This is a genomic window from Kushneria konosiri, from assembly GCF_002155145.1.
Lineage (GTDB): Bacteria > Pseudomonadota > Gammaproteobacteria > Pseudomonadales > Halomonadaceae > Kushneria > Kushneria konosiri.
On record NZ_CP021323.1, the window covers coordinates 230,685 to 288,355 of the forward strand.

A 57,671-nucleotide genomic window follows, 5' to 3' on the forward strand; every position below is an offset into this window, starting at 1 on the left:
CGCCGGCGGGGGCAATAACGGAGGCCTGATCGAACGCCGGCATGGATTGCCCCTGCACCGGGCGAACGCCCTGCGCCTGCCAGTCCTGAGTGGACTGACGCGTGGAGAGTTCGGTACGGGTGTAGTCAAAGCCGTCCGGCAACGTGACTTCAACGCCCCAGGGCTGACCACGCTGCCAGCCATTTTTGACCAGATAGTTGGCAGTAGACGCCATGACATCAGGGATACTGCCCCAGATATCGCGACGACCGTCGTTATCGCCATCCACGGCATAGGCCAGAAAGCTGGTGGGGATAAACTGGGTATGCCCCATCGCACCGGCCCAGGACCCCAGCATATGGTCACGGTCGATATCGCCTTCCTGAATGATGCGCAGCGCCGCCATCAGCTGCTCTTCGGCAAAGGCATGGCGTCGCCCCTCATAGCCAAGCGTGGCAAAGGCATCGATGGTCGAGAAGCTGCCGAAGTTGCTGCCATAGTTGCTTTCGATACCCCATATGGCCGTAATGACCGAGCCCGGAACGCCGTAACGGTTCTGCACCTGGTCGACAGTGCTGCGATGCGCGGCCAGCTTCTGGCGGCCATTATCGACCCGGCTTGTGGAGGCTGCGCTGTCGAGGTACTCCCAGATCGCCCGGGTAAACTCCGGCTGCGAACGGTCCAGCTCAATGATGCGCGGCTGATAGCGCACGTTTGCCAGTGCCTCGTCCAGCGTGGCAGGCGTAATGCCCTGCGCGCGCGCTTTCTGTCGAAACTCGCTGACCCATTGATCAAAGGATTCACGCTCGGCAGGCATCTGGTCATCGCGGCCGGGAGCGCTGGCGTCGGCGACCGGCGATGACGTGCCGATACCCTTGTCACTGGAAACTTCGTTCGCTGACGCCGCCTGTGGTGTGGACGATGTCTGCGACGATGGCGAGGCACCCGCCTGGCAGCCCTGCATCACGCCGCTGCCAAGCAACAGTGTCAGCATCAGCGTACGCGCGCGCGTCACTGACATGCCGGCGACGCGACATGATGATTCCTTTTCCTGAACTCGTAGTGGCATTACCGCTTTCCTGTCTGATGAGCTGAACTATCATGGCTGATAATGCAGGGCATTGACCACTTTTGAGCCCATGACGTGACCGGGTATTTCAGCATCGCTTCATGGAGTGCCCGACAGGCCAATTCACGGATGACAGGATAAAGGCATGAGCAGGTCAAAGGCCGCCCTGACCGGGCAGCCAGATCAAAATGATGGCAAGAAGCCGGACTGTCGCAGGCATCCGGAACATTATCGAGTGGGCCGTGGTGAACAGGGCGTACTCACCGTTGAACCCTACAAGGGAGAGCTGCTGCCCCACTGGCGCTTCAAGACGCCGGACGATGCGCGCGCCTCATCTCAAAAGCTGCTGGAAATGTTTGAGGATTACCGCGCTCATGATGACTTTGTCGGCATGGACATGGCGCGCAAGTTCATTCAGATGGGCCATACCCGCGCCCGACGCTATGCCAACTATCCCGGCGGGCGCAAATACGATAAAAATGGTGAGATTCGCGAGCGCGACATTGACGAGGAAAAGGCCGAATCGGCGGCCATCTTTGAAAAGGTCTGGATAAAGGTTCGCGAGGACGAGGACTATCTGAAACGCAAGAAGGCCCATCAGCGCGCTTATGGCTGACAACCATCGTAGCCGCAAGGCCTCCATCACGGAACATCGACATGCCCACACTACTTTTCCATCACTCCGGCGAGCTTTCTGATGACACGCTTGCCCCGCTGATGGACGCCCTGCATCACTGCGCGCTGGATTCAGGACTGTTTGAAGCGCGTGCCATCAAGGTCGCCACGCTGCCCCTTTTTCACACGCGTCAGGCCGGCGAGGCAAAACCCTTCGCCATGCTGCAGGTACGCCTGTTTGCCGGACGAACACAAAACCAGCGGCTGGCACTGTCAACTGCCCTGCTGTCCACCATCAACGAGCATATAGGCGAGCACATGAGCGCCACTGTCGAGATGGTGGAAACCGATCGCGACACTTTCTCGCGCTGAGAGATCACCAGGGCGTCATCGCACTGTCATGGCGCCCGACACAACCTTCAAGCGATCCCAGTTGCACCAGTTCTTCCCCTTCAAGCATCTGATTCATGCGCTTGTTGTGAGTCAGCTCACGCACCACTCGTACCCGTGACGGCTGCCCCCTGGCATCAAGGCGCATGACCCAGGCCTGAAAGCCGCTTGAAAATGCGACCAGCGAGCCAATTGGTGTGAATCCGTAGCGTTTGACGTAGCGATTGACACTGGCAGTATCAAACTGACTGCCGGCGTTGAAAATGTGGCGATAGATATCCAGCGGCAGCCAGGCCGGACGATCCGAACGTGCGCGACTCATGGCATCCATGGCATCCACCACCGCGGCCATCCGCGCCAGACGGTTCAGCGAATGCCCTTTCAGAGCGCGTGGATAGCCACTGCCGTCGAGTCGCTCGTTGATACTCAGCAGCACATCCCGGCGCATGTCGGAGGAAACGCCGTCTCTTTCGATGCGAAAGCGCAGCAGTTCCACGTGGGCATGCAGGTGCGACAGCATGGCATCGTCCATGCTGCCCTGATGCAACCGCACCTCTTCGGGCAGCAGGATCTTGCCGAAATCATGCACCATTGCACAGGCCATCATCTGCACGATCTGGTCCGTGGTACGGTCACCGCTTTCCAGATCAGCCAGTCGCACAGCGACCGACAGACCATGGCATACCAGCGGCGTGGAATGAGGCTCGACACAGGCCAGCGCATACAAAAGCGCCTGGCGATCTTCCTGCAACAGCGACAACAGCATGCGTGACTGCTCACACAGCACCGCTGTTTCCAGACTCATGCCGGCCTGCAGATTGATTAGCTGGACGCCCAGCGCGCGGGCAATGCTCTTGACGTTATCAAACAGGGGCAGTGACACCGGCGCCTCTTCCTGAGGAGAAGCCAAAGGCTCCATCTCAAGGGCGGCACTGCCTTCGTTAAAAAGCCTTGAAGGGGCCACCGCCCGTTCAATCGGAGCCTCCAGACGCACGGCCTCTCGCTCAATTTCGCGCACATAAAACCAGACCTTGCGCTCAAAATCGGCCAGGCTGGCATCAAAGACAATCCCTACCAGCACATCGCTGTTGTCATCGCTACAGCGCATATGACGCACGCAGCCGCTGGCGTCAAAGACCTCGGAGTTGGGAAAGACCGCCCGCAGCCGATGCAGCGGCATGCCGATCTGAAAATTGATCGCGTCGTTGACCGACACCGCAATCAGACAGCCACCAATGGAGAGATCCACCAGCCGCCCCTCTACTTCGCAGCCGCCTCGCTGCGCGGTCATGAGCATATTGACCTTCATGCCACGCTCGAGTGTGGCTCGAAAAAGATTGCGCTGGCGAGTCAGCTTGAGCGATACGGGCAGTGCCGCACGAATATCGAGCCAGTCGCCCTGCCCGCCGATCTTGAGCGGACGCATCATTGCGCTGCTCATCGTCATCGAGCTGTACTGGATATCAAGATAAAACGGAAGGCGCTGGGTCAGAAGCGAATCGAGATCCCTGAGAGCACTGGCCCTGAGCACGCACTGATGCAGATCGCGGTCCAGCAGGGCCAGGGTGACGGGATACTGAACGTCAAGGTCTTCAAACCGAATCGTGAGTCGAGCATCACTACTGATCAGATCAGCAAAGGTGTCGACGATCTGATCCGGCGCGCCGATGTCCAGGTGACGCGCCTTGCTTACATTGAGATTGGAATCTGGAAACATGAGATTATCCACCGGGCAGGCATTGAGCGCCCTAAATGCCCGTGATATCGGCACGTTACCGCCTTACTTGAGTGCGAACCCTGCGACCTGCCCCCCGAGCCTCACCCCTGCATTCGGCAATGAGCGTCGTGGCCCAGCAGATACAAAATGGCGTCCAGCCCGAGAACGGACAGCGACATGCGCGCCTTTTGCCGCACCAGCGGCTTGGCGTGAAAGGCAACGCCCAGCCCGGCCTCAGCCAGCATTTTCAGATCGTTGGCGCCATCACCGACGGCCACGGTCTGCTCTGGCGCAATACCGTGACGCTCAGCGATTTCCCTGAGCAGCACCGCCTTGCGCTCGGCATCCACAATCGGCAGATGCACCTCTCCGGTGACGATGCCGTTCTCGATCACAAGCTCGTTGGCGTGAACCTCGTCAAAGCCAAGCCGCTTTTGCAGATAGCGAGCAAAATAGGTAAAGCCACCCGACAGGATCGCCGTGCGATAGCCGAGTCGTTTAAGGCTTGCCATCAGGCACTCAAGGCCGTCCATCAACTCAAGGCCATCGGCCACCTCTTCAAGCACCGATTCGCTGAGTCCGTTGAGCATCGCCATACGCTCGCGAAAGCTCTGCTGGAAGTCGATTTCACCGCGCATGGCGCGCTCGGTGATGGCCGCTACCGCCTCATAAACACCATGGCGACGCGCCAGTTCATCGATCACCTCGGCCTTGATCAGGGTGGAGTCCATGTCAAAGCAGATCAACCGGCGCTGATGACGCCATGGGCTATCTTCCTGCAGGACGATATCCACGCCCTGCTCCGCGCCGAGCGCCAGAAGCTCTTGCCTAAAAACATCGATATCCATCGCCTCGCCGCGAAGGTGATATTCCAGGCACACCCCCTCGACAGGCACGCGCTCGATCAGAGAAAACGATCCGGACAAACGCTGCATCCGCTCGATGACAAGCCCCTGCTTACCTATCCAGCGATCCACCTGCGCCAACAGACCCGCCGGCAACTGCGCGGCCATGAGCGTCATGATCAGCCCTGAAACCTGATGCCGTCCCTCCCAGTACTCATATGTCGCCTGATCAATCTCATGAAGCGACAGTTCAAGTCCTGTGGCGTCGCTCACGGCCTGAAGCGATGGCATCTCATCACCCTCGATCAGCGCCTCAAGCACGGCCTGACCCAGCGTGACGCGCTGATCGATGTCGAGCAGCTGAATGCCGCTGTCATCAAGCGTCTGGCTCAATGTGGCCAGCTGGTTGGCCCTGGCCGGACCGGTGGCACGTAGCAGCAGCCTTTGATTCATGTTGTTCTCTTGCATGTTCCAGGGAAAAAAAGCTCAAGGCCGGGGGTTACCCCACCGGCCTTTCCAATGACGATCCGTCGCATCACAACGTGCTATTCGACGTCCAGACGATCCACCTTCTGAAAGCCTTGCGGCAGCTTCATGCCCCGCTTGCCGGCACTGCTCACGTAACCGGCCAGCTCATCGCCCGCCAGACGTTTCTTGCGCTTGCCGGCATGCACCACCAGCGCACTGCCCGGATCGAGCACGATCCAGTCACGCACGAACTCTTCCCGATTGGCGGCGCGCGTACCAGTAATGTCCATCATGCGCGACCCCTTGCCCTTGCTCATCGCCGGCAGCTGACTTGCCTCAAATACCAGCAGTCGCCCCTCATTGGAGACTACGGCCACCCGTTGCGCCTCGCCCGAGAGAGGCAGCGGCATCAGAACGTCGCAGCCTTTCGGAATGCTCAGTACCGCCTTGCCGGACTTGCTGCGCCCGATCATCTCTTCAAGCGCCACACTGAAGGCATAACCGCCATCGCTGCCCAGCAGATAGCGCTGCGAGGGCGCCCCGATCATGGCCGCACGCAGCTTTGAGCCGGCCGCCAGGTTGACCCGGCCTGACACCGGCTCGCCCTGCCCGCGCGCCGAAGGCAGCTGATGGGCGGCCAGCGTATAGGCCCGACCGCTGTCTTCGAGCAGAACCAGCGGCTGATTGGTCTTGCCGTGGGCGGAGAAGGCGTAGCTGTCACCGGACTTGTAGGAAAGACTTTTTGGATCAATGTCGTGACCCTTGGCGGCGCGAATCCAGCCCTTCTCGGACACCACGACAGTAATCGGATCCGCGCCAAGCAGATCGGCCTCGGAGAGCGCCTTCGCGTCCTGACGCTCGACCAGCGGACTGCGACGATCGTCACCATAGGCCTTGGTATCGGACTTCAGTTCACGCTCGATCAGCTTCGTCATTTCCCGTTCGCTGCCCAGAAGCTTCTGGAGCTGCTCGCGCTCACGTTCAAGCTCGTCGCGTTCGCCCTTGAGCTTCATCTCTTCAAGTCTGGCCAGATGGCGCAGACGCAGCTCGAGAATGGCATCGGCCTGACGCTCGCTGAGCCCGAAATGGGCGATCAGGGCAGGCTTTGGCTCATCCTCCTCACGAATGATGCGAATCACCTCATCGATATCGAGATAGGCGATCAGCAGACCTTCCAGAATGTGAAGGCGGTCTTCTACCTTGCCGAGCCGATGCTCCAGACGCCGGCGCACGGTGTTGCGTCGAAACGACAGCCACTCATCAAGCAGGCGATCCAGCGACATGACCTGCGGGCGCCCGTCCAGCCCGATCAGGTTCATGTTGACCCGCGTGCTCTTCTCCAGGTCGGTGGTGGCAAAGAGATGGTCCATCAAAGCATCCACATCGACGCGATTGGAGCGCGGCACGATCACCAGTCGGGTGGGCTCTTCATGCGTGGACTCATCGCGCAGATCCGCCACCATCGGCAGCTTTTTGGCCTGCATCTGGGCCGCCATCTGCTCCAGCACGCGCGCCCCGCTGACCTGCCAGGGCAGTGCGTTGATGATGATGTCGTTGTCTTCTCGGGTGTAGCGTGCCCGCATCTTCACCGAGCCGCGACCAGTGGTGTAAATCCTTTGCAGATCGGCAGCCGGCGTAATGATTTCAGGCGCCGTGGGGAAGTCCGGTGCCGGCAGCCGCTCGCAGAGCTCTTCTACGCTGCAGTCGGGATGACGCAGCCGGTGGATAGTGGCTTCGACCACTTCACGCACGTTGTGCGGCGGAATGTCGGTCGCCATGCCCACGGCAATGCCGGAGCCACCGTTGAGCAGCACATGTGGCAGGCGCGATGGCAGCACCGCCGGCTCATTCATGGTGCCGTCAAAGTTGGGAATCCAGTCCACGGTGCCCTGGCCCAGCTCGGAGAGCAGCACCTCGGAAAACCGGGTCAGCCGGGACTCCGTGTAGCGCATCGCCGCGAACGACTTGGGATCATCCGGACTGCCCCAGTTACCCTGGCCATCCACCAGTGGGTAGCGATAGCTGAAGGACTGGGCCATCAGCACCATGGCTTCATAGCAGGCACTGTCGCCGTGCGGATGAAACTTGCCCAGCACATCGCCGACGGTACGGGCCGACTTCTTGTACTTGGCATTCGCCGTCAGCGACAGCTCGCGCATGGCGTAAACGATGCGGCGCTGTACGGGCTTCAGGCCGTCGCCGATATTGGGTAGCGCACGATCAAGGATGACGTACATCGAATAGTCGAGGTACGCCTTTTCGGTATAGCTTCGAAGCGCCAGACGCTCGACGTCGCCCTCGCGCACGTGAATATCCATGGTCATTGTCAGACGTCTACCTCAGCCATATTGCCGTAACGTTCCAGCCATCCGCGCCGATCACCGGCGCGCTTTTTGGACAGCAGCATGTCCATCAGCTCCAGAGTGTCATCACCGGCTTCGCGGGTCAGCTGCACCAGTCGACGCGTGTCCGGCGCCATGGTGGTCTCGCGAAGCTGCACCGGGCTCATCTCGCCCAGCCCCTTGAAACGCTGGACGTTGGGCGTGCCTCGGCGGCTGGCCAGTTTCTTGAGCACGGCCGCCTTCTCGCTCTCATCCAGGGCGTAGTGCACCTCCTTGCCCAGATCGATGCGATACAGCGGCGGCATGGCGACAAACACATGACCGGCATCCACCAGTGACGGAAAGTGACGCACAAACAGCGCGCACAGGAGCGTGGCAATGTGCAGCCCGTCGGAGTCGGCATCGGCCAGAATGCAGATCTTGTGATAGCGCAGGCGCTCAAGATTATCGCTGCCCGGGTCCATGCCCAGCGCCACGGCGATGTCATGAATTTCCTGAGACCCCAGCACCTCCTGAGAGTCGACCTCCCAGGTGTTCATGATCTTGCCCTTGAGCGGCAGGATCGCCTGAGTTTCACGGTTACGCGCCTGCTTGGCGCTGCCGCCGGCCGAATCCCCCTCGACCAGAAACAGCTCACCGACCGTCGGGTCCTGGCTGGAGCAGTCCGCCAGCTTGCCGGGCAGCGCCGGCCCCTGGGTCACCTTCTTGCGCGCGACCTTTTTGGATGAGCGCTGTCGGCGCTGAGCGGCGCTGATGACCAGCTCTGCCAGCTGCTCGGCCTGGGCGGTGTGCTCGTTGAGCCACAGCGAGAAAGCATCCTTGACCACCGCCGAGACAAAACCCGCCACGGCACGCGAGGAGAGGCGCTCCTTGGTCTGGCCGGCAAACTGCGGCTCAAACATCTTGATCGAGAGTACAAAGGCCACCCGTTCCCACAGGTCATCGCCCGAGAGCTTGACGTTGCGCGGCAGCAGACTGCGGTAGTCACAGAACTCGCGCAGTGCCTCCAGCAGTCCGGTACGAAAGCCATTGACGTGGGTACCGCCCAGCGTGGTGGGGATCAGATTGACGTAGGATTCGACCAGCGCCTCACCGCCTTCGGGCAACCATTGAATCGCCCAGTCGACGCTGTGCTCATCGTCTTCGAAGCTGCCCACAAAAGGCGAAGCCGGCAGCGGTTCGAAACCGTCGGTGGACTGGGCCAGATAATCACGCAGCCCGTCCTCGTAATGCCAGGTACTGACATTACCGTTGCTTTCGACCAGCTTGACCTCAAGGCCAGGACAAAGCACGGCCTTGGCGCGCAGCAGATGCGACAGGCGCGCCACGGAGACATTCGGGCTGTCAAAGTAGGCCGCTTCCGGCCAGAAACGGACCGTGGTGCCGGTGGCCTTTTTCGGGCAGTCACCGATAACGGCCAGCTCTTCGATCTTTTCGCCAAAGGCAAAGGCAGTGCGATAGCGCTTGCCGCCCTTGCAGACTTCCACTTCAAGGCGCTCGGACAGGGCGTTGACGACGGACACCCCCACGCCGTGCAACCCGCCGGAAAAGCGATAGCTGGACTGGGAGAACTTGCCGCCCGCATGCAGGCGCGTCAGGATCAGCTCGATCCCGGATACCCCATGCTCGGGGTGAATATCGATGGGCATACCGCGGCCGTCATCGACCACTTCAATGGCGCCATCGTCGCGAAGATGCACGCTGATCTTGCGTGCGTGTCCGGCCAGCGCCTCATCAACGCTGTTATCCACCACCTCCTGAACGAGGTGATTGGGCCGGGTCGTATCGGTATACATACCGGGGCGCTTTCTCACCGGCTCAAGACCGGAAAGCACCTCGATGGAACTGGCACTGTACTGGGTCATACGTGAAATCGCGTCAGAAATGAACGAGAAGCGCTCATCGTCAAGCGCCGAAGGGGCTCTCTGGAATAATCGGCCCTGCCGCAACAGACCGGAATATTGATCCGGCCTGTTACGTCAATACCATGGTGCTGGCACTTTTGAAGCCTACGGTACGGGATTGAAATCTTCCGGCAGCGTCAGCCCGCCATGGGCCAGCACGGTCGACAGCAGCTCAGGATACCGGCTCAGGCCGTGATCATCACCTTCGTTGATCACAAACCGGCTGCCCTCCAGCATCTCCAGTGCCTGCCGGTAGTCGAGGATTTCATCCTCGCTGCCCAGCAGGACCAGAAAACGCTCGGCATTGACCACCTCGGCCTGCTGCTCGCGCAGGGCATCGGCAAAACTTTCATCAATGACGAACATCTCACCGGTTTCAACGTGCTCGATCTCTGCGCCCATGCGCTCCAGCGCGATCTTCAGTGGATCAACGGCCGGGTTGATGAGCACCACGCTTGCCACATCATGCGTTCTGGCAAGACCCATGGCGAGAAAACCACCCATGGAACTGCCGATGACCATGGTACGCCCGGTGAGCGTGCTCATGACCTCCTGTGCTGTCTGCCAGGCAGGGCCTGGATGATGGGACAGGGCCGGCGCGATAAAGCGCGGACGCGGCCGGGCCTGTTCACAGGCCCGACGCGTCAGTTCGGCCTTGGCCGAACCGGGATGGCTGTTGAAACCGTGCAGGTAGAGCACGTTGTCGACGGCATTGGCATGATCATTCATGACATCAGCATAACGCAGTTACTGTATAAATAAACAGCCATTTTTTTAAGCGTTGCCGCGTTGGCCCAGCACGGTCTCGATCAGATGACGGCTTGAATCGTCGAGCTGATCTGCCCCCTGTCCGCTTTCCAGAATGTCGGCCGTTTCATTGGCAATCTTCTTGCCCAGCTCCACGCCCCACTGATCGAATGAATCGATGTTCCAGATGGCGCCCTGGACATATACCTTGTGCTCATACAGCGCGATCAGTGCCCCGAGAGACTCGGGCGACAGCGTGTCGAACAGGATGGTGGAGGACGGCTGGTTGCCGGCGTAGCGCTTGTGTGCCGGGGGCGTCTCATTGCTCTTGATGGCATCATCGCCGAGCATCAGGACACGCGACTGGGCGAAGCAGTTGGCCAGCGACAGGCGATGCTGACGCTCGAGGCTTTCACGTACCGGCGCGCTGTCGATGTGGTCATAGCGCTTGATCGGTGCGATGAAATCACAGGCGACCGACCGCGTGCCCTGGTGGAGCAGCTGATAAAAGGCATGCTGACCGTTGGGACCGATTTCGCCCCACAGGATCGGACAGGTATTGTAATCGACCTTCTCACCGTCATTGGTCGACGACTTGCCGTTGGATTCCATCTCGAGCTGCTGGAGATAGCCGGGCAAATGCTTGAGACGACCATCGTAGGGCAGAACCGCCAGCGACTGAATATCGAGGAAGTTGGTGTTCCAGATACCCAGCAGGCCGAACAGGACCGGCAGGTTGTCTTCCAGTGGCGCCGAGGCAAAGTGTTCATCCATGGCATGGCCACCGGCGAGCAGACGACGGAAGTTGTCCATGCCCAGACGAATGGCGATCGGCAGACCGATGGCGCTCCAGAAGGAGTAGCGACCGCCGACCCAGTCCCAGAACAGCAGCTGATGCTCGGAGGCAATGCCCCATTCGGTCATCTTCTCGGGCTTGGTGGACACACCGATGAAGTGATGACGCTTGATGCGCTCGATGTCGCTGCCGGTACGCTCGGAAAGCCAGGCCAGTGCCGTATCGGCGTTGGCCGACGTATCGATGGTGCCAAACGATTTGGAGGAGTAGATAAACAGCGTCTCGTCGGCATCCAGCGTTGGCAGCAGCTCGGCCAGCTGTGAACCGTCGATGGTGGAGGCAAAATGCACTTCCAGCGCGCTGGGAGCCACAAAGGCATCTTCCAGCGCCTTGACGATCATCAGCGGCCCCAGGTCGGAACCGCCCACCCCCAGATTGATGACCTGCTTGATGGCACGACCATTCGCCCCGCGCCACTGGCCCGACTGAAGCTTTTCGACCATTTTCTGCATGCGATCGAGGCTTTCATGGACGCCTGCCTGAACGTCTTCGCCTTCAACGTGAAACTCGCCGCCCTGAGGCATACGCAGCGCCGTATGCAGAGCCGGTCGGTCCTCGGTCAGATTGACGCGACGTCCGGACAGCAAACGCTCGATGGCACTCTCGACACCGGCTTCACGTGCCAGATCCAGCAGGTGATCCAGCGTTTCCTGGCGAATACGCTGCTTGGAGAAATCAAGCGTAAGCCCGGCTGCCTGACGCGAGAAGGCGTCAAAGCGCCCATCCTGTTCAAACAGGGTGCTCAGGTGTACATCGCGCAGGGTATCGCGATGACTTTCCAGCGCCTTCCAGGCCTTGTTTTGACGAATTGACATCCTTGCTCTTCCTCCATGATAGGTGCAGCTTTAATGCTCAAAGCGTAACATGGTCGGCCGTAAAGACCGCCCCTGTTTGATATTCATTCTGGCAGACGGCGTATTCATCACGCAGCGGGGCTCTATCAGATCACTGTCTGCATGACCGAACAACCTCCTCTCAGAGCCTGATAGATCGTGGGTATCCCGATGACCGACGTCTCCCGACGCGACGCCATTTTTTCGACACCACTGGACCAGGTCGCCGACTTCTCCTTTGACGAGCGCGTGGTCGATTGTTTCCCTGACATGATTCGCCGCTCGGTGCCTGGCTATGCCCAGATTACCAGCATGGCCGGTGTGATCGCCGCACGCTACCTGAGTCCCGGCGCCCATGTTCTGGACCTGGGATGTTCGCTGGGCGCCTCAACCCTGTCCATCTGCCAGCGTCTGGCGCCCGAGGCCTTCACACTGCAGGCCATCGACCTCTCCCAGCCCATGGTCGAAAAGGCCCGCGCCCTTCTGGCGCAGCAGGCAAGCGAGCATCGCATCGAGGTGTTGCAGGGTGACATCCGCAACTGTCCGCTTGCCCGGGCTGACATGATCATGGTCAATTTTACGTTACAGTTTCTTGACCCGAGCGAGCGCGATCAGGTGATTCAACGCCTTTATGACGCCCTCACACCGGGTGGCGTGCTGCTGTTGTCGGAAAAGATCCTCGGCGAGCCCGGTCAGGAATCACTGCTGATCGACCTGCACCACGACTTCAAGCGGGCCAACGGCTATTCGGATCTCGAGATCAGCCAGAAGCGTACGGCGCTTGAGGAAGTAATGATCCCGGACCGGCTCTCCACCCATCACGAACGGTTGGCGCGCATGGGCTTCACTCGCCATGACACCTGGTTTCAGTATCTCAATTTCGCCTCGATGCTGGCCTTTAAATAAGTTACTCCTCTTTCACCAGGCTGGACCCCCGCATGTCGATCGATGAGCGTCATCTTCCCCTTTATCACGCCTTTCTCGAACAGGGGCTGGAGAGCTGGCTGGCCCGCCTGCCCGAGCAGCTGGCCCGAGGACTGGACCGCCAGCGCTTTGGCGATCTGCCCGCCTGGGAGCGCGCCGTCAAGCGCCTGCCCACCCTTGAGGTATCAGGGGTGCAGCTGGATCAGGACACGGTGAGCGTGGAGGTGGCCATGGACGCCTCCAGCCGTCGACAGTGCGACAATCTTTTGAAGATTCTCGCCCCCTGGCGCAAGGGCCCTTACCGGATCGGCGAGATCACCATCGATACCGAGTGGCGCTCGGACTGGAAGTGGCAGCGTCTGGCCCCACACCTGAGTGATCTCAAGGGGCGGCGCGTCCTCGATGTCGGTGGCGGCAACGGCTACCATGGCTGGCGCATGGCCGGCGCCGGGGCCAATTTCGTGCTGATCATCGATCCTTCACCGCGCTTTTACTGGCAGTTTCATGCCATTCGTCACTTCATGAAGAAGGCCGACCAAAACGTCCACTTCCTGCCGGTGGGCATTGAGGACATGCCTCCCCGGCTGGCCGCCTTTGATACGGTCTTTTCCATGGGCGTGCTCTATCATCGCCCCTCGCCCATCGATCATCTGCGCGAGCTGTACGATACGCTGCGCCCCGGCGGCGAACTGGTACTTGAAACGCTGGTGGTGCAGGGCGATGAGCACCAGGTGCTCGTCCCGGGCGAGCGCTACGCGCAGATGCCCAACGTCTGGTTTTTGCCCTCCCCAAAAGCCCTGACCCACTGGCTCTCACGAGTGGGCTTTCAAGATCCCCGCGTGGTCGATGAGGCCGATACCTCGCTCGATGAGCAGCGCGCGACCGAATGGATGACCTTTCAGTCACTGGCCGACTTTCTCGACCCAAACGACCCGGGTCGCACTATAGAAGGCTACCCTGCCCCCAGACGCGCCGTGATCATCGCGACGAAACCCTGAAACCTGCCTCGCCTATCCAGAAGGCGCCATCCCGACCGGCGGTGGCGCCTTTTTCGCTTATATGTCTTGATGCATCGATGTTAATGGTTATCATTAACATCAGAAGCCATTAATGACCCTGTCACGCCGCGAGGGCTGCCCCATGCGCCAGGCCAATATCGTGTTTGAAGCCTTTGAAGAGGCGCGCCTGCGCGCCCCGCATCTGGAATGCCGAGCGCTGGCGGCGCTGCTTGACTGCAGCGAAGGCGAGATTCAGGCCTCGCGTCTGGGGCGCGGCGTGCACTCGCTGACCCTGACCCCCTGCGATCTGGTCATGATGCTGCCGCAGCTGGGCCAGGTACAGATGGTGACCCGGACCGCACACGCCGCGCTTTCAAGCCGGCTCAAGGACTATCGCATCGACGCCGATCAGCGCCATGCCAGCATCCGCGATCATCAGGCGCTGGCCATGCAGCTGCTTTTGCCCTGCTGGTACTGGGTCTGCCTTTCCCGGGAAGCACCGACCCCGGGCGCCGCCCCGGTGCCCTGCCTGCAGGTGTTCGACCGGTTCGGTCGCGTGCTTCATCAACTGTATGGCCTGACGCCCGAGGCTGCCGGCTGGACACTGCTTGAGTATTTCGCCGGGCTGAAAACACCGGGATTTACGCGCTGTATTGATATCGCCAGCACCTGCACCGAGGGTCACCGCCCGGCCCTGCTCAAATCATGGCGTGCGATGCGCGACACGGGGGACTTTTCGCGACTTCTGTCGCATCATCGGCTAAAACGCGTGGAAGCCAACCGCGCCGTGGCCGGCCATTTCAGCACGCCGTTACCACGTGAACGCTTCATCATGGCACTGGCCGGCGCCTGTCGGCGTACACAGCCCACCCGGGCCAGCCTCATCCATGCCGGCGGCGCTCATCATCACCGGACCTGCTTTCATCATTTCCATCAGGGTCACCACGACATCCTGCGTCTTGAAAGCGATCACCTGACCCTGTCGCTCGACAGCAGCGCCCTGCATGAGGCCTGGCAGGTCGTGCGGCCGGGTCCTGAAGGGCTTGTGACATCACTGGAGGCGTTCGATGCCAGCGGTGAGATGATGCTCGCCCTCGATCTGGCGGAGTGCGGCTGACCCTTCCGGACGCCCTTCCAGCGCCAGCAGGTGGGCCTTGCGCGCCAGTCCGCCCGCATAGCCGGTAAGGCCACCGCTGCCGGCCACGACGCGATGACAGGGCACAATCATGGATACCGGATTACGCCCGACCGCACTCCCTACCGCGCGGGCATGCCCACGTGAGAGCCCAAGTGCTCTCGCCAGCGCGCCATAGCTCATGACCTCACCGAAACCGATCTCCTCAAGGCGCTGCCAGACGCGCTGCTGGAAAGGGCTGCCCGGCAGTGACAGCGCCAGCTCGAAACGCTGCCGCTCACCGGCAAGGTACGCCTCGATCTGCTCGCAGGCCTGACGAATGATGTCTGAGGGGCTCTGCTCAGCCGGTATAAATGGCCCCTTGATCGAGGGTGGAAAATGCCTCTGGTCGTGGAAAAACGCGCCGGTCAGATGATCCGACTCGGCGCGCAGGACGATATCTCCCAGCGCAGAGGGCATAACGGCATATTCCATCATGACGACGACTCCTCACTCGATGACGCAGAGGCGCCTGATCGTGTCAGGGCACCCTGTGAAGTAATGGCAGGGCATGAAGTGGGCGGACCGGAGGCCTGGTGCCAGAGCCGAATGGCGGCATAGGCACGCCAGGGCGACCAGCGGCTCGCCCGCTGCACCGCCTCGCGGGCGTTGTCACAACCCAGCACCCGCTTGAGCACCAGATCACCGGCTGGAAAGGCGTCCGGCCAGGCCAGCGCCCGCATGGCGATATACTGCGCGGTCCAGTCACCGATGCCACGAATGTCGCAAAGCCTTGCTATCGTCTCTGCCACAGGCGCTCCCGGACACAACCTCAGTACCCCGTGGTTCACGGCGCCTGCCAGGGTGATGATCGCCTCGGCCCGGATGCGTAACAGGCCCAGCGAGATCAGGGCCTCAGGCGGCTGTTCGGCCATGACCGAAGGTTTCGGGAAGCCATAACGCCCGGGATGACCGGCGAGCGGCTCACCAAATCGGGCCACCAGCTCGGCCAGCACCCGACGCGCCCGGATGGTCGTAACCTGCTGGCCGACAATGGCGCGCACCGCCATTTCAAAACCGGTGACGGCACCGGGCACTCGAAGCCCGGTGTTCCCCAGCCCCTCAAGATGCGACTCGATCAGCGCCATGGGCGCCTCCAGATCGAACACATCACGCACGGTTTTCAGCACATCGCCCATGACCGGCACCAGTGATACCGGCAGGGTCAGCGTCAGTTGCTCAGGGCCAACGTGCTCAACGCTGATCCAGCCGGCGTGTGTCGTGCGCTCACTGCCGTAATCCTTGTCGATCAGTAGACTGCGCTCCCAGCACCCCGACTCGATCTGTTCAAGGCCGTCGATCTGACGAGCGGCCAGAAAGTCGAGCATGGCGACCCAGTCCAGTGGAGGCTGATAGGCCAGCGACAGCGTGATCGAGGGGTCAGCGTGACCGGTGCGCGTGGCGCGACGCAGTCGGCCTGGCGACAGGCGATAATGCGTCTGAAACAGCGCATTCAGCCGGCGCTGGCTGCCAAAACCGACGGCGTGGGCGATCTCGCTGACGGGCAGCTCGGTATCGGTCAGAAGCCGTTTGGCCAGCAGCAGGCGCCGGGTTCTGGCCAGCGCCGCCATCGTCACGCCGAAGGTGGCCTTGAACAGACGACGCAGGTGGCGTTCGCTGACCCCGATTCGTCCTGCCAGCGCCGCGCTGCTGTCATGATCCAGAAAGCCGTTATCGATCATGACCATGGCAGCACGTGCCAGCTGATCCCCGGCATCCATCATCGAAAGCCCCGGCGCCAGCTCGGGACGACAGCGCAGACAGGGGCGAAAGCCGGCCTGCTCGGCCGCCGCCGGGTGCATGAAAAAACGGCAGTGATCAAACTTTGGGCAGCGCACGCGACAGACCGGCCGGCAGTAGATACCGGTCGAGGTCACCCCGACAACGAACTGGCCGTCAAAGCGGCGATCGCGAGAGGTCAGGGCCTGATAGCAGACATCGGGGACAAGGTTCATGCCCCCAATATAACCTGCCCGGTGTCACGTCACTGGCCGTTTTCGGACATGTGGCTGGCGATCCGCGGCGCCGTTAAAAGTCATAGCGCAGCCTGGCCAGCACTGAATCAGGCTCGCTGTCGGAGGTATTGGCAAAGATGCGTTCGAGATCCAGCCGAAAACCATGATTGAACTGGGTGGTTACCCCCAGCACCTGATGATTGGTCTGGGAATCAGCGCTTCCCAGCCGTTTCAGTCGGTCGCCGGCCACAAAGGGCTTGATGCTCTGCACCCAGTCGTGATCGATCCTGAAGCTGTAGCGGGCAATGTATTCGACCCCGTAGGCGTCGCTGGCAAAATAATCCTCGAGCCCGTTTGCAGCCGGGTCAGGGACGAAATTCGTGTAGTAGCCGGCCCCTGCGGCGAGATACCAGTTGCCGCCCGTCCAGGTCAGGGAACTGCCGGTCAGCTGCTGGCGAAAGGATTGCTGATTGCCGCTGCCCTTGATCTCGGATGACGTGTTGGCATAGGCCGCCCCCAGCGTCAGATCATCCGTGAGGCGCCAGCGAAAGCCCAGCGAGCCACCGCTGCGGCGGCGATAATCATAGGGGCCGTCCAGGTGCAGCTCGTCATCGGGAAACAGCCAGCCGGCAAAGACCGTAAAGTCTTCAGTGCCATTGGAATAGCGCAGGCTTTTACGCGCGCGATAGGAGCCGTCGTAGCTGCCATTCACGCCAACGCCCGGGGCCTGGGCAAACTGGTTGTAATCCCATACGTCCGTACTGACCCCAACGGTGTCGTAGTAGACGCTATTTTGCTTGCCAGCCGTCAGTCGACCATAACGATCGCTTTCAAAACCGAAATAGACCTGGCGACGGTTGGTCGCGCTATCGGCGCTCTCCTGATCGTAGTGATCATGCCAGCCCATGGCTTTTGCCATGTCCACACCCAGCTCGCCATAGCTTAAAAGCGTCAGGTCGTCATTGACGTGGTAATTGACGTGCAGACGAAATCGCGTGCCCCCGTCATAGCCGCGATGCTTGTAGCTGCCGTTATCGCTGCCCCCCATCTCATTGAAATACTGTGGCCTGATGCTGCCGCCGACCTTGACCTCAACGCGATCAAGTACCGTGCGCGGCGGCTCGGCAGGCGATAACAGCGTGACCTCTGCCCGTACAGCGCCTGCCGATAAAAGCAGCAGACCACCCGTGGCCACCAGCAGCGCGCGCCTTCCCCTTGCGATATTCATGATGTTATCCCGTTGGTCACGATAAAAACGTCGCGCAGGACAGGGCGCACGCTGTCTGACGACGTAAAAGGCGGTGCGAGTATAGTGAGGACGCAAAAGGATTTGAAACCCCACAAAATGACCTGTCGGCCAGGCGTCAGTCTCGGAAAGGGACGATACAAAAACGCCCGGCACATGGCCGGGCGTGGTTCGATCAGCAGATGATTTCAGCGCTTGAAGATATCGCGCACATCTTTCGCTTCCCAGTGCGGGAAGTGACGGCGGATCAGGTCGTTGAGTTCAACCTCAAAGGCCTGCCAGTCGACGGCGCCACCGTTGTCGGTGCTGTCAGCAGCCTGGCGGATCATGCCGGCGCCGACCGTCAGGTTGGTCAGACGATCAATGACGATAAAGCTGCCGGTTCCGGGGCTGGTGTCATAGGCATCCACCGGGACAGGCTGGGTCAGGGTGACCTGACAGCGCCCGATTTCATTGAGACCGAGCTGCGCGGCGTCGTGATGTTCCAGCGTATTGACGTCAATGCCGTAATCGATGGCGCTGATCTGACCGCTGACATCACGCGTGGCCAGCTTGAAGTCATAACCGCGGCCGGGCGTCATCTCACGTTCGTTCATCCAGACGATGTCGGCCGTAAACGCGTTGGACATCGGCAGCTCGGTATCGGCGGCCACCAGCCAGTCACCGCGCGAGATATCGACCTCGTCGGCCAGCGTCACCGTAATGGCCTGACCGGGCCGGGCTTCATCAAGATCGCCATCAAAGGTCACGAGTCGCTCAACCGTTGAGACCTTGCCGGAGGGCAGCACCTTGACCTGCTGGCCGGGGCGCAGGACACCCGCGGCCAGCGTGCCGGCGTAACCGCGAAAATCCAGATTGGGCCGGTTGACGTACTGCACCGGAAAGCGCAGATCGGTCAGGTTCTGGTCACGCGAAATCTCGACGTTTTCCAGCTGTTCCAGCAGCGGCACCCCATCATGCCAGGGCATGTTGGCGCTTTTGTTGACGACGTTGTCGCCTTCCAGGGCCGACATGGGCACGAAGGTGATATCGCGGGCCTTGAGGTTTTCGGCAAACCCCAGGTAGTCGCGCTTGATCTCTTCAAAACGCGCCTGCGAATAGTCCACCAGGTCCATCTTGTTGACCGCAATCACCAGATGCTGGATGCCCAGCAGATCGGCGATGAAGCTGTGACGACGCGTCTGGACCTGCACACCGTAGCGCGCATCGATCAGAATAACCGCCAGGCTTGCGGTGGAAGCACCGGTCGCCATGTTACGGGTGTACTGCTCGTGCCCGGGCGTGTCGGCGATGATGAACTTGCGCTTGTCGGTCGAGAAGAAGCGATAGGCAACATCGATGGTGATGCCCTGCTCACGCTCGGACTGAAGTCCATCCACCAGCAGCGCCAGATCCACGCGTTCACCGGTGGTGCCGCGGGTTTTAGAGTCTCGCGTCAGGGCTGCCAGCTGATCTTCATAGATCATTTTGGAGTCGTGCAGCAGTCGCCCGATCAGGGTCGACTTGCCGTCATCGACGCTCCCGCAGGTAATGAAGCGCAGCAGATCCTTGGCTTCATGCTCCTTGAGATACGCCTCGATGTTTTCGGCTATCAGGGATGATTGGTGTGCCATATGCGCCTCAGAAGTAACCTTCGCGTTTCTTGCGTTCCATGGAACCGGCCTGATCGTGATCGATGGCACGTCCGGAACGTTCACTGGTACGGGTCAGGAGCATTTCCTGAATGATATCGGGGAGCGTGGCCGCCTCGGACTCGACGGCGCCGGTCAGCGGATAGCAGCCCAGCGTTCGAAACCGCACGGATTTCATGTCGGGCACCTCGCCCTCTTCCAGCGGCATGCGCTCGTCATCGACCATGATCAGCGTACCGTCACGCTCGACCACCGGCCGTTTGGCGGCGTAATACAGCGGCACGATCGGGATCGATTCGAGATAGATGTACTGCCAGATGTCCAGCTCGGTCCAGTTGGACAGCGGGAAGACACGAATCGACTCGCCCTTGTTGACGTGGCCGTTGTACAGGTTCCAGAGCTCCGGACGCTGATTTTTCGGATCCCAGCGATGGTACTTGTCACGAAACGAGTAGACACGCTCCTTGGCACGCGAGGCTTCTTCGTCACGACGCGCACCGCCGAAGGCGGCATCGAAGCCGTACTTGTCCAGCGCCTGCTTGAGCGACTGGGTCTTCATGATATCGGTGTACTTGGAGCTGCCGTGATCAAACGGGTTGATGCCCGCCTCACGACCTTCCTCGTTGATGTGCTCGATCAACTCCATGCCGGTCTCGGCCGCCATGCGGTCGCGAAACTCGATCATTTCCTTGAACTTCCACGTGGTGTTGACGTGCATCAGCGGAAACGGCGGTGTACCGGGGTAGAACGCCTTGCGGGCCAGATGCAGCATGACCGAGGAGTCCTTGCCGATCGAATAGAGCATGACGGGATTGCGAAACTCGGCCGCCACCTCGCGAATGATATGAATCGACTCGGCTTCGAGCTGTTTCAGATGTGTTTGCCGCTCGGGAGAAAGCATGCGTATCACAACCTCTCATGACCAAACGTCATCACCAGACGGCGATGACGCTATAAACGGGGGTTCTCGCGATAAAACGTCACGAGCAGATAAAGATGCGCTCACGTTAGCGAGCCGCCTTCATAACGTCAAAGAATCAACTTTTCTTCCTTTAGACGTTTAAGCTATAAAAATCGACCGCCGACCGCTTTGCCGATTTGGGCCATCAGACCGGCACGTACTCTACCCGGGTGGATAATCGAGGCTGTCGCATGCCCTCCATGGACAGTCGAATCAGCCGAAAGCCGCCCGGAGCGCATGCATCGACAGCAAAATCGGGCCGATCAGGCACGAACTGCGCGGCAATGGCCGGCACCGACATGACCGGTACGCCCCGATGCAGACAGGTCATTTCATGATGAATATGCCCGCACAGCACGGCCTGCACATGATCATATCGGCCAAGAACCGCCCAGAAGGCCTCACGGTCTTCAAGGCCGATCTCGTTCATCCAGTCGGTGTCCACGCTCACCGGTGGATGATGCAGCACAATCAGCGCCGGTGACGTGTCACTGGCGAGCTGCGCCTCCAGCTGTGCACGTTGCGCCTCACCCAGCCGACCGCCCTCTTCACCCTCAATCCAGGTGTTGAGCAGCAGGATCTGCCAGCCGCTGGAATGGATGACAGACTCGAGCGCGCGCACCTGTGACATGGTAGCGGGATGGTCATGATTGCCCGGCAGCCAGACCCATGGGCAACCCAGTGCATCAAAAGACGCCGCCGCCCTTTGATAGGAGGCAGACGAGCCGTCATCGCTGACATCACCGCTGACCACGATCAGATCCGGCTGATAACGTGATACCCGCGCCAGCATCGACGTCAGTCGTGTATCCGCGTCGACGTCGCGATATCGCCGGGTGGGGTCGGCGCTCAGATGGCTGTCCGAGAGCTGAACGATCAGCATGGCACTTTCCTTTCAAGGGGATTTGACAACCCTGGGGCGTTACGGCGAAGCGACACGGCGGGGCCCTGACAGAAACAGGGCGATGCCCGGATCAGGGCGTTTCAAAGATGCGGGTATCGTGGCCATGGGCCAGACCGTGCTCGAGCCATTCGCCCAGAAAGCGATTGAGCTGAAGCTTCTCATCCGGCTGATGCATATGGGCATTGGGATAGCGATAGCGCCCTTCGAAGTGACGCTTGCGCTGAAAGTCGGTGACCTCGGCCATCTGCACATCGTGATAAAGATGCACCACCATGCGCGGCGCATCGATCATGTCATCCAGTACGCCACTCTGGAAAACGCGCACCACCGTGGTATAGGGCGCGCGTTCGACCACCTCGAGATGCAGGGTGCCAAAGCGTGTGGTGTGGCTTGCCAGCGGCAGCTCCACCCGCTCGCCGGCGACCGTATCGCCCAGCAGCCGGTCAAGACGCACGAAGTTGGCCGTACATTCGGCCTGTAGCGTCCTGAGATCGGTAACGTAAGCGGCTCTATTGCTCAAAAGACTATCTCCTTGCTCTGAGGGCCGGGCGCTCACGAGCCAGCCAGTACAGCGCAATCAATAACATGGCATTGTTGATGGTACCGTTTTCCAGCATGCCCCAGGCGTCACGAAAGGGTAGCACACGCACCATGATGTCCTCGTGCTCCTCTTCCAGCCCGTGCACGCCACCGACATCGCTTGAATCCACCAGCGCGCAATAGAGCGTGATGTATTCGTCACAGGCTCCGGGACTGGGGAAATAGCGGTGAATCTCCATCAACTGCTCGGTGTGGCATCCCGTTTCTTCTCGCACCTCGCGCCGCGCCACATCCTCCGGTGATTCGCTGGAATCGATCAGACCGGCGGCAGGCTCCAGCAGCCAGGGGCTGAAGGCGCGCCCCATGGCCCCGGCGCGAAACTGTTCGACCAGAACGACGGCGTCACGTTCCACGTCATATAACAGAACGCCCACGGCATCGTGATGACGAAAGACCTCACGCGAGACCGTCTCGCTCCAGCCACCCTGATACTGGCGGTAGCGCACATCCACGCGGTCAAGATTGAAAAACCCGCGATGCAGCGGTGCGTCCTGGATATGCTCGACATCACTGCCATCAAAGCGTGGCAGGGACTTCGTATCCGTAGTCATCGGCTTTTCCTTCAAATACATGAGCATGGCCGCCAAATAAAGAAGGCGGGCAACCTCTGGGAACAGGAAGACGAAATGCGCCGGTTATAAAGGGAGTGTGGGCCTGTTTATGGGCACTGTGCCAGAAACTTTCAAGCCTGCGGCTGCAGTCGGCCTTGGCAGCACAATACGAGGCGATTATGGTAATTGTCCTACTGTCACAGGGTTATCGCCTGCATGAAAGGACGCAACATGACGCGCTGGCGCGATCCCGCCAAGGACCCGCGCCAGGAGAAAAAGACCGACCTGATCACCCCGGAAGGCTACGCCTCAATGCAGAGCCTGCTCGATCATCTGGTGCGCGTGCGTCGCCCCGAGCAGTCACGCAAGACCGGTGAAGCGGCCGCTCAGGGTGATCGCAGTGAAAACGCGGATTACACCTACAACAAGAAGGCCCTGAACGGCACCATCGCCCGGATTGCCTATCTGCAAAAGCGCCTCGATGCCCTGACCGTGGTCGACCGCCTGCCGGCTGACCGCGACCGGGTCTTTTTCAGTGCCTGGGTGACGCTTGAAGATGACGACGGCGAAGAGATGCGCATCCGCATTGTCGGTCCCGACGAGACCGACAACAAAAAACACTGGATCAGCGTGGATGCTCCGCTGGCGCGCGCCCTGCTCGGCAAGTCGCTGGATGCAGAAGTCACCGTCGACGCCCCGGGCGGCGAGACCAGTTACATCATTACCGACATTGCCTACGCCGAGCGCTCATGAACCCTGCCTGGCGCAGGCCGCCGTTCAACGTCGGCTACAGCGGTAGACCCGAAAGCGGCTGCTTTCCGCCAGCACATCGACCCGTCCAAAGTGCTTTTTCATCAGGCCCATATAGGGCAGAAAGCTGTTGGCGACAATATACAGCGCGCCTTTCGGGGTCAGCTTTTTGCTGGCCTGCTCGATCAGCTTGCGGGCCGGGTCGATCGAGACATGGCGCTCCTGATGAAAGGCCGGATTGCTGATGATCGCGTCAAAGGGGCCCTCGACGGCGTCCAGCATATCGCTGGCAAGCACCTCGCCCTTCAGGCCATTGGCCTCAAGCGTTCGCCGCGTGGCTTCCAGCGCCAGGTGATTGATGTCCACGGCCGTCACGTTTGCGCCCTGACGCGCCAGCCAGGCACTGATCACACCATCGCCACAGCCGGCATCGAGCACACGCCCTTCCTGCGCCGGCAAAACGTCCAGCAGCATACGGGTACCATCATCCAGCCGGCCATGGCCGAAAATGCCCGGGTGACTGACCAGCGTCAGATCCAGCGCCTCGAACGTGGACCAGTGATCCCCCGCTTCACCGGCAATGGTGGCTGCTTCATACAGCGAGCAGCGCCGTGCGTTGTCGAGACGCTGATGCGTCATGCCGCGCGTTTTCAATTCACCAGGTACCCGCTTGCCACCACCATGATGCTCGCCGACGATGCGCAGCGTGCTGCCTGATGCACAGTGGGCGTTGAGCTGATCCAGCCACCAGCGGCCCAGATCCATCGTCTTGGGCCAGAACAGCAGTGCCACCGTCATGCCTTCCGGCGGTGTCAGTCCTTCAACCACTTCATGACCATGCTTGCGCCAGACCTCTGCAATCAGATGGTCCAGACTCCATATGCGGTGTTTCGCACCGTTTAACAGCCCCTCATCCAGCGGCGGCGCGATCAGCCACTCATTGTCTCTAATGGCGGGTGTCTGACGGTCCAGCAACTGCCCCATGGGCGTGGAAAAGCTCATGAATCCCCTGCTCTACTTAAATAATGACAGGCCTGCCCTGTGGCATGACCAAAAAAGGATAACGGTATATCGACGGATTGATGCGGCAACACACCTCGAATGGGGTGAAGAATATCAGCCTGGGCGATAAACACTGTAATGAAGATAGCGACCCAGCCGCCAATAGGGTTCCTGTCGGCAATAGCGATGCTCGAGCTCAAACAGCCTTTCCAGCGTAGCCTCATCCGGGTCGCGCTCACGCAGATAGTCGTGAAAGACACGAATGCCCGTGACGGCATGCACTTCAAGCCCTGCCTCATTCAGCCAGCGCACGATATCGTCATGGCGCAGCGGTGAGATGGGCGTCAGGCGCTTGCGCTTGCCAAAACCTGCCAGCTGATCATCAAGTACCTTTTGCAGGTTGCCCTTCACCACGTTGGAGAAGCGCAACGCATCCTCGTTGAACACCATCAGCGATAGCCAACCATCAGGTGCCAGCTGCTCGGCCAGTCGATGAACCGCTGCTTCGGGATCGATCAGCCACTCCAGCACCGCATGGCAGAACATCAAAGGCCATGGCCCGGGCGCCACCTCGGACAGATTCTGCAGATCACACTGATAAAAACGGGCGTCATGCCCCTCCAGACGCTCGCGTGCCGCGGCAAGCATATCTTCCGCCGGCTCCAGCAGCGTCACTGGATGGCCCTTTTCTGCGGCCCAGTGTGCCATCTGGCCCAGCCCCGCACCGACATCCAACAGAGACTGTCCGGCCAGTGGGATGGAGGACTCGATGGCCCGTGTCAGCAGCGACAGGCGCAGCCGTCCGCGAGAGTGGTTATACAGGGCGTGTTCGAACTTCTCGGCCATGCCGTTGAAGTGGCGATCTGTCGTGATGCGTTCTTTCATGCGAACTCGATGGGCGGCGTTAATTCGTCAGGGTTTCACTATACGCATGAAATCCCTATAATGGCGCCCGCTTCGCCCCCGTAGCTCAGCTGGATAGAGCGTCCCCCTCCTAAGGGGAAGGTCTCAGGTTCGAATCCTGACGGGGGCGCCAGCCCTTCCCTCCTGTCATATATCTAATCGTCTTCGATAAGCCGCTTGCCCATCGTTACGACCTCGTTTTCCTCAAATCCCATCGCACGATAATACGCCTCCAGTTCTGGCTGACCGCGACGCACCATCAGCATGATCTTCGGGCACCCCCGCTCAATCAAAAGCCGTTCCGCCTGCTCGATCAGCGCCCGACCGTGACCTCGTCGCTGCTCATCGGGATCAACCGCCAGGTAATAGAGCCAGCCACGGTGGCCGTCAAACCCCACCATGGCGGAGGCCATGACACGATTTTTCTCATCGATGCCGACCAGAAACAGCACCGGGTCTTCACTGCATTTACGCTCAATGTCCAAAGCGGGATCGTTCCATGGGCGCGTCAGGCCGCAGCGCTGCCAGAGCGCGATGACGGCTTTCTGGTCCTCGGGCCTGAAGGTTCGAATCTGCATGCTGTCGCCCTTTTGAATGAGAGATGTGGTGGGCAGGTTTATCCAAGCCACTATCCGGGAATGGAAGGCTCGGTGGTTTCACCATCCGGCGTTCGCCACTGTGACAGCAGGGTTTCAACAAAACGCTCTGCTGCCGGTGACAAATGACTGTTGCGATGACGCACCAGACCCAGCGTTCTGCGAATCACGGGGTCGATCAACGGGCGCTGTATGAGCGTTGCGTGCTCCTGCCTTGGCATGGCCAGACGCGGCACGGCAGCGACCCCCAGCCCGGCCTCGACCATGCCCAGCGACGTGGAAAGATGCTGCACTTCAAAAAACCAGGTGGGCCTGTTTTCAAGCGAGGCCAGCTCATGGTCTATCAGTGTTCGGTTGCCACTGGCACGCCCGACACCAATCATCCGATGCCGGCTTAATTCACTCCAGCGCACCTGCTTGCGTGAGGCAAACTCATGATCGGACCGACAGGCCAGTACAAAGGGCTCTACTACCAGCGGCGTGAACTCGATATCCGGATGCTGCCCACTCAGCATGTTGATGCCGACATCGGCCTCACCGCTGAGCACGGCTTCAAGCCCCTCATTGGCGCTTAAATCCAGTAGACGAATACGAATGTTGGGGTACTGCGCGTTGAAGTCGCGGATGACCGAGGGCAGAAAATAAAAGGCCGCCGTAGGAATGCAGGCCAGCGTGATCTGCCCGATCCGGTGCTCTGCCAGCGCCTTGATATTGAAGACAGCATGATCGAAATCGTCGATCAGGCGGCGGGCCTGAGGATAGAAATCCCGGCCTACGGCGGTCATGCCGACATGTCGTGTGGTTCTTGACAGCAGCGATGTCCCCAGCGCCTGCTCAAGTTTCTGGATACGCCTGCTCAGCGCCGGCTGTGACACGTTGAGCGCCTCAGCCGCCGCGTGAAAGCTTTCCAGCTCCACCACCTTCAAAAAGGCCAGAATGTGTTGCAGTTCGTAATGCATTCCCTGCCCTCCCGGAAAAATATCGAGTTTTGATAATGAGCTTATGCCTCATCACATAGCGACCTTACCGTTTTGATTCTCTACACGCATCAATAACGCAAACAGTTGCATTGGAACAATAAAAACAGGCGTGCGATTTTCAGTGCCATCCGAAGCCGAGCCTTTGCTGGAAGGAAGTTACTGATGCATGCCATTCCCTGTGTCTTGATGCGTGGCGGGACCTCAAAGGGGCCCTTTTTTCTGGCAGGAGATCTCCCTGATGACGAAAATGCGCGCAACGAACTGCTGCTGCAGTTGATGGGTTCGGGCAATGAGCTTGAAATAGATGGCATCGGTGGTGGGTATCCCCAAACCAGCAAGGTTGCCATTGTGGGGCCGTCGTCAACCGAAGGCGTCGATGTCGACTACCTGTTCGTACAGGTCATGGTCGAACAGCGACGTGTCGATGTTTCCCCCAACTGCGGCAACATGCTGAGTGCCGTTGGGCCGTTTGCCATCGAAAAAGGGTTGGTTAAACCGTCAGGCGATACCACCTGCGTGCGTATTCGCAACGTCAATACCGATACGCTGATAGAGGCCACTGTTCAGACCCCCAACGGGCAGGTTCGCTACGATGGCGATGCCGCCATTGATGGCGTCCCCGGCACGGCCGCTCCCATTCATCTGACGTTTCTCAACGCCATCGGTGCGCGCACCGGCAAGCTGTATCCGACCGGGCAGAGCCGGGACACCTTTGACGGTGTTGAAGTGAGCTGCGTGGATGCGGCCATGCCGATGGTGCTGATCCATGCCTCATCAATGGGAAAGCGGGGGGATGAAACGCCCGCCGAGCTCGATGATGACAAGGTCTTCATGGCACGGCTGGAGCTGATTCGATGCCAGGCCGGACTAGCGATGGGATTTGGAGATGTCAGTGAGAAGGTCATTCCCAAGCCGGTGCTTGTCAGTAATGGCCACCCTGATGCCCCGCTGACCGTGCGCTATTTCATGCCACATCGCTGCCACAAGGCGCTCGCCATTACCGGCGCCGTGGGACTTGCCATTGCCTGCAGCAACGGCGAAAGCCTGATTCGCGATCTGATTGACCCACAGACTCTCAAGGGAGAAATGGATATAGCACACCCCAGCGGTCGACTGAGCGTGGCCATGACGACTGATGAGTCCGGGCAGGCACCGATCTGCTCGCTGCTTCGTACAGCCAGGCGCCTTTTTAGTGGCGAAGTATTCGTTTCTGCCGCCAACAATTAACGATCCCCCTTGCTGCATCATCTTCAAGCGCCCTCTCAAGGGCGCTTTTTTATATCAGTTCTCAAGGTTCTCGAGCACCGCCCTGCCGTGATCAGGGCAAATTTCCCGGATTGCCTGTTAAACATTGGTATATAGCCGGCCTGAAAATTGGAAACACGAAATTTCCCTCCCTTCGCGCCAGGCCCTGATCTGACGGGGCCGATTGAAACCTTTCGCCCATTAATGCAATAGAGACATCAAAACAGCCGATTGAATGCATTGGAATGATCGATGACAACTATGCGAGCTTGTCGCCTAACCACTGCGCCGGGCCTACGCCGTCAGCGCAGAACCCATTAAAAAACCGTGCATGAGGTGAGCGATGTTTGGACGCAAAAAACATCACCCGGGGAAGTTTGGACGAGTGCTGATGCTGGCCCTGGTAACGGCAATGGCATTTCAATCATCGCAGGCTTCGGAAACGGCCAAAACGCCAGTGCCTGACACCCTGACGTGGACGGTACCTTTTGGCGTCGGTGGCGGTACCGATGTCTGGGCACGGTTCATGTCCCACTGGGTGGGCGAGTCGCTTGAGAATCATCCGGCCATTGTCATCAACAATGTGCCGGGTGGCGGCTCGATTACCGGCGCGAATCTTTTCTATAGCCGCGCACGCAGCAATGGCGCCGAAATGATCGTCACCTCGGCCTCAACCCAATACCCGGCCATGCTGAAAGACCCCAGGGTTCGGTTCGACTACAGTCGCTGGACGCCCATTATTGCGGCCCCCACCGGTGGGGTAGTGTATGCCCAGTCCAGCATGGGCGAGGACCCCAAAAAGATCATGGAGCACCTGCGCCAGCATGAGACCAAGTTCGGCGCCCAGACCCCGACCGGTCTGGAACTGCCGATTCTGCTGGCCTTTGACATGCTGGGACTACAGGTCGACCCGGTGTTTGGCATGCGCAGCCGCGGCGAAGGACGCCTGGCCTTTGAACGAGGCGAGGCCGGCATCGATTTTCAGACAACCTCGGCCTACTTCAGTAGCGTCACCCCACTGGTCAAATCAGGTCAGGCCGTTCCCCTGTTTTCACTGGGCGTCATGAACGATGACAACATCATCGTGCGCGACCCTGCCTTCCCGGACCTGCCGACCTTCAGCGAGCTCTATCTCGCCCAGCCAGACACCAGCCGTGACGACATGGCCTATCAGGTCTATCACAAGTTTTTCGCCTCGGGATATGCCCTCCAGAAGCTGCTGCTGGTCCCCAGGGATATCGATGCCTCACTGCTTGCGACCTATCTTGATGCCGCCCGGAAGCTGGCCAAAAACCCCGAGTTTCTGGAAGCCGCGCGTCAGCGCATCGGGCCCTATGACCCGGTCACAGGCGAGGTCGCGGCCCGTCAGCTTGAAGCGGCCATGCAGATGAGTCAGGAGCGCCGTCAATGGATCGTCGATTGGCTCAAGCAAAGGCACGACATTCGTGTGGTGACGCAATGAATTTGAGCCTTCCTGAAACAATCGCATCACATCAGGTAATCGAGGACCTGCATCATGTTTGAATCAATGGTCTCAGGGATCGGTCAGATCCTGACGGTCTCCCATCTTTTATATATGTGCCTTGGCGTCTCGGTAGGGCTGCTGGTCGGTATCATTCCGGGCCTGGGCGGAATTGCCGGAATGGCGCTGCTGCTTCCCTTCCTTTATGGCATGGACCCCGGCCTGGCCCTGGGTATGCTGATGGGCATGGTGGCGGTCATTCCCACCGGAGATACCTTCGCCTCGGTTCTGATGGGCATCCCCGGTTCGAGCTCCTCTCAGGCCACCGTCATGGACGGCTTTCCGCTGGCCAAAAAGGGGCAGGCTGCCCGCGCCCTTTCAAGTGCCTTTCTGTCATCACTGTGTGGCGGGGTCATTGGTGCGCTGATCCTGACCATTTTCATCCTGATGGCTCGACCGCTGGTCCTGGGCTTTTCCTCATCAGAGCTTTTTGTTCTGACCATGCTGGGTCTGGCCATGGTGGCGGTACTCTCCGGCGGTCAGCTCTTCAAGGGCATTGCCGCCTGCGGCCTGGGGCTACTGGTTGGCGCCATGGGGACGGCACCGGCCACGGGCGAATTTCGTCTTAACATGGGTATCGAGTATCTGTTTGACGGTATCCCGCTGGTCGTCGTGGGTCTGGGTATTTTTGCCATCCCGGAAATCATCGAGCTGATGATTCAGAAAAGCAGCATCGCACGGGATCAGGCCGGACTGGGCAAGGGCTGGAAACGCGGCGTTCTGGATGTCTGGCAAAATCGTGGACTGGTCGCTCGCTGCGCCGGGATCGGCAGTATCATCGGCACCATCCCCGGGCTTGCCGGCTCGGTGGTCGACTGGCTGACCTACGGCTATGCCAGCCGAACGGTCAAGGGTGAAAAGCATTTTGGTCAGGGCGACATTCGTGGCGTCATTGCGCCTGAATCTGCCAATAACGCCTGTGCCTGCGGTGCCATGGTGCCGACGCTGCTGTTTGGTGTGCCCGGCTCGGGTACAGCCGCCATTTTCCTGGGCGGCCTGCTGCTGCTGGGGCTTGAGCCCGGTGTCAGCATGATCACCACGCATCTGGATCTGACCTACAACATTATCTGGTCGCTGGCGCTGGCCAACATTCTGGGCGCCGCCTTTTGCCTGATGCTGGCAAGACCCGTGGCACAGCTGACGCGCGTCCCGTTTGCCCTGATCGCGCCCGTCATCACGATGCTGGTGCTGTTTGCCGCCTATCAGGCAACGCGCTCGCTGGGAGACTGGTACTCCCTGATTGCCATAGGCGCCATTGGCCTGATGTTCAAGCAGGCCGGCTGGTCCAGACCGGCCTTTCTAATCGGATTTGTACTGGCGCCCGGCGCTGAAACGTATTTCTATCAGAGCATTCAGTTCAATGGTCTGGCCGGGTTTATGCGCCCGGGGGTTCTGATCATCCTGTCGATCACTGCACTGGCACTGCTCTACCCGCTGGGCAGAAAGCTGCTGGCACGTCGCCGAAATACGGCCTCTGACAAGACAGCGGCAACCACCGTCGTTGAAAAGACCCAGGCAACATGGGGCGTTGTGGACATGATCCTGGTCGTGGGCATGCTGCTGGTCGCGGCCCTGTCCTGGTACGACGTCCGTGACATCTCCTTTATCGCCCATGTCTTCCCGATGCTCTCCATTGTCTTTCTGGGCGGTGGTGCTCTGGCGGTCGCCATTCAGATTCGAACGGAAGGCGCCATTCGTGTCGAGCAGCCGGCTCTTCAGGGCCTGTGCTGGCTGGCCGGTCTTCTGATGGTTGTTGTCGTGGCCTCTGTACTGGGATTTGTCAGCACTGCTGCCCTGGGCAGTCTTCTTTTCCTGACATTTGTGGCAAGGGCACACTGGCTGACCATCGTATTGATCACGCTGGGGATCGTGGCCTTTTTGCTCGGCATGCAATCGCTCCTTTCACTCCAATATCCTTCAGGCCTGCTGGACGGTCTGATTCTTCCCTCCAGTTGAAACAAGTGACGACGCAAACAAGCCCCGCCATGTGCGGGGCTTTTTTACGCGACGAACAGGCATCATCAGTGTCCACGGTACTCATCAAGCCAGAGCTTGCGAGGCCGCAATGGCGCCTTAACAGAGCACGACCCACACAACCACAAGATATAAGAATCCACTTAAAAAAACGTAATGCATACATGAATACACACAATCTCATCTAATATAGCCGCTCCTACCAAAGCACTACAAAAGACGATTATTTATGACACGCAGCGCACAGCGCATCGATTGGATCGATGCGGCCAAGGGGGCCTGTATTCTCGCGGTGGTGGTGTACCACTTCGATATTTTCATCTATCAGGGCATGCATGGCGGGCATCCCATTGTCGCCTTGTGGGATGGTGTCATTTCGGCGCTCAGGCCGTTGCGCATGCCGCTTTTCTTTTTGATTTCGGGCTATCTGGCCAGTACCAGCATCAGCCGTCGCAGCTGGGCGCAGATACGAACCAAAAAGATTGCCTCACTACTCTGGGTATATGTTCTCTGGGCGGTCATCTACTGGGTCATCGTGGTTCATATCCTGCCCGGAAATCCCTGGTTTGAAAGCAGCTTCAATCAGGATATGACCATGAAGGATTTTATCCGACGCATGGTGACGGCCAACATTTCCCTCTGGTATCTGTACGCGCTGGTTCTCTATTTCATGGCGGCCAAGCTGATGCGCTCTGCCACCATCGCCATCGGCCTTGGCATCGTGGCCAATATTGCCACGTACCTTGTGTTTGATCCTTCCAACTGGGGCATGCGCAGTCTGGTCGGCTATTTCGTGTTTTTTGCGATCGGCGCCTACGCCAGGGATTTCATCACCACACATTACGCCGCCTTCAACCTCAAGCGCTTTACGGCAACTCTGGCATTGACGTTGCTGGGCTTGGCCATTGCCGGTCATTTCAGTCTGCTGGGCGCGCCCGGCGTTGAGATGCTGCTGGGTGTGGTGATGGTCTCAACAACCATCGACGCCTTTGCACTGGCCTGTCGCCACATGAATCTGCACTACCTGTGCCTGATTGGCCGTCAGACCCTGCCAATTTACGTGATGCACCGCATCGTGCTGCATTTCATGTCGCCCTATATGCCAGAGACCACCAACAGCTTTTTGATCGCCATTGAGCCCGTGATCGCGACGCTTGCCATCACGGTCGCCTGTCTGATGCTCTATCATGGCCTGCTGCACTCCAGCACCAAGGCGCGCGGCCTGTTTGCCATGCCGCACACCGTGCGTCGCGTCGCGTATCGCGCTGGCGTCTTGAAGCCGGTGTAACCAACCCGGGCCCCTGCCGATGTGATTCGACAGGGGCCCGGTGGATTTATAGTGAAGGGCCGTACTAGCGTGGATATCCGCCGTACTATCCATCCCGCCCGTCAAAGCCATCCTGCCCGTCAGCGCCATCCTGTCCGTCGATACCCTTACCGCCGTCGCCGCCATCGCCTCCCGGGCCACCATCGCCGCCGTCACCGCCTCGGCCGCCATTTCCTCCTTTACCTCCGGCACCGCCCTTGCCACCGTTGCCCCATCTATACCGGCCACGCCTGCCCCACCGTGACCGCCCTGCGGACAGGCCGTCGTGCCGTGTTTACCGTCTTCGCCCGGCGCACCGTTGAGCTGGCGACAGTCCGTGGGATTGTCGCCAGCGAGTACCGGGCCGGATGCTGACGTCAGCAGCATGGCGCCTGTCAGAAGGATTGTTTTGGCAATGCGCATTGAAGCCTCCTTTGACGTTGCAGGACCTGTCCATGGTTTGGTCAGCCCCATGACGTTCCCTTCAACTGAAGAAATCTTCAAGACGACTCTACCAACTTCGTTCGGACGTGCCACCATGACAGTATCTTTCTGACCATGGGTGTTTCATGACCATCGCTTCTCTCAACGACTGCCGCCACTGGGTCTTCGATATGGATGGCACACTGACCGTGGGCATTCATGACTTTGCGTTCATTCGACGTGAGCTTGAAGTGCCGGATGACAGCGACATTCTCGAACATCTCGAATCGCTGCCAGAGGCCGAGCGCCGGGCCAGCCACGAATGGCTGATGGCGCATGAGCGCGAACTGGCGGCGCGCTCGACGCCTGCAGACGGCGCCATGGCACTGATCCGGGAGCTGTGTGAGCGCGATGTTCGATTGGGCATTCTGACGCGCAATGCACGTGAGCTGGCGCACATCACGCTGGAGGTGATCGGACTGGCGCAGTGCTTTGATCGCGCTGATGTGCTGGGTCGCGAAGACGCTGCGCCCAAGCCGCATCCGGAGGGGCTTGAGCACTTCATCAAACGCTGGGGCGTGGCGCCCTCGGAGATCGTGATGGTCGGCGATAGCCCGCTGGACATGCAGTGCGGGCGCGCAGCGGGCACCCGTACCGTGCTGGTCAATGTGCCGGAGAATGCCTGTCCCGAGGCCACCGACCATCACCTGGCCGATTGTCATGCGCTGATGGCCGCGCTGCGCCGGTCATGATGCGGCCTGCATACAGGGAACCGGACAAGAGCTCAGTTGCAGACCGAACGCTCGGTGTCACAGGCCTTCAGGTCGATGTCCACCGGTTGCGTGCGTACCCCGGCCACTACCAGCGCCGCACCGGCCAACAGCATCGTGCTGGCCGTGGCGCAGACGGCGAGTACACCGCCGATGCCAAAGACAACGCCTCCCGCGGCCGCCCCCAGGGCGATGGCCAGCTGAATCGATGCGACGATCAAGCCGCCGCCGCTTTCGGCTTCATCCGGCACGACACGAGTGATCCAGGTCGACCAGGCCACCGGCACGGCGCCAAAGGCGAACCCCCACAGTGCGACCATGAGCGCATCAGTCCCCATTGAGTAGCCGCCCAGCGTCGCCAGCAACCAGCCCAGCAGACCCATGATCAACGGCATTAGCAGCAACGTTAGACGCAAGCTGCGCTCAAGCAGGTATCCCGCGGCCAGAGTCCCGACGAAGTTTGCCACTCCGAACGCCAGCAGGGTCGATGACAGCGCATTGATGCCCATGTGCGACACGCCTTCGAGAAACGGACGGACATAGGTAAAGAAAGCGAAATGACCGCAGAACACGAGCAGGATGGCCACGAAGCCGACCATCATGCCCGGCCGCTTCATAACGCTCACCAGCGTACCTGGCGGCGAAGGCCGCTCCGGCGTCATGCGCGGCAGGGTGGCATACTGAAACATCAGCGTCAGCACCGATATGGCCGTCGTGAGCAGAAACACGTTACGCCAGCCGACCAGCTCGCCGAGATAGCTGCCCAGTGCCGCGGCACTGATGGTGGCAATGGGAACGCCGGCAAACAGTATCGATAGTGCGCGGGGCACGTCGTGCTCCGGCACCAGTCGCATGACGGTAGCGGCGGAGAGTGCCCAGAATCCGCCCAGCGCCACGCCCAGCAGCATCCGCCCGGCCAGCAGCCAGATCAGATCCGGCGCATAGGCGACCAGTAGATTGGCGGAAATCATCAGTAGCGAAAACGCCAGCAGCACGTGGCGACGGTCGAGCCGCTGGGTGACAGAGGTCACCAACAGCCCCGACAGTAACGCCACCACCGCTGTCACCGTGACGGCCTGTCCCGCCTGGCCCTCGCTGATCGCCAGCGAGTTCGCCATTGGCGTCAGCAAACTCGCCGGTAGAAACTCGGCCATCACCAGGCTGAACACGCCCAGCGTCAACGAGAAAACAGCGCGCCAGGCGCCTCGTGACGCGCCCGGTGCAGGCGAATCGTGCAGGTCATTCGTCATGTGGGACATCCATTGATCATCGAGATGCCGCATAGACTAAAGTAGCACCCCGGAACCGACCATCATTAAAGCTCTAAAATCCTCGATCAAAGTGATAAAACCCTCAATGTCTCAGCTGGCCACCCTACGCCCGCGCGTAACCTTCGACCGGCCGATGCTGCCGGAGTCCTGTCGCGATATGCAGACGTGATGGGCGCCAGCATTGTCCATGGCTGAGTCAAATGTGACGGCACAGAGACCCGCGGTATAAACCACGCGCACAACAATGGTGAGGAACAGGCATTTGACTGCGACGACCGATCGCACAACCGCTATCCTGATCCATCGCTCTGCCCCAGAATGGGGCACTTTTTTGTTTTGAAGGGAATGTTGTGGCATGTCATCGGTGAGCTATACGAACAAGGGATCTCGGGCGGCACTGGCGCTGGCAGGCCTGTTGCTGGTGGCCATCAACCTGAGACCGGCGCTGACCAGCGTCTCGCCGGTACTTAAAAATATCGCCGAGGGGCTGTCGCTATCACCGGCCGCACAGGGGGTTCTGACCACGCTGCCAGTGATCTGTCTCGGACTGGCTGCGCCGCTGGCGCCTAAAATGTCACGACGCATCGGGCCCGAGCGCACCATTTTCATCATTTTGATCCTGCTGGCCGTGACGCTGCTGGTGCGCCCCTTCAGCGGTATGCTGGGGCTTTTCGTATTCACCGCACTGGCCGGGGCCTGCATCGGCATCATGAACGTCCTGCTGCCGGGCATCGTCAAGCGCGACTTCCCGACCCGGGTCAGTCTCATGACCGGCCTTTATACCGTGGCGCTCAATCTGGGCGCTTCGATGGCCGCCGGCGCTACCGAGCCGCTGCGTCAGGCCTTTGGTCATCAGTGGGCGCCCTCGCTCGCCTTCTGGCTGGTACCGGCCGTCATTGCCGCGCTGATCTGGATTCCCCAGCTTCGTGTCACGCATACCGTTCGCGTGCGCCCACGGGATGGTCATTCTCTCTATCGCAATGGACTGGCCTGGCAGGTGACGCTCTTCATGGGGCTGCAGTCATCACTGGCCTACACGGTGTTCGGCTGGCTGCCGACCATTTTGCAGGACCGTGGCGTGGCACCGGTAACGGCAGGCCTGGCGCTATCGGTCTCGATTCTGTGTCAGGTGATCACCGCCATTGTGGCCCCGCTGATTGGCGGGCGAATGAAGGATCAGCGCGCGGTATTGATCAGTGTGATGCTGCTCACCCTCTGTGGTCTGGCGGGCTGCCTGTACGCCCCCATACAGAGCGTCTGGCTGTGGGTGGTGATTCTGGGGCTGGGCCAGGGCGGTACGTTCAGCATGGCGCTGACGCTACTGGCCCTTCGCGCGCCGGATGCCGACACCGCCGCCGAACTGTCCGGGATGGCGCAGGGGTTTGGTTACGTGCTGGCCGCCTTCGGCCCGCTGCTGGTCGGGCTTTTGCACGACTGGTCCGGCGGATGGGATGTGGTGGGCATTTTGCTGGGTCTGATCGGACTGAGCGCCATGATCGTGGCGTTGGGCGCCGGTCGAGACCGTCTGGTCAGGCAGCACGATACAACCTGATCAACTCGATCGCTGCCCTCCGGTATTCGGAACCTGGCTGTCCCATAAAAAACGCCCCGCTTGTGCGGGGCGTCAGACTTGATCATGACAGCGACAGAATCAGCTCAAACGCTGCATGTAATCGACGTAGCCGAAGGTTCTGACCGTTCGAATCTCGCGGCTGGTTTCATCGACCCGGCAGATCGAGGGCAGTCGAATGCCATTGAAGGTGGTGGTCTTGACCATGGTGTAGTGCGCCATGTCGGTAAAGACCAGCCGATCGCCGATGTTGAGTGGGGCATCGAAGGCGTAGTCACCGATGACGTCACCGGCCAGACAGGTCATGCCGCCCAGTCGATAGGTATACGCCTTCTCTCCCGGGTGTGCACCGCCGATGATCTCGGGGCGATACGGCATCTCCAGCACGTCCGGCATGTGGGCGGTGGCAGAGGTATCGAGAATCGCGATCGGTCCATTGTTGTCGATGATATCCAGTACGGTGGTCACCAGATAGCCGGTATTGAGCGCGATTGCCTCGCCCGGTTCCAGATAAACCTCCAGATGCGGATAGCGCTCGCGGAACTCACGAATCACGCGTACCAGCCGTGTTACGTCATAGTCTTCACGCGTGATGTGGTGTCCGCCGCCGAAGTTGACCCAGCGCATTTCACTCAGATACTGGCCGAACTTCTGCTCGAACGCCGCCAGCGTCTCTTCCAGCGCATCACTGTTTTGCTCACACAGGGTGTGAAAGTGAAGCCCTTCGAGACCCTCAAGGTCGCCCGGAGCAAGATCGCCTGCGCGGGTGCCCAGTCGTGAGCCGGCCGCACAGGGATCATAAAGCGCCACGGCGCCAGTGGAGTGTTCGGGATTGACCCGCAGCCCACAGGAGATGCGCCGCGGCGCTGCCGTGACCGTGTCGCGATGGCGCCGCCACTGACCTGGTGAGTTGAAGCTCAGGTGATCGGCGTAGCGCAGCACTTCCGCTATCTCGGCCTCGTTAAAGGCCGGCGAATAGACATGCACCTCGCCGCCAAAGGTCTCGGCACCCAGCCGCGCTTCATCCTGACCGCTGGCCGTGGTGCCTACCAGATACTCTCGCACCAGCGGAAAGCTGTCCCAAAGGGCAAAGCCCTTCAGGGCCAGCAGGATTTTCGCCCCGCTGTCCTTTTGCACCTGCCCAAGCCGCTCGAGATTGCGTCTGAGCAGCGCGTCATCAACCACATAGGCCGGCGACGGGCAGGCGTGGATGTCGAAGTCGATACGGTGATCGCTCATCAACGCTCAGCCCAGCGGGTCATGGTCGGGATCGAGCTCGATCATCTGCCAGGGCAGGCCCATGTCGCCGATGCGTTCCATGAAGGGGTTAGGATCGAGCTGCTCGACGTTGAAGACGCCGTCACCCTTCCAGAGCCCTTCCAGCATCAGCATGGCGCCGGTCACTGCCGGCACGCCGGTGGTAAAGGAGATCGCCTGGGACTGGACTTCCTCATAGCACTTCTCGTGGTCGCAGATGTTGTAGATGTACACCTTGCGACGCTTGCCATCCTTGATGCCATCGAGAATGACGCCGATGTTGGTCTTGCCCTTGGTGCGCGGGCCAAGCGATGCCGGGTCCGGCAGGACGGATTTCAGAAACTGCAGCGGCGAAATTTCACAGCCGTTGACGTTGATCGGCTCGATGCTGGTCATGCCGACATTTTCCAGCACCTTCAGATGCGTCAGATACTTCTCGGAGAAGGTCATCCAGAAGCGAATGCGCTCGATGCCCTTGATGTTCTGCGCCAGTGATTCCAGCTCTTCGTGATAGAGCAGGTACATGTCCTTTTCGCCGATGCCGTCGAAATCAAAGGTGCGCTTTTCCGCCAGCGGCGCGGTCTCGACCCAATCGCCCTTCTCCCAGTAGCGACCGTTCGCGGTGATTTCGCGAATGTTGATTTCCGGGTTGAAGTTGGTGGCAAACGGGTAGCCGTGATCGCCGCCGTTGGCATCGAGAATGTCGATGCGGTGGATCTCGTCGAACAGGTTCTTCTGACCATAGGCACAGTAGATGTTGGTCATGCCCGGGTCGAAGCCACAGCCGAGCGTGGCCATGTTGCCCGCGTTCACATAGCGGTCCTGGAAGGCCCACTGCTCCTTGTACTCGAACTTCGCCTCGTCGGGATGTTCGTAGTTGGCCGTGTCCAGATAGGGCACGCCGGTACGCAGGCAGGCTTCCATGATGGTCAGATCCTGATAGGGCAGTGCCACATGAATCAGGATATCCGGCTTGAAGGATTCAATCAGCGCGACCAGCGCTTCGACGTCGTCAGCGTCAACCTGAGCGGTCTGGATGGGGCGCGACAGCTGGTCGGCAATTGCCCTGCACTTTGCTTCGTTGCGACTGGCCAGACAGATCTCGCCAAATACTTCAGGGTGTTGTGCACACTTGTGGGTCACAACGCCACCGACGCCACCGGCGCCAATAATCAGGACTTTGCTCATGAATTCGATTCCAGATCGGGAAAAGTCAACAGTGAAGGTCTTATCGGTAGTGGGCAACTCATCTGTCAGGCAGATTCAGCGCACCCCGACCCGATGCCACCCCGGTCGTGGTCTCACCGGCCCGATGGGCACCATGGCGAGAAGGCGCCGATGATGGCCCCGCCGGCCGCCGGTCTCAAGTGTTTTTATATGAATATCTGACCATCATGGGTGTTTTTCTGGCTCATGACGAAAATTGTTCTGTCTTCGGTGGGTCGATCATGAGTGGTATTCAACAGGGATGCATCTCGAGCAAAATGGTTTTACCATACTGGGGTACAGTATATTGAGACGTTGCCATGCCGCATTCTCCCGCTGCCCAAAAGCGTGTTCTTGCCCGGGTGCGTCGCATTCGAGGTCAGTGCGAGGCGCTGGAGCGTCGGCTGGAAGCCGGCGCCGAGTGCGCGCCGGTTCTGCAACAGATCGCAGCCATGCGCGGTGCCATCAACGGCCTGATGTCGGAGATGATGGAAACCCACATTCGTGAGACCTTTGGCGATGCCGCTGCCAGCGATGAGGAGCGCACCGATCGCGTGGATGAGACGGCTTCCCTGATCCGTTCCTATCTGAAATAGCCTGTGGTGGTCCGGTTCCCGGGCCCTTCGCAATCTCAAGGAGAGTCACTTGAAATCACGTGCTGCTGTCGCCTTCGGGCCGGGTAAACCACTCGAAATCGTTGAAATTGACGTTGAACCGCCCCGCAAGGGCGAGGTACTGGTACGCATTACCCATACCGGTGTCTGCCATACCGATGCCTTCACGCTCTCCGGCGACGACCCGGAAGGCATTTTCCCGGCCGTACTGGGCCATGAGGGTGGTGGTATCGTCGAGGCCGTCGGTGAAGGCGTGACCAGCGTCAAGCCGGGCGATCATGTTATTCCGCTCTACACGGCCGAGTGCGGCGAATGCAAGTTCTGCCGTTCCGGCAAAACCAACCTGTGCTCGGCGGTTCGGGCCACTCAGGGCAAGGGCCTGATGCCGGACGGCACCACGCGCTTCTCCTACAATGGCGAGCCGATCTATCACTACATGGGCACCAGCACCTTCAGCGAGTACACCGTGGTGGCCGAGGTGTCGCTGGCCGTAGTCAACGAAGAGGCACCGCTGGAGAAGGTGTGCCTGCTGGGCTGCGGTGTGACCACCGGCATCGGTGCGGTGCACAATACGGCCAAGGTCAAGGAAGGCGATACGGTCGCCATCTTCGGTCTGGGCGGCATCGGTCTGGCCGCCATTCAGGGCGCGGTACAGGCGAAAGCCTCACGCATCATCGCCATCGACACCAACCCGAACAAGTTCGAGCTGGCAGAGTCCATGGGGGCGACCGACTTCGTCAACCCGAAGGATCATGATCGCCCGATTCAGGAAGTGATCGTCGAAATGACCGACGGCGGTGTGGATTTCAGCTTTGAATGCATCGGCAATGTCGATGTCATGCGCTCGGCGCTGGAGTGCTGCCACAAGGGCTGGGGCGAGAGCATCATCATTGGGGTGGCAGGCGCCGGTCAGGAGATCCGCACGCGCCCCTTCCAGCTGGTCACCGGCCGCGTCTGGAAAGGCTCCGCCTTTGGCGGCGTCAAGGGTCGCTCGCAGCTCCCGGGCATGGTCAACGACTATCTGGGCGGCAAGATCGATCTTGATCCCTTTGTCACCCATACCATGCCGCTGGAGCAGATCAACGAAGCCTTTGAACTGATGCATGAAGGCAAGTCGATCCGCACGGTCATCCATTACTGATCGACCTAGATCCATCGATCACCCGTGATCGATAGCGCTTGAACGCGCAAGGGGCGGAACAGCCAGAGTGCTGTCCCGCCCCTTTCATGTCTGCCGCATGCGTGCGCGGCACATGACGCGCTTATCACCCATCAAGACCTGGCACCGCCAGAGCCCCGCGCCCACCGATCAGGCGCACCCGCCCGCATTGTGATCCGGCGCCGACCATGGCGTCAGTCGGGGCAGCGCCGAGCGCGCACCGGCAGGGGCGTCTGCCCGCTTTGCCAGTAAAAGGGCAATCTGGTCCGGCGTCATCGGGCGTGACAGGAAGTATCCCTGCGCCAGTGGACAGCCAAGGCGCTGGAGCATTTGTAGCTGCTCAAGGGTTTCCACCCCTTCTGCCACGATATCAAGCTCCAGGGTTTTTCCCAGCCAAAGAAGACTCTGCATGATCGCCAGCGAGCGACGATGCATCACCATACGCAATACAAAGGCGCGATCCACCTTGATGGCATCAATCTCGTATTGATCGATATAGCTCAGTGCCGAATACCCGGTCCCGAAATCATCCAGCGCGACGCTGACGCCAAGTGCGCGAATATCGTGCAATACCTGACCGATGATGTCGGGATGATGACGGAAAACGCCTTCATTGATCTCGAGCTGCAGCAGATGCGCAGGCACGCCACTGCTTTCCAGCGCAGAGACAAGATCACTCTTGAAACTGTGATGCTTGAGCTCCTGCGCTGACACGTTGATGTTAAGCGTTAAATGCTCACAGAGCTGCGGATAAGCCTGACGCCATGTCGCCAGCTGCTGACAGGCTTCATGAATGACCCAGTGGCCGATGTCGCGCAGAATGCCCAGCTCCTCGGCCATGCCAATAAAGAGTTCCGGCGCCACGCTGCCGCGTTTGGGATGTTGCCAGGTCAACAGGGCCTCGATGCCCATGATCGTTCGCGAGTGCGGCTCATGAATGGGCTGATAGCACAGCGTAAACTCATCACGCTTCATGGCATGGCGCAGGTCATTTTGCAGCGCCAGCGTTTCTACCACGTTTTCGCGCATTGACGGGGTAAAGAAGACATAGCGCCCGACACCCTCCTCCTTGGCCACGTACATGGCGGTATCGGCATCACGCAGGAGTTCCTCGGGCGTGTGATAATGCGCCTCCAGCAGCACGATCCCGATGCTGCTGGAAGAAAAGATGTTCTGCCCCTGGATTCTAAAGGGCTTTTGCAGACACTGGGCGATGCGATGCGCCACCTCCCCTGCGGCACGCTCTGGTGTGTCGTCCTCGATCAATACCACGAACTCATCACCCCCCACCCGGGCCAGGGTATCGGCGCTGCGCAGGCAGGACTCGAGTCGCCGGGCCATGTCGGTCAGCAGCTGGTCTCCCGCGCGATGGCCGAGACTGTCGTTGACGAGCTTGAAGCGATCCAGATCCATGAACAGCACGGCCGCCTTAGGCTGCGATGGCGGCGTTCTGGAAAGCAGATCGCGCAGCCGGCCCATGATCCAGGCCCGATTGTAGAGTTCGGTCAGGTTGTCGTGGGTCGCCGCCCAGGACAGCTCCTTTTCGATGCGCTGTCGCTCAAGCAGACGCGCCTCCAGTGCCAGGTTCTCTGCCTGTGCCCGACGCGCCTGCTGCTCGATCTCTTCCGCCCGCTTGCGTTCGCTGATGTCGCGCTGCACCGAGATCCAGTGAGTGAACCACCCTTTCTCGTTGGCGACCGGAACAATGCTCAGCTCAACCCAGAACCGGGTGCCATCACGGCGGGAGTTCAACAGCTCGACCTCTACGGGCTGCCACTTTTCCAGCGCCGCTCTCAGGCGATCCAGGGTGGCACGATCGGTCTGGCTGTTTTGCAGAATACGTGGCGTCTTGCCAATGATATCGGCCTCGCTGTACCCGGTGGCTCGGGTAAAGGCAGCGTTGCAATACACAATACGCGGACCCGGCCGATCAAGCGGCTCGGCCTCGGTAATCAGGATCGCGTCATTGGCATGCACGACCACCGACTCCAGCAGTCTGAGCCGGTCGCTGCCACTGACATTGGCAATGGCGAACGGTTCGCGCACCTGCCGACAGTCATGATAATGAGCGATTTGTGCCGCATGGGTATGGAGCACGTAGCGCTGGGCAGTACTCAAATCTCGTCGCGACTGTCTGTCGCAGACCACAAGCAGCCCCAGCAGCTCACCGGAAAGGCTTTTTACAACCGTCAGGACTGTAAAGACCATACCTTCCGGCCAGGGAATATCCGACAGGGAGGCCTCGGTTCTATGTACCTCTTCAAGGCAAAGATAGTCTTCGCCGCTACTGTTGATCAGGTGACAGAGCACCGCGATCTGATCGCGTGACAGGGGGCCCGCCGTCTCGCCGCCATAATTCGCCATGATGTCGCCGCCAGTGCCGTAAAAAACGCTACAGGCGCAGTCAGTGGCATGCGCCGCGCTGCGCAGCAACTGTTGTAATTCAGGGGCACCCTTGCGGTCGTAGAATACGGTCATGGTTGATCAATCATCTCTTTGGAGCCTGCCTCGTTGATAACGGCTCCGATGCATTTTCCTGAAGTCCTTGCCACACATTGTTACACGCCTTCTAAAAGCCGGCTTCAGTTTCATCAGTGACCGCCGATAAAACGACATCATCAGATACTCCTTCGACTTCCAGAAAAAGGCGCAGATCGAACATGAAGCTGATTGATGACATGACCGTCAAAACAAGCTGGACACTGGTGATTGCCGTTTTCATGGTGTTGATCATGGGTGTCAGTGCGATCGGTCTTTATGGCCTTCATCATGGTGAAGGCATCTTTTTGGAACTTGCTGCCGACAGTGGCAATCGGGCCGATCAACTAAGGGCCGATTTTGAAACCACGGCCTCTCTTCTAAGAACGATCATGGTCGCGGCAATCGTGATGGCGATCATGGTCAGCGCTGTTGTGATGTGGGGCGTCACGGTCAACGTCATCAACCCGCTCAAGCGGCTGGTTGTCCACTTTGAGCGCATGGCGAAGGGCGATCTTTCACAGGACGCAGAGAAACGCGGCGATAATGAAATCGGCAGATTGTTCAACGCGCTTTCGGCAACCCAGCGTAGTCTCTCACACACGGTCAATACTGTACGCTCAGGCAGTCACCGTATTAACGATAATGCGCAGTCGATTGCCCGTGACAACACTGATCTTTCAGCCCGTACCGAACAACAGGCCGCCTCGCTCGAACAAACGGCCGCCAGCATGGAACAGCTGACGGCGACGGTTTCGCAAAATGCCGAAAATTCCCGCCAGGCCAGCCAGTTGGCTCAGGAGGCGTCGCACCAGGCGCAGCGCGGTGGCGAGGTCATTGTCGAAGTCAAGCAGACCATGGAGGGCATCAGTCAGAGCTCGCAACAAATGGGCGATATCATTGCCCTCATCGACTCGATTGCCTTTCAGACCAACATTCTGGCGCTCAACGCCTCCGTTGAGGCGGCACGCGCCGGTGAACAGGGCAAGGGCTTTGCCGTGGTGGCGGGTGAAGTGCGAGCACTGGCCGGACGCTCGGCCAGCGCCGCCGGCGACATTCGCGAACTGATCGACAACTCTCTCAAAAGGGTCAACAGTGGCTCGACACTGGTCGAGCAGGCCAGCACGACCATGCAGGGCATTGTCGAGTCCGTACAGCGCGCCACCGGTCTTATCAGTGAGATTGCCTCGGCCTCGCAGGAGCAAAGCAGCGGTATCGGCCAGGTCAATCAGGCCATTTCACAGATCGATCAGGTCACGCAGCAAAACGCCGAGCTGGTACAAAATGCCGCACAGGCTGCCAGCGAGCTGGAGCGTCAGGCCCATGCCCTGCGTGACTCGGTGGATTTATTCCTGCTGCCAGAAAACGTTGATACAGACGATAAGGCGCCCGCCTCTCCGCTGAACGCGCCTGAACCAATCACCAGGACAGGCTCGGCGACGAAAGGAGGCACCCACCGACCCAATGTCACCAGCGCCGACGAGAGCGCTCACGCGAAGACACCCACGCCAGCAAGCACAGCCGCTTCATCGAAGCACTCGGCTGCTGCGCCTGCGGTGCCAACAAGGGGCAATCGTGTCACCAGTGATGAAAACGAGTGGGAAACCTTTTAGCACACTCTTTGAAATCGCATCGAAGACAGGCCGCAGCAAGACATGCCCTGTTGCCAAAAGGACCGCCGCGGCGGTCCTTTTTACGTATCGATCGGCCAGCATGGCACAGCCCTGATAGCTCATTCGCTCCTGGCTTCAAGCGCCAGCAGTGCCTGTTCAATGGCCTCGACATGCGCATCGTCATGGCCCATCTCACGTATCGAATCGGCCAGCATCAGCAGATAGTCGCGATTGGGGCCGCTGGGGCCGACCGCTGTCGAAATCTGCTGCGCAATCTCCAGCTCGGAGGCTTCCCCCAGCCAGGCCTCGTTGCCTTCGGTCGCCATATAGACCAGCGCCTCGCCACGCTCGCCATCATCAAAATAAAGGTCGGTTACAACGCGCAAATAACCATTCTTCTCGCGGACATCGAGCCCTTCAAGCACATCAGGCGTGATCAGATAGGCCATGCCATGACAAACGGCCTCCTCTCGGGGAACAAGAGTGGCTACCCGACCCGGCGCCTCAAGCGTGCCGCGATGGTCGTGTGAGCCCTGCCAGAAACGCCGTGCCCACCCCTTGATGCTGGCAGGGCGGCGCCTCCTGAAGGCAAAGCCGGTCTTGTAGATCAGCGACCCGTAGCCAAACAGCCACAGCGGCGTGTCGGATTGACCCGGGCAGGTCTCGGTGCTTGAAGAAGTTGGGATCTCGGACATAAGGGCCATCAAGGAATTGAAGGTCGAAAGTGCGAAATGAAGAGCGCCGTGGACATCATGATTAACCGGTACTCTCCACGTCATCTTCATCATTGTCTGCCACCAGCGCATGAGTACGGGCCAGAAGCTGTTCAACCTCAGGACTGCCGGGGGCCTCGATGGCGTCATCAGGGGCCAGCAGGTGATCCACATCATCGATGGTACATAACATGCCATCAACAACGACGAAGGGAACACTGCCGCGCTTTTGAACCTGTCGCACCAGTTTCATGGAGGCCGACACACACTGCAGCAGCGGGTTTGTCTGCCACGCCTGCGGAACGCCGGCCATGGCCTCACGCTCATCACGGCCGGCCGCCACAATGTGCTCACCTTCAAGCACCACGACACCTGTAGCAACCACGCCTGTAGAAGGATCATCCATGGATTTATTCCTCAAGTGCCGGATAAAAATGACTATTCTAAACGGCCGGAACCCAATCATCATCTTTCGATAAAACCTTAAGGTGCCTTTCCGGCCGTAACGCCATTCTGGCGTATGAGCATCCCTGCCTCGCCCTGGCGATGTTCGGCAGTCATGGTGTACTGGCATTTTCGCCGTACCCGGCTGAAGGAAGACCGCCGTGCCAATATGGTAAAAGACGTTGAAGAATATGCTCCCGACCGCCATATCCACGAGGGGTAATGGCCCGCAATGTTCTAGACTCAAGACAATGCATGTCGATCATCCCCTGATAACGATGGAGTGTACTCATGGATGAGGAAAAGAAAGGCCCCAGCGACCAGCGACCGGCACGTGATGGCAGAGACGTGACTGCCGCCACGCCGGAAACGGACGCCTGGACCCATGATCTGGAAGACCTCAATGATGGTACGGGTTCCACGGAGAACGCCTCCGTTTTGCCCGACGAAAACGATGAGTACGCCGATCTGGTCGAAACCGGCGTGCTGGATGCCGATGAGCGTCTTCTGGATGCCAAGGATGCCGAGCTCGAAAACGAGCTGGAAGTCACCGAAGCCGACGAGGAAGGAGTTGAGGCCAATATCAAGGCGCTTGACTTTGAAGAGCCCGACGGCGGCGACCACGTTGATCCACAGCGTACGCGACCCGACATGGAAAGCCGCGACCCGGATGAGCTTTAGTGGCTGACCGATCCGGCCGAACCGGCGGAAAAGCGTAGTCTGCAGAACCTGTCACACATTAAAAAGGCGGTGCCCCAACAGGCACCGCCTTTATCAACGGTTCATTAATACGCTTTTCAGGATGCCTGCTCCAGAACGTCGCTGATATCGCGCTGATCCCGGCTACTGCTCATTTTCGCAAAGCGATGCAGCGTAAGATCCAGGCGCCTGACCATCCCTTCGATGAGTTCGATCTGTTCATCATCCATTTCGCCGGCTTCACGCAGACGTTTCAAAAGCGCCTGACTGGCATCGGTAAAACGTTCATCAAAATCGCCCCATGCGCAGGCCTGATAGGCATGGGCCAGCGCTGTCTGCCACTGCCTGAGGGCTTCACGCGTGTCCGGCGTGTTATCCAGGCTGGTGACACGGCGGTAGTTGGCCAGAATCAGATGCCCAAAATTCATGCCAGTCATCCCCAGGTCCAGCAGATAACGTTCCTCTTCAGGCAGTTGACTGTCAAAGTTGGCAAGACGCTGTACACGCTCGACCATGCGACCGTTGAACCAGTCAGAAGCTCTTTCCCGTGATTGCCGACAGGAACGTTCCCATAGCTGCAGCATGTCATCGGTCGTGGCACGAATGACACGACGACGCAGGACCAGTGCGTTGGGAGAAGGCACAATTCGAAAAACCGTGTAGAGAATGATCAGCCCCAGGGCAATGGCCAGCGTGCGATCCATGAAACTGCTGATATTGAAGCTCATGTTGTTACTGGGCATGGTCAGGATGATATAGAGAATACAAAAACCCAGACCATTGGCCAGAACCGCACGATTATTGATCGCCATCAGCCCCAGGAAAAGCGGCCCTCCAAACACCACCACCAGCATGATGTACTCATGCGCCGCCTGAGCCAGCAGAATATTGCCAAAGATCAAGGCCGCAAAAATTCCGACAAGTCCTCCCTTCATGACGTTTTTTAACATGGCATTGGGCGAAGGAAACGAGGCAAACATGGTGCCAAAAATTACCGGCATCACCATCATCAGCACACCGGAGCTCCACTGGGTCGAGACATAGATGATGGCGCCGATGGCAAACAACAGACTGGAACGGATACCGATGGTCAGTGCCGGCATGTAATCACGATGGCGCGACAGCCGAGGGGCCTTGAGCCGGGTATTCTCGGCATCGTTGATGGCGTGATGCGCCTCGATCATGACGCTGGCATACCCCAGCAGGATCATCAATCCCTGCGCCATGCGTCTTGCCAGCGGCGTACCATGACGCTGTAGTTCAGCCTTCTGTATCCGCTGTCGAAGCCCGTTGATCTCCCGTTTTCGTTCGCTGTAGGTCTGACGCGAGCGTATGCGCTCCATGGTGTCGCGAATATCCTTGAGCGCATCCTCGAAGGCTTCGCTGGCAAGCGTCGGATGTTCCCGTACCAGACGCCCATAGGTCTGCATCTCGGCCATCATCGACAGTGCACGCTGGGATAAAAGATAAGCCGCACGAGCACGCCCGGGTCCATGCGGCCCCTCATAGACGACAGCGCTGCTGTCGTTGTTGAGCGTCAGTGCCTGGCCCAGCGCAGACATGATCTGCTGGCGCGCGTCATTCATTGAGATATTGGCATCAAGATGCATGGTCAGCGCCTTGAAGGTCTCATCAATGACCGTATTGGCATGCCCGTGAATGATATATCTGACCCGATCGGGCCAGAGCAGCATGCTGACCAACGTGGCACAGGTCGCGCCCAGCACGATCTCGCTGACACGAGCCACGGCGATATCAAAAACGCCCTGACTTGAATTGTTGTTCACAATGGTGAGCACCACGACAAGGATGGCCGTGGCCGCCCCCATCGCAAAGCCGTAGGTCAGATTGAAATTGCGAGTCAGTGATGACGAGGTGGCACAGATAAAGACCCAGACCATCAGCATCATCAGCGCAATGGCCGGCATCTGCATGCTCAATGCCATGATCAGTACGCCCAGGCCGCCACCGATGATGGTACCGCCGATCTGGCACAGTCCCTTCTCGATCACCAGCCCGCTTTGAGGACGTATCTGCAGGAATACGGCCGATATCAGGGCCCAATAGGGGCGATCCAGCTGCATTTCCATGGCCAGATAAAGCGACAGGGTCATGGCCACCAGACCCTTGGTCGCAAACTTCAGGGTATTGATATCAGGCGTGAGATAAACACGCCCCCAGGTGCCGAGCGCCACGGTCAGGGTGCCTGCTGTCCGGCACCTTCGGTGGTGGCCGGCGAAATATCGGGGGCACTGGCCTGATCGCTGCCATTACCCATGCCCTGTGGGCGCACGCCATCCACGCCATCATCCTTGCGGTGCTGGTCGTCAATGCGCACGCTGGCGGTCATGCCTGAACTCAGATAAACGCCGTCAGGAATATGGTCGATGGCAATGTCCACGGGAATACGCTGGGAAAGGCGTACCCAGGTAAAGGTCTGTTGTACCTGCGGCAGAAGCTGCCCGTTGGGCGAGGTATTGGTATTGGCAATCCCGCGACCAATGCTGGCCACATGCCCCTGCATTTTCTGATCGCCTCCCATCAACCAGATACTGGCCTGGTCGCCGATATCGATCGAAGGAATCTTGGTCTCTTCGAAATAGGCCGTGATATAGAAGGAGCCTTCGCGCACGATCGACATCTGGGCATTGCCCTGAGTGACGTAATTGCCCTCGCGCAGCTGGAGATTGATCACGGAACCATCGACCGGCGCCCTGACCACGCTGCGTTCAAGATCAATACGGGCACTGTCGAGCTGCGCCTGAGCAAGATCACGCTGGGCCTTGGCAATCTGTGCATTGAGTCTTGCGGTCTCGCGATCCTCGGTGCTGATAGCGTTGCTGCCCAGGTGACGACGGCGCTCATATTCATGTTCGTTGAGCTGGTAAGCGTATTCCCGGTTGGCAAGCGTTGCCTCGGCCTGACGCGCGGCTGCCTCATAGCGCTTGTGATTGATCGTAAAGAGGACGTCGCCGGCCGCCACGCGCTGGTTGTCATGAGCTTCAAGGTTCATGACCCAGCCGGAAACATCAGACGCGATGGTAACGATATCGGCACGAACACGAGCATCTCGCGTCCAGGGCGTATACATGTAGTACTGCCATAACCAGACCCCCAGTGCGATGGCAATCGCGGCCAGCACCAGCGTAATGAAGACTCTAATAATCGTGCGCATTCAGGTTTCGCTTCTACAACACATGACTTGAAAGATAGGTCACCACGGCCAGCACAATCACGAACAGACTGACGTCAAACCATGCTTCCTGCCATACCCAGCGTGTCAGACCTGCCTTGTGCATCATGGTTCGCAACAACGCCGAAATCACCAGGGACACCAGCGCAAACAGCAGCATTGGACTGATGAAGACACCACCAATGGAAAGTTCACGCAGTAACACGCCCTTCTCCTGTTTCTATTGCATCAAATGCCTTCACCCTGCAGGGAGCACTCATGATGGCAGGTCCTCTGGCGTGAAGTGCCTAAAGCATAGTGCAGCCCCGTCAATCCGGCCCCGCTGAAAAGTCCGTTTTCGACACATCACCCGGGGGTAGTCGCAGCATTGTACGCCTCATGACCCGGGAAGGCATTGCAGAAAAAGAGAGATACGATGCGTCATGCTCGGCTCTGGTGACGATGGATTCCAAGCGGCAAGCGCAAAAAAACCGGCCTCCCATGGGAGGCCGGTTCATTGTGAGTCTTGAGCGTCACAGGGACGATCAGATCAGAGATTTAGAAGCTGTAAGCGATACCGGTGGCAACACCATCACCAATGTCTTCTTCGCGGTCAAATTTACCACCTTCCAGCCACACATACATTTGGCTGCTCAGATTGTAGGTCGCGCCAAGAATGAACTCGTTGTAGCTTTCATCTCCACCTTGGTCGATTCCGCTAAACGCATTTGGATCTGTGAGCGCAGTCGCATTGCGCTCAGCGTCAACATATTGATAAGAACCGTAGACATCGCCCATGCCATAGCTGTAGCGAGCACCAATGCCATAGCGGTTAACATCAGCGTCATCCGCCCACTGGCCGTGCAGCTGTTCCCACTTGGCGGACACGCGTAGATCGTCGCTCATCTGCCAGGTCGCGTTCAGGCCGAACTGCTGGCCATAATCGCGATCATCGCCAGTGGCATCGTCAATATATTTAAAGTTTTTCAGATCATCATAGACAGCGGCCAAAGTCCAGTCGCCGACCATATAACGCAAGCCACCAAACAGAGAAGCGCTACCGTCATCATCTGTTTGGAACTCACCGCCGAGATTTGCGCCATTTACGACTTCATCTTGGAAGTCTTGAGTAGCCTCAGCATCCCCATAGTAGCGCGTACCAATAGCAAACTGCAGACCGCCGGTAACCGGTGAGGTATAGGTGATCTTGTTACCTTCGCGATAAGAAGTGCCGCCTACATCCGCGCTACTATCAGTGTTATCAAAGTATTCGTTGTTGGAGACCGGATCGAGAACCCAGTCGTCCAGCAGATCATCCCAGGAACCGATACGCAGGTCACCGAAATCACCGGTCAGACCAAGGTAGGCCTGGTCACCGGTAGAAAGGCCTGAATTACCGGATTTGCTGGAACTCTGGCTGTAATAACCTTTCTGGCGATCAGCGTTGAACTCGAACTCGGCGCGGAAATAACCGGTCAGGTCCGGATTGATAATGTGCTCACCGCGGAACCCGATGGTCGAACCGTTATCGAAAATATCATCCTGATTTTCAGAGCCAACGAAAACAGGGTCGCCATTCACATTATCTTCGGTTTGAGCGTTTTTGATATTACGCCAACCAATTTGAACGTTACCGTAAACGTCCAGTTTGGAACCGTCCTGATTGTAAACCGTGGCCGCCTGGGCACCAGCTGCCATCGTGCCGATTGCGCCGGCAATCGCAGTCGCTAAGAGCGTCTTTTTCATCTTGATTTTCCTTAACTGGCTAACTGTTCGATTGTCTGCCGCAGCAGATGCCCGACGCCGGTGGCGTTCGAGCTTTTTTTATTTGTTGCTCGCCGGGCTACCTTATAACGGCGTTTTCACTAACGCAACAAGAAAAAAACAGCGTTTTCGATCTTTTTACTATTGGACTAGAACACCGCTCCAAGGCCGGCATTCTGCGTAAAAATCATGACTTTTCCATGACACGCCTGAAAATAAAATCAAAAAAAGAGCGCCCTTTTGGGTCGCTCTTTTATTAAAAACAAAAAACATCAAAGCGTTACATCATACGATTAAACTCTGGCAAAACACGTGCCATTTCGTTTGCAGATTAACGATTAAAGCGCTCCGTTCCAACCGGCTACCGTTGATGCCGGTGCGCCAGCTCGGACATTTTTTGTGCCAATCTAAGCTTTTGCTTTTCAGCTTCCCGCTCCTGCTGACGGTCCTGCAAGCGCTTGAGCTGCTCTTTCGCATGCCGCGCGTCTTCTTCCTCGACCCTGCCGGCCTCCTGGCCTTCGAGATCAATGCGCGGTGCATTGACCCGTACCGACTTGAGATAACGCGGCAGATTGACGTAACCCGCCAGCGCCCGACGAATCAGCTTTTCGCTGTAGGGCTCGCGGGCCGCAAGCGCCTCGTGAATACCGATGGCCAGCGGGCGAGTATGACGCTCGAAAAAGGTTTTGGGATAGCGCTTGTACCACTGCTTGAGAAGTGCCTGGGGAGAGATGTCTTCCTGGACGGGATCAAGCGGTGCTGTTTCAACAACTTCGGACATGTTCTGCTCTGTAGGCGTGGATGATTCTTCTGGCACCGGCGGCAACTCATCGGACGCCACGGGCCTGTCCGGAACAAACGAAAGGGAGACGTCGCTGTCGTCGCTAGTGGCCATACTGCCGGCTTCGGCACCTTCAAACGCCACCGGCACGGCTTCCGGAACGTCATCCGATGGCGAAGCTGATACAGGGGAGTGTCCACCATCGGCACCCGACATCTGCTGAATACGGGTCAGACGCGCTACCAGCTCCTGATTGGTGCTTTCAAGTTCGCGAATGCGGGATCTCGCACTTTCCAGACGCGCTGTCAGATCGCTTGCCTGCTGCTCAAGCGCACTGAACACTTCATCAAAACGGTCGCTCACGCCCATCTCCCAAGGCTTTCGTGATGATGCCTGTTATCGGCATCACCAAACCATACATTATTTTATGGCGCCTGCAGCCAACCTCCAGCGCCGCAAAGCCTCACGCCTGCGCTGCGCCTTCTCTTTCGTAGCGCACAAAATCGTAGCCGGGTTGACCCTCGGAAGGCGAGCCTGCTACCCGCTCAACTTCCTGCCAGTCCTCATCCAGCGAAGGAAAGAAGGTATCCCCCGCCACCTCGACATCAATTTCTGTCAGATAAAGCCTTGAGGCGAAAGACAGGGCCTGCCGATAAATTTCGCCGCCGCCGATGACCATGATCTCCTCATTACCTTCGATCATGGCCTGATCGTCAGCCAGTGCCAGCGCGCTTTCCAGGTCATGACATACCCGTACTCCGGGATGCTCAAAGCCTGTATCGCGAGTGACCACGATGTTGAGGCGATTGGGTAAAGGCTTGCCAATGGATTCAAAGGTAGCGCGTCCCATCACCAGTGGCTTGTGTAATGTGACTGCCTTGAAAAATTTCAGATCCTCGGGCAGATACCAGGGCAGCTTGCCCTCAATGCCGATGGCGCGATTGCGCGACACAGCGGCAATCATGGCAATGGGTACCAGGGTTTCCTGCATTGTCGTGCTCTCCGGTCGCATCAGACAGCCACCTGGGCGCGAATGTGCGGATGGGGGGCGTAGTCTTCGATGGCAATGTCTTCAAAGCGAAAGGCAAAAATATCCTTTACGTCAGGATTGAGCCTGAGCGTTGGTCGCGGTTTTGTCGTACGCGACAACTGAAGGCGTGCCTGTTCGATGTGGTTGCTGTAGAGGTGTGCATCCCCCAGCGTATGGATGAACTCTCCTGGTGTCAGATCGCATACCTGAGCCACCATATGGGTCAACAGCGCATAGCTGGCAATATTGAAGGGCACGCCCAGAAAGATATCGCCACTGCGCTGATAAAGCTGGCAGGAGAGTTTGCCATCTGCCACAAAGAACTGAAACAGCGCATGACAGGGCGGCAGCGCCATCTCATCGACCAGCGCCGGATTCCAGGCCGACACGATCAGGCGCCGGGAATCGGGGTTGACCTTGATCTGCTCGATGACCCGGCTGATCTGATCGACATGGCCACCGTCTGGCGCCGGCCAGCTACGCCACTGATAGCCATACACCGGGCCCAGCTCACCGTCCTCATCGGCCCAGGCATCCCAGATGGACACCCCGTTGTCCTTGAGATAGCCGATATTGGTATCACCGCTTAAAAACCAGAGCAGCTCGTGAATGATCGAGCGAAGATGCAGTTTCTTGGTGGTCAGCAGTGGAAAACCCTGCGAAAGATCAAAACGCATCTGATGGCCAAAAATGGCGCGCGTCCCCACGCCCGTACGATCATGTTTTTCCACACCATGATCGAGTACCTGCTGCATGAGTTCGAGATAGGGCTGCATTTACTTGAACCGTTTATACCTGAGAAGAAGAACGCGCATCGTCAATGCCCTGGCGACGCGACCAGATAATCAGTACCACGCCCAGAAGCAGCATGGGGACACACAACAGTTGTCCCATGGTCAGCCAGTCGAAGGCGATAAAACCAAGCTGCGGGTCCGGGCGGCGAAAGAATTCGACAAAAAACCGAAAGGCACCATAAAGAATCAGAAACAGCCCCGAGATCAGGCCGCGCTGTCGCGGCTTTCTGGAAACCGTCCAGAGAATGCAAAAAAGCACTACGCCTTCAAGGGCAAACTCATAAAGCTCGGAAGGATGACGCGGCTCGGGACCGTAGAGGGGATACACCATGCCCCAGGGAACATCCGTCACACGACCGGGAAGCTCCTGATTGATGAAGTTGCCCAGACGACCGGCCCCCAGACCAATGGGCACCATGGGGGCAATAAAATCGGTCAGCTGGAAGAAGGTCAGTTGATGACGACGGGCAAAAAGCAGCGATGCAATGAGAACACCGATGAGCCCGCCATGAAAGCTCATGCCACCTTCCCAGACCTTGAAAATCCAGAGCGGATTGGCCAGAAACTGCTCCCAGCCGTAAAAGATCGCGTAGCCGATACGTCCACCCAGCACGACTCCGAGGGCGCCGTAAAAGATCATGTCGCCGACCTGATCCTTCGTTAGACCAAGCCGTTCGGCGCGCACGCGGGCCAGCCACCAGGCACCCACGAAGCCCACGACATACATCAGGCCATACCAGTGAATGGCCAACGGCCCAAGCGAGACCGCCACCGGATCAAACTGCGGATGATGAAACATGCAACCTTCCCTGCACAGGAGCCTATCGGACCCGACAACATCCTCCCTTGCGGAGAGATGCCAACGACAGCGGCGAGTCTATCACGAAGCCACCAAACCTTGCGCCTTCAGGGCAATGCTCGTCTGCTCGCACGGGGCACGTTAAGGTAGCAGCCCCATGATCAAAAGAACCGCCATGAGACTGCGTACCACCATCCTGCTGACCATCATCTGCCCCCTGCTGCTAACGTTAATCACGTTCAGCGCAGTGGGGCTGTGGGTACTGGAAGACAACATGCAAAAGCGTCAGCAGGAAGAGGTGCGACTGATTGCCCATGGGATACGCCTGCCCCTGACGCAGGCACTGACCCATCAAAACATACAGGCCCTGCAGGAAGGGTTGAGTACCACCTTTTCTCTTTCAAGGCTTTACGGCGCCTTCATCCTGTCCCCCTCGGGACAGCAGATTGCCGGCGTCGGCCTCGCCGGGGGCCTGCAGGACAAAAAGATGCTGCAGGGAGCCATCAGTAATGCCCGGGAGGCCGAAGGCTATTCGCAGCAGGGCGGGCAGAATTTTTATACCTATCTACTGCCGATGACAGATGCCGAGGGCAAGGTACTGGGCGTTTTGCAGATTAACCGTCTGGCCACCGGTATCGAGCGCTATATGAGCCTCATCACCACCGCGGCCCTGCTGCTGGCCGCTTTTGTAAGCATTCTGGTGGTGCTGTTGGTGTGGTGGGGATTTCACCGCTACGTGGACCGCCCGGTCAATCGGCTCTATCGCAGCATGAAGGCCGTTCAGGGTGGCAACCGCCGCCACCGCATGACACCCGGCGGCGCCCGGGAATTTCACGAACTTGGCGAGGCCTTCAACGCCATGCTTGACGCCATGGCCAGCAAGGAGCGGGAAGCTCACGAACAGCAACACCAGCAGCTCGCGCTGGAGCGCAGCTTGAAGAAATCGCGACGGCTGGCTGAAATCGGCGTGCTGGCCGCAGGCGTGGCACATGAACTCGGCTCACCGCTGACGGTCATCGATGGACAGGTTCAGCGCCTGCAGCGCCGCGACGACCTGCCTGACGACGCTCGCCAGCGTCTGGTACGCATTCGCCGTGAAACCCGACGCATGGAGTTGACCATTCGCCAGCTGATGGACATGGGCCGGCGTCATACACTGCAGCCGCGTCAGCACTCGCTGCAACACATGATCGATGAGGCCGAGCGGCTGGCGCGCGAGGCCCTGAATCTTGAACATGCGCACCCTCTGCTTGAAACGCATCTTCCGGAAAAGGATGCCCTTACCGTCGATCGACAGCGCTTTCAGCAGCTGCTCGACAATCTGATCAAAAATGCCTTTCAGGCCGGCAGCCAAAAGGTCGTCATTTCAGCGCAATACTCGGCCACAGGCGTGGTACTTCGCATAGAAGACGACGGCCCGGGCGTTGAGGCTGAACACCACAGTCAGCTTTTCGACCCCTTCTACACCACGAAAGGCGCCGGCAAGGGGAGCGGTATGGGACTCACCATTGTTCACCGTGCGGTCGAAGATCATGGCGGTCATATCACACTGGAGGAGAGCTCGTCCGGCGGTGCAGCCTTTATCGTTACCCTGCCGCCCGAGACGCTGTTACCCCCTGACTCCATGACTGGCGATAGCGAAACGTCAAGGGGTATCGGTATGGAAGACTCAGACACCATGGAGGATGTCTTGCCACGGAAACACGGCCATGACTGATCAAATTCTGATTGTCGAGGATGATGCGGCCATTCTGGAGCTGCTTGTCGAGGAACTCGAGGAAGCCGGCCACACTGTCACAGGCGTCGACAGCGCCGAGCAGGCCCTGACGCTGTCTGAGACAACGGCTTTTGATGTCATCATCAGCGATATTCGCCTGCCCGGCATGGATGGCATGACGCTGTTGGACACGCTGGCACAACAGCCCGACCACCCCGCCATGATCATCATTACCGCCTTTGGCAGTATCGAACAGGCCGTGGACGCGCTTCAGCGCGGCGCAGATGATTTCCTGACCAAGCCGCTGGACCTGGATCAGGTTCGTGCCAGCGTCGCCCGACTGGGCCGGCGTCGTGCATTAAAAACGCGCCAGCAGGCCAGCGAAACCCGCGACATCTTCCAGCTGGACG

General features: G+C 59.0%; 51 protein-coding genes and 1 tRNA gene (2 of these 52 cut by a window edge). 19 read left to right on the top strand and 33 right to left on the bottom strand.

The genetic code is table 11. From position 1 onward, the window contains the following. Positions 1-1,048 carry the 5' portion of a lytic murein transglycosylase gene (locus tag B9G99_RS01175; RefSeq protein WP_227875871.1) on the bottom strand. The gene continues 344 nt to the left of window position 1, outside the view, so the window shows 1,048 of its 1,392 coding nt (coding positions 1-1,048); its start codon is at positions 1,046-1,048; its stop codon lies beyond the left edge, outside the window. Positions 1,049-1,193: 145 nt separating this feature from the next. On the opposite strand from B9G99_RS01175, the gene B9G99_RS01180 reads away from it, so the two are divergent. Both B9G99_RS01180 and B9G99_RS01185 read left to right on the top strand, forming a co-directional pair. Then, positions 1,194-1,664, top strand: coding sequence for a DUF4385 domain-containing protein (locus B9G99_RS01180; RefSeq protein ID WP_086620378.1), 471 nt, complete (start codon positions 1,194-1,196; stop codon positions 1,662-1,664). Positions 1,665-1,705: 41 nt separating this feature from the next. Then, the gene (locus B9G99_RS01185) at positions 1,706-2,035 is read left to right on the top strand and encodes a 5-carboxymethyl-2-hydroxymuconate Delta-isomerase (RefSeq protein WP_086620379.1); all 330 of its coding nucleotides are present in this window, start codon (positions 1,706-1,708) and stop codon (positions 2,033-2,035) included. Positions 2,036-2,039: 4 nt separating this feature from the next. On the opposite strand, the gene B9G99_RS01190 is transcribed toward B9G99_RS01185, so the two are convergent. The 6 genes from B9G99_RS01190 to pgi all read right to left on the bottom strand — a co-directional run bounded on the left by B9G99_RS01190 (position 2,040) and on the right by pgi (position 11,747). Beyond that, positions 2,040-3,770, bottom strand: a complete 1,731-nt coding sequence (locus B9G99_RS01190) for an HD domain-containing phosphohydrolase (RefSeq protein WP_086620380.1) — start codon at positions 3,768-3,770, stop codon at positions 2,040-2,042. A gap of 101 nt (positions 3,771-3,871) precedes the next feature. Beyond that, positions 3,872-5,068, bottom strand: a complete 1,197-nt coding sequence (gene serB / locus B9G99_RS01195; RefSeq protein ID WP_086620381.1) for a phosphoserine phosphatase SerB — start codon at positions 5,066-5,068, stop codon at positions 3,872-3,874. 92 nt (positions 5,069-5,160) lie between these two features. Further along, positions 5,161-7,407, bottom strand: coding sequence for a DNA topoisomerase IV subunit A (gene parC, locus B9G99_RS01200; protein WP_086620382.1), 2,247 nt, complete (start codon positions 7,405-7,407; stop codon positions 5,161-5,163). Between the two features lie 2 nt (positions 7,408-7,409). Next, a complete protein-coding gene (parE, locus tag B9G99_RS01205; protein ID WP_086620383.1) occupies positions 7,410-9,290 on the bottom strand; it encodes a DNA topoisomerase IV subunit B in 1,881 nt (626 codons plus the stop codon). Positions 9,291-9,434: 144 nt separating this feature from the next. Continuing rightward, on the bottom strand, positions 9,435-10,058 hold the full coding sequence (locus B9G99_RS01210) for a YqiA/YcfP family alpha/beta fold hydrolase (RefSeq protein ID WP_086620384.1): 624 nt from the start codon (positions 10,056-10,058) through the stop codon (positions 9,435-9,437). A gap of 45 nt (positions 10,059-10,103) precedes the next feature. Then, positions 10,104-11,747 (bottom strand): glucose-6-phosphate isomerase, encoded by a 1,644-nt coding sequence (gene pgi, locus B9G99_RS01215; RefSeq protein ID WP_086620385.1) that lies wholly within the window; start codon positions 11,745-11,747, stop codon positions 10,104-10,106. A 189-nt stretch (positions 11,748-11,936) separates the two neighbouring features. On the opposite strand from pgi, the gene cmoA reads away from it, so the two are divergent. The 3 genes from cmoA (at position 11,937) to B9G99_RS01230 (ending at position 14,804) form a co-directional block, all read left to right on the top strand. Then, the gene (gene cmoA / locus B9G99_RS01220) at positions 11,937-12,671 is read left to right on the top strand and encodes a carboxy-S-adenosyl-L-methionine synthase CmoA (RefSeq protein WP_086620386.1); all 735 of its coding nucleotides are present in this window, start codon (positions 11,937-11,939) and stop codon (positions 12,669-12,671) included. 32 nt (positions 12,672-12,703) lie between these two features. Next, complete coding sequence (gene cmoB / locus B9G99_RS01225; protein ID WP_086620387.1) at positions 12,704-13,687, top strand: tRNA 5-methoxyuridine(34)/uridine 5-oxyacetic acid(34) synthase CmoB; 984 nt, start codon at positions 12,704-12,706, stop codon at positions 13,685-13,687. Between the two features lie 112 nt (positions 13,688-13,799). Next, complete coding sequence (locus B9G99_RS01230; protein WP_086620388.1) at positions 13,800-14,804, top strand: ChuX/HutX family heme-like substrate-binding protein; 1,005 nt, start codon at positions 13,800-13,802, stop codon at positions 14,802-14,804. Here B9G99_RS01230 and B9G99_RS01235 read toward each other — a convergent pair. The 8 genes from B9G99_RS01235 to B9G99_RS01270 all read right to left on the bottom strand — a co-directional run bounded on the left by B9G99_RS01235 (position 14,739) and on the right by B9G99_RS01270 (position 22,709). Next, positions 14,739-15,299 carry a methylated-DNA--[protein]-cysteine S-methyltransferase gene (locus B9G99_RS01235; protein ID WP_086620389.1) on the bottom strand — a complete coding sequence of 187 codons (561 nt, stop codon included), beginning with the start codon at positions 15,297-15,299 and terminating at the stop codon, positions 14,739-14,741. The two genes, B9G99_RS01230 and B9G99_RS01235, sit on opposite strands and share 66 nt — an antisense overlap. After that, positions 15,296-16,816 carry an Ada metal-binding domain-containing protein gene (locus tag B9G99_RS01240; RefSeq protein ID WP_086620390.1) on the bottom strand — a complete coding sequence of 507 codons (1,521 nt, stop codon included), beginning with the start codon at positions 16,814-16,816 and terminating at the stop codon, positions 15,296-15,298. Before B9G99_RS01240 ends, B9G99_RS01235 begins: the two co-directional genes overlap by 4 nt. 73 nt (positions 16,817-16,889) lie before the next feature. Continuing rightward, positions 16,890-18,044 (bottom strand): porin, encoded by a 1,155-nt coding sequence (locus tag B9G99_RS01245; RefSeq protein ID WP_086620391.1) that lies wholly within the window; start codon positions 18,042-18,044, stop codon positions 16,890-16,892. A 206-nt stretch (positions 18,045-18,250) separates the two neighbouring features. Continuing rightward, positions 18,251-19,675 carry a sulfate adenylyltransferase subunit CysN gene (gene cysN, locus B9G99_RS01250; RefSeq protein ID WP_086620392.1) on the bottom strand — a complete coding sequence of 475 codons (1,425 nt, stop codon included), beginning with the start codon at positions 19,673-19,675 and terminating at the stop codon, positions 18,251-18,253. Between the two features lie 7 nt (positions 19,676-19,682). Further along, positions 19,683-20,594: a sulfate adenylyltransferase subunit CysD gene (gene cysD / locus B9G99_RS01255; RefSeq protein ID WP_086620393.1), complete on the bottom strand. Its 912-nt coding sequence runs from the start codon at positions 20,592-20,594 to the stop codon at positions 19,683-19,685. A 205-nt stretch (positions 20,595-20,799) separates the two neighbouring features. Continuing rightward, positions 20,800-21,537, bottom strand: coding sequence for a metallophosphoesterase (locus B9G99_RS01260; RefSeq protein WP_086620394.1), 738 nt, complete (start codon positions 21,535-21,537; stop codon positions 20,800-20,802). Between the two features lie 91 nt (positions 21,538-21,628). Next, complete coding sequence (locus tag B9G99_RS01265) at positions 21,629-22,078, bottom strand: DUF1249 domain-containing protein (RefSeq protein ID WP_086620395.1); 450 nt, start codon at positions 22,076-22,078, stop codon at positions 21,629-21,631. 4 nt (positions 22,079-22,082) lie between these two features. Further along, a complete protein-coding gene (locus B9G99_RS01270) occupies positions 22,083-22,709 on the bottom strand; it encodes an NUDIX domain-containing protein (protein ID WP_086620396.1) in 627 nt (208 codons plus the stop codon). 216 nt (positions 22,710-22,925) lie between these two features. Here B9G99_RS01270 and greB point away from each other — a divergent pair, with 216 nt between their 5' ends. Then, positions 22,926-23,462, top strand: a complete 537-nt coding sequence (gene greB, locus B9G99_RS01275) for a transcription elongation factor GreB (protein ID WP_086620397.1) — start codon at positions 22,926-22,928, stop codon at positions 23,460-23,462. Positions 23,463-23,486: 24 nt separating this feature from the next. Here the strand turns inward: greB and B9G99_RS01280 are convergent, their stop codons facing one another. Both B9G99_RS01280 and B9G99_RS01285 read right to left on the bottom strand, forming a co-directional pair. Further along, entirely contained in the window at positions 23,487-24,461 is a 975-nt protein-coding gene (locus tag B9G99_RS01280; RefSeq protein WP_086620398.1) for a class I SAM-dependent methyltransferase, read from the bottom strand. A 114-nt stretch (positions 24,462-24,575) separates the two neighbouring features. After that, positions 24,576-25,346, bottom strand: a complete 771-nt coding sequence (locus tag B9G99_RS01285; protein ID WP_086620399.1) for a methyltransferase domain-containing protein — start codon at positions 25,344-25,346, stop codon at positions 24,576-24,578. Positions 25,347-25,420: 74 nt separating this feature from the next. Between B9G99_RS01285 and B9G99_RS01290 the strand changes: the two genes are divergently transcribed. After that, positions 25,421-25,497, top strand: a tRNA-Arg gene (locus B9G99_RS01290). 22 nt (positions 25,498-25,519) lie between these two features. On the opposite strand, the gene B9G99_RS01295 is transcribed toward B9G99_RS01290, so the two are convergent. Further along, positions 25,520-25,942 carry a GNAT family acetyltransferase gene (locus B9G99_RS01295; protein ID WP_086620400.1) on the bottom strand — a complete coding sequence of 141 codons (423 nt, stop codon included), beginning with the start codon at positions 25,940-25,942 and terminating at the stop codon, positions 25,520-25,522. A 50-nt stretch (positions 25,943-25,992) separates the two neighbouring features. Continuing rightward, positions 25,993-26,919 (bottom strand): LysR family transcriptional regulator, encoded by a 927-nt coding sequence (locus tag B9G99_RS01300; protein ID WP_086620401.1) that lies wholly within the window; start codon positions 26,917-26,919, stop codon positions 25,993-25,995. A gap of 183 nt (positions 26,920-27,102) precedes the next feature. Between B9G99_RS01300 and B9G99_RS01305 the strand changes: the two genes are divergently transcribed. The 5 genes from B9G99_RS01305 (at position 27,103) to B9G99_RS01330 (ending at position 34,162) form a co-directional block, all read left to right on the top strand. Further along, positions 27,103-28,167, top strand: coding sequence for a 4-oxalomesaconate tautomerase (locus tag B9G99_RS01305; protein WP_086620402.1), 1,065 nt, complete (start codon positions 27,103-27,105; stop codon positions 28,165-28,167). A 430-nt stretch (positions 28,168-28,597) separates the two neighbouring features. Next, on the top strand, positions 28,598-29,647 hold the full coding sequence (locus B9G99_RS01310) for a type 2 periplasmic-binding domain-containing protein (protein WP_227875872.1): 1,050 nt from the start codon (positions 28,598-28,600) through the stop codon (positions 29,645-29,647). A 54-nt stretch (positions 29,648-29,701) separates the two neighbouring features. After that, the gene (locus tag B9G99_RS01315; RefSeq protein ID WP_086620403.1) at positions 29,702-31,663 is read left to right on the top strand and encodes a tripartite tricarboxylate transporter permease; all 1,962 of its coding nucleotides are present in this window, start codon (positions 29,702-29,704) and stop codon (positions 31,661-31,663) included. Positions 31,664-31,910: 247 nt separating this feature from the next. Beyond that, positions 31,911-32,969: an acyltransferase family protein gene (locus B9G99_RS01320; RefSeq protein WP_086620404.1), complete on the top strand. Its 1,059-nt coding sequence runs from the start codon at positions 31,911-31,913 to the stop codon at positions 32,967-32,969. A 587-nt stretch (positions 32,970-33,556) separates the two neighbouring features. Continuing rightward, positions 33,557-34,162, top strand: coding sequence for an HAD family hydrolase (locus B9G99_RS01330; RefSeq protein ID WP_086620405.1), 606 nt, complete (start codon positions 33,557-33,559; stop codon positions 34,160-34,162). A 32-nt stretch (positions 34,163-34,194) separates the two neighbouring features. Here the strand turns inward: B9G99_RS01330 and B9G99_RS01335 are convergent, their stop codons facing one another. Next, positions 34,195-35,430, bottom strand: a complete 1,236-nt coding sequence (locus B9G99_RS01335; protein WP_086623209.1) for an MFS transporter — start codon at positions 35,428-35,430, stop codon at positions 34,195-34,197. 376 nt (positions 35,431-35,806) lie between these two features. Between B9G99_RS01335 and B9G99_RS01340 the strand changes: the two genes are divergently transcribed. Beyond that, positions 35,807-37,003: a CynX/NimT family MFS transporter gene (locus tag B9G99_RS01340; protein WP_086620406.1), complete on the top strand. Its 1,197-nt coding sequence runs from the start codon at positions 35,807-35,809 to the stop codon at positions 37,001-37,003. Positions 37,004-37,102: 99 nt separating this feature from the next. Here B9G99_RS01340 and nspC read toward each other — a convergent pair whose 3' ends face one another. Both nspC and B9G99_RS01350 read right to left on the bottom strand, forming a co-directional pair. Beyond that, entirely contained in the window at positions 37,103-38,260 is a 1,158-nt protein-coding gene (nspC, locus tag B9G99_RS01345; protein ID WP_086620407.1) for a carboxynorspermidine decarboxylase, read from the bottom strand. A 6-nt stretch (positions 38,261-38,266) separates the two neighbouring features. Further along, positions 38,267-39,466, bottom strand: coding sequence for a saccharopine dehydrogenase family protein (locus B9G99_RS01350; RefSeq protein WP_086620408.1), 1,200 nt, complete (start codon positions 39,464-39,466; stop codon positions 38,267-38,269). Between the two features lie 338 nt (positions 39,467-39,804). Here B9G99_RS01350 and B9G99_RS01355 point away from each other — a divergent pair, with 338 nt between their 5' ends. Next, a complete protein-coding gene (locus B9G99_RS01355; protein WP_086620409.1) occupies positions 39,805-40,080 on the top strand; it encodes a metal/formaldehyde-sensitive transcriptional repressor in 276 nt (91 codons plus the stop codon). Positions 40,081-40,129: 49 nt separating this feature from the next. Continuing rightward, on the top strand, positions 40,130-41,239 hold the full coding sequence (locus tag B9G99_RS01360) for an S-(hydroxymethyl)glutathione dehydrogenase/class III alcohol dehydrogenase (RefSeq protein WP_086620410.1): 1,110 nt from the start codon (positions 40,130-40,132) through the stop codon (positions 41,237-41,239). A 168-nt stretch (positions 41,240-41,407) separates the two neighbouring features. Here the strand turns inward: B9G99_RS01360 and B9G99_RS01365 are convergent, their stop codons facing one another. Further along, a complete protein-coding gene (locus B9G99_RS01365) occupies positions 41,408-43,735 on the bottom strand; it encodes a putative bifunctional diguanylate cyclase/phosphodiesterase (protein ID WP_086620411.1) in 2,328 nt (775 codons plus the stop codon). Positions 43,736-43,917: 182 nt separating this feature from the next. On the opposite strand from B9G99_RS01365, the gene B9G99_RS17195 reads away from it, so the two are divergent. Beyond that, entirely contained in the window at positions 43,918-45,348 is a 1,431-nt protein-coding gene (locus tag B9G99_RS17195; protein ID WP_086620412.1) for a methyl-accepting chemotaxis protein, read from the top strand. A gap of 119 nt (positions 45,349-45,467) precedes the next feature. Here B9G99_RS17195 and B9G99_RS01375 read toward each other — a convergent pair whose 3' ends face one another. Together B9G99_RS01375 and B9G99_RS01380 are read right to left on the bottom strand one after the other, a co-directional pair. Next, the gene (locus tag B9G99_RS01375; protein ID WP_086620413.1) at positions 45,468-46,043 is read right to left on the bottom strand and encodes a gamma-glutamylcyclotransferase; all 576 of its coding nucleotides are present in this window, start codon (positions 46,041-46,043) and stop codon (positions 45,468-45,470) included. 61 nt (positions 46,044-46,104) lie between these two features. Beyond that, positions 46,105-46,467, bottom strand: a complete 363-nt coding sequence (locus B9G99_RS01380; RefSeq protein WP_086620414.1) for a hypothetical protein — start codon at positions 46,465-46,467, stop codon at positions 46,105-46,107. A gap of 329 nt (positions 46,468-46,796) precedes the next feature. On the opposite strand from B9G99_RS01380, the gene B9G99_RS01385 reads away from it, so the two are divergent. Further along, positions 46,797-47,186, top strand: a complete 390-nt coding sequence (locus B9G99_RS01385; protein WP_086620415.1) for a hypothetical protein — start codon at positions 46,797-46,799, stop codon at positions 47,184-47,186. A gap of 116 nt (positions 47,187-47,302) precedes the next feature. On the opposite strand, the gene B9G99_RS01390 is transcribed toward B9G99_RS01385, so the two are convergent. The 8 genes from B9G99_RS01390 to lgt form a co-directional block, all read right to left on the bottom strand. Further along, a complete protein-coding gene (locus B9G99_RS01390; protein WP_086620416.1) occupies positions 47,303-49,399 on the bottom strand; it encodes an FUSC family protein in 2,097 nt (698 codons plus the stop codon). A gap of 2 nt (positions 49,400-49,401) precedes the next feature. Further along, positions 49,402-50,379 (bottom strand): efflux RND transporter periplasmic adaptor subunit, encoded by a 978-nt coding sequence (locus B9G99_RS01395; RefSeq protein WP_086620417.1) that lies wholly within the window; start codon positions 50,377-50,379, stop codon positions 49,402-49,404. Between the two features lie 13 nt (positions 50,380-50,392). Next, entirely contained in the window at positions 50,393-50,602 is a 210-nt protein-coding gene (locus tag B9G99_RS01400) for a DUF1656 domain-containing protein (RefSeq protein ID WP_086620418.1), read from the bottom strand. A 332-nt stretch (positions 50,603-50,934) separates the two neighbouring features. Then, positions 50,935-52,122 (bottom strand): porin, encoded by a 1,188-nt coding sequence (locus B9G99_RS01405; RefSeq protein WP_086620419.1) that lies wholly within the window; start codon positions 52,120-52,122, stop codon positions 50,935-50,937. A gap of 379 nt (positions 52,123-52,501) precedes the next feature. Continuing rightward, on the bottom strand, positions 52,502-53,284 hold the full coding sequence (locus B9G99_RS01410) for a ProQ/FINO family protein (RefSeq protein WP_227875873.1): 783 nt from the start codon (positions 53,282-53,284) through the stop codon (positions 52,502-52,504). A 100-nt stretch (positions 53,285-53,384) separates the two neighbouring features. Further along, positions 53,385-53,912 (bottom strand): dihydrofolate reductase, encoded by a 528-nt coding sequence (locus B9G99_RS01415; RefSeq protein WP_227875874.1) that lies wholly within the window; start codon positions 53,910-53,912, stop codon positions 53,385-53,387. 20 nt (positions 53,913-53,932) lie between these two features. Then, positions 53,933-54,727 (bottom strand): thymidylate synthase, encoded by a 795-nt coding sequence (locus B9G99_RS01420; RefSeq protein WP_086620421.1) that lies wholly within the window; start codon positions 54,725-54,727, stop codon positions 53,933-53,935. A 13-nt stretch (positions 54,728-54,740) separates the two neighbouring features. After that, positions 54,741-55,544, bottom strand: a complete 804-nt coding sequence (lgt, locus tag B9G99_RS01425) for a prolipoprotein diacylglyceryl transferase (RefSeq protein WP_086620422.1) — start codon at positions 55,542-55,544, stop codon at positions 54,741-54,743. A 157-nt stretch (positions 55,545-55,701) separates the two neighbouring features. Here lgt and B9G99_RS01430 point away from each other — a divergent pair, with 157 nt between their 5' ends. Together B9G99_RS01430 and B9G99_RS01435 are read left to right on the top strand one after the other, a co-directional pair. Next, a complete protein-coding gene (locus B9G99_RS01430; protein ID WP_086620423.1) occupies positions 55,702-57,261 on the top strand; it encodes a sensor histidine kinase in 1,560 nt (519 codons plus the stop codon). Next, positions 57,254-57,671 carry the 5' portion of a sigma-54-dependent transcriptional regulator gene (locus tag B9G99_RS01435; RefSeq protein ID WP_086620424.1) on the top strand. The gene runs 932 nt beyond the window's last position, so 418 of the gene's 1,350 nt are visible here — the first part of the coding sequence; its start codon is at positions 57,254-57,256; its stop codon lies off the right edge, out of view. Before B9G99_RS01430 ends, B9G99_RS01435 begins: the two co-directional genes overlap by 8 nt.

Coding starts and splice junctions, on each gene's coding strand:
- nspC (WP_086620407.1), bottom strand. CDS start 38,260: ATGAGCGATCACCGTATCGACTTCGACATCCACGCCTGCCCGTCGCCG.
- B9G99_RS01350 (WP_086620408.1), bottom strand. CDS start 39,466: ATGAGCAAAGTCCTGATTATTGGCGCCGGTGGCGTCGGTGGCGTTGTG.
- parE (WP_086620383.1), bottom strand. CDS start 9,290: ATGACCCAGTACAGTGCCAGTTCCATCGAGGTGCTTTCCGGTCTTGAG.
- B9G99_RS01235 (WP_086620389.1), bottom strand. CDS start 15,299: ATGATGGAATATGCCGTTATGCCCTCTGCGCTGGGAGATATCGTCCTG.
- B9G99_RS01420 (WP_086620421.1), bottom strand. CDS start 54,727: ATGCAGCCCTATCTCGAACTCATGCAGCAGGTACTCGATCATGGTGTG.
- B9G99_RS01285 (WP_086620399.1), bottom strand. CDS start 25,346: ATGAAAGAACGCATCACGACAGATCGCCACTTCAACGGCATGGCCGAG.
- B9G99_RS01245 (WP_086620391.1), bottom strand. CDS start 18,044: ATGAATATCGCAAGGGGAAGGCGCGCGCTGCTGGTGGCCACGGGTGGT.
- B9G99_RS01375 (WP_086620413.1), bottom strand. CDS start 46,043: ATGTCCGAGATCCCAACTTCTTCAAGCACCGAGACCTGCCCGGGTCAA.
- B9G99_RS01355 (WP_086620409.1), top strand. CDS start 39,805: ATGCCGCATTCTCCCGCTGCCCAAAAGCGTGTTCTTGCCCGGGTGCGT.
- cysN (WP_086620392.1), bottom strand. CDS start 19,675: ATGGCACACCAATCATCCCTGATAGCCGAAAACATCGAGGCGTATCTC.
- B9G99_RS01310 (WP_227875872.1), top strand. CDS start 28,598: ATGGCATTTCAATCATCGCAGGCTTCGGAAACGGCCAAAACGCCAGTG.
- B9G99_RS01380 (WP_086620414.1), bottom strand. CDS start 46,467: ATGGATGATCCTTCTACAGGCGTGGTTGCTACAGGTGTCGTGGTGCTT.
- B9G99_RS01305 (WP_086620402.1), top strand. CDS start 27,103: ATGCATGCCATTCCCTGTGTCTTGATGCGTGGCGGGACCTCAAAGGGG.
- B9G99_RS01180 (WP_086620378.1), top strand. CDS start 1,194: ATGAGCAGGTCAAAGGCCGCCCTGACCGGGCAGCCAGATCAAAATGAT.
- B9G99_RS01330 (WP_086620405.1), top strand. CDS start 33,557: ATGACCATCGCTTCTCTCAACGACTGCCGCCACTGGGTCTTCGATATG.
- B9G99_RS01260 (WP_086620394.1), bottom strand. CDS start 21,537: ATGCTGATCGTTCAGCTCTCGGACAGCCATCTGAGCGCCGACCCCACC.
- B9G99_RS01230 (WP_086620388.1), top strand. CDS start 13,800: ATGACCCTGTCACGCCGCGAGGGCTGCCCCATGCGCCAGGCCAATATC.
- greB (WP_086620397.1), top strand. CDS start 22,926: ATGAAAGGACGCAACATGACGCGCTGGCGCGATCCCGCCAAGGACCCG.
- B9G99_RS01280 (WP_086620398.1), bottom strand. CDS start 24,461: ATGAGCTTTTCCACGCCCATGGGGCAGTTGCTGGACCGTCAGACACCC.
- B9G99_RS17195 (WP_086620412.1), top strand. CDS start 43,918: ATGAAGCTGATTGATGACATGACCGTCAAAACAAGCTGGACACTGGTG.
- cysD (WP_086620393.1), bottom strand. CDS start 20,594: ATGCTTTCTCCCGAGCGGCAAACACATCTGAAACAGCTCGAAGCCGAG.
- B9G99_RS01415 (WP_227875874.1), bottom strand. CDS start 53,912: ATGCAGGAAACCCTGGTACCCATTGCCATGATTGCCGCTGTGTCGCGC.
- B9G99_RS01335 (WP_086623209.1), bottom strand. CDS start 35,430: ATGACGAATGACCTGCACGATTCGCCTGCACCGGGCGCGTCACGAGGC.
- B9G99_RS01430 (WP_086620423.1), top strand. CDS start 55,702: ATGATCAAAAGAACCGCCATGAGACTGCGTACCACCATCCTGCTGACC.
- B9G99_RS01405 (WP_086620419.1), bottom strand. CDS start 52,122: ATGAAAAAGACGCTCTTAGCGACTGCGATTGCCGGCGCAATCGGCACG.
- serB (WP_086620381.1), bottom strand. CDS start 5,068: ATGAATCAAAGGCTGCTGCTACGTGCCACCGGTCCGGCCAGGGCCAAC.
- pgi (WP_086620385.1), bottom strand. CDS start 11,747: ATGTCAATTCGTCAAAACAAGGCCTGGAAGGCGCTGGAAAGTCATCGC.
- B9G99_RS01385 (WP_086620415.1), top strand. CDS start 46,797: ATGGATGAGGAAAAGAAAGGCCCCAGCGACCAGCGACCGGCACGTGAT.
- B9G99_RS01190 (WP_086620380.1), bottom strand. CDS start 3,770: ATGTTTCCAGATTCCAATCTCAATGTAAGCAAGGCGCGTCACCTGGAC.
- B9G99_RS01210 (WP_086620384.1), bottom strand. CDS start 10,058: ATGAATGATCATGCCAATGCCGTCGACAACGTGCTCTACCTGCACGGT.
- B9G99_RS01300 (WP_086620401.1), bottom strand. CDS start 26,919: ATGCATTACGAACTGCAACACATTCTGGCCTTTTTGAAGGTGGTGGAG.
- parC (WP_086620382.1), bottom strand. CDS start 7,407: ATGACCATGGATATTCACGTGCGCGAGGGCGACGTCGAGCGTCTGGCG.
- cmoB (WP_086620387.1), top strand. CDS start 12,704: ATGTCGATCGATGAGCGTCATCTTCCCCTTTATCACGCCTTTCTCGAA.
- B9G99_RS01270 (WP_086620396.1), bottom strand. CDS start 22,709: ATGACTACGGATACGAAGTCCCTGCCACGCTTTGATGGCAGTGATGTC.
- lgt (WP_086620422.1), bottom strand. CDS start 55,544: ATGTTTCATCATCCGCAGTTTGATCCGGTGGCGGTCTCGCTTGGGCCG.
- cmoA (WP_086620386.1), top strand. CDS start 11,937: ATGACCGACGTCTCCCGACGCGACGCCATTTTTTCGACACCACTGGAC.
- B9G99_RS01240 (WP_086620390.1), bottom strand. CDS start 16,816: ATGAACCTTGTCCCCGATGTCTGCTATCAGGCCCTGACCTCTCGCGAT.
- B9G99_RS01185 (WP_086620379.1), top strand. CDS start 1,706: ATGCCCACACTACTTTTCCATCACTCCGGCGAGCTTTCTGATGACACG.
- B9G99_RS01295 (WP_086620400.1), bottom strand. CDS start 25,942: ATGCAGATTCGAACCTTCAGGCCCGAGGACCAGAAAGCCGTCATCGCG.
- B9G99_RS01365 (WP_086620411.1), bottom strand. CDS start 43,735: ATGACCGTATTCTACGACCGCAAGGGTGCCCCTGAATTACAACAGTTG.
- B9G99_RS01395 (WP_086620417.1), bottom strand. CDS start 50,379: ATGCGCACGATTATTAGAGTCTTCATTACGCTGGTGCTGGCCGCGATT.
- B9G99_RS01320 (WP_086620404.1), top strand. CDS start 31,911: ATGACACGCAGCGCACAGCGCATCGATTGGATCGATGCGGCCAAGGGG.
- B9G99_RS01315 (WP_086620403.1), top strand. CDS start 29,702: ATGTTTGAATCAATGGTCTCAGGGATCGGTCAGATCCTGACGGTCTCC.
- B9G99_RS01340 (WP_086620406.1), top strand. CDS start 35,807: ATGTCATCGGTGAGCTATACGAACAAGGGATCTCGGGCGGCACTGGCG.